Origin of the sequence: Scleromatobacter humisilvae, assembly GCF_023231945.1 — a bacterium.
Taxonomy (GTDB): domain Bacteria; phylum Pseudomonadota; class Gammaproteobacteria; order Burkholderiales; family Burkholderiaceae_C; genus Scleromatobacter; species Scleromatobacter humisilvae.
The window spans coordinates 1-53,800 of sequence record NZ_JAJLJH010000011.1; the positions used below are offsets into that span (position 1 = coordinate 1).

At 68.5% G+C, this 53,800-nt stretch carries 61 protein-coding genes and 2 tRNA genes; 26 read left to right on the forward strand and 37 right to left on the reverse strand.

Annotated elements, in window-relative coordinates; genetic code table 11:
- The first annotated feature begins 212 nt into the window (after positions 1 to 212).
- Complete coding sequence (locus LPC04_RS24555) at positions 213 to 1,367, forward strand: pentapeptide repeat-containing protein (RefSeq protein ID WP_275684954.1); 1,155 nt, start codon at positions 213 to 215, stop codon at positions 1,365 to 1,367.
- Between the two features lie 236 nt (positions 1,368 to 1,603).
- Here LPC04_RS24555 and LPC04_RS24560 read toward each other — a convergent pair whose 3' ends face one another.
- From LPC04_RS24560 to LPC04_RS24575, 4 genes are all read right to left on the reverse strand, one after another.
- A complete protein-coding gene (locus tag LPC04_RS24560) occupies positions 1,604 to 2,149 on the reverse strand; it encodes a hypothetical protein (RefSeq protein ID WP_275684955.1) in 546 nt (181 codons plus the stop codon).
- Between the two features lie 67 nt (positions 2,150 to 2,216).
- Positions 2,217 to 2,396: a hypothetical protein gene (locus LPC04_RS24565; RefSeq protein WP_275684956.1), complete on the reverse strand. Its 180-nt coding sequence runs from the start codon at positions 2,394 to 2,396 to the stop codon at positions 2,217 to 2,219.
- Between the two features lie 31 nt (positions 2,397 to 2,427).
- Positions 2,428 to 2,631 (reverse strand): YlcI/YnfO family protein, encoded by a 204-nt coding sequence (locus LPC04_RS24570; protein ID WP_275684957.1) that lies wholly within the window; start codon positions 2,629 to 2,631, stop codon positions 2,428 to 2,430.
- Between the two features lie 385 nt (positions 2,632 to 3,016).
- A complete protein-coding gene (locus LPC04_RS24575) occupies positions 3,017 to 3,544 on the reverse strand; it encodes a hypothetical protein (protein ID WP_275684958.1) in 528 nt (175 codons plus the stop codon).
- Between the two features lie 276 nt (positions 3,545 to 3,820).
- On the opposite strand from LPC04_RS24575, the gene LPC04_RS24580 reads away from it, so the two are divergent.
- The gene (locus LPC04_RS24580; RefSeq protein WP_275684959.1) at positions 3,821 to 4,054 is read left to right on the forward strand and encodes a helix-turn-helix domain-containing protein; all 234 of its coding nucleotides are present in this window, start codon (positions 3,821 to 3,823) and stop codon (positions 4,052 to 4,054) included.
- Between the two features lie 42 nt (positions 4,055 to 4,096).
- On the opposite strand, the gene LPC04_RS29095 is transcribed toward LPC04_RS24580, so the two are convergent.
- The 3 genes from LPC04_RS29095 to LPC04_RS24590 form a co-directional block, all read right to left on the reverse strand.
- Positions 4,097 to 4,297: an AbrB/MazE/SpoVT family DNA-binding domain-containing protein gene (locus tag LPC04_RS29095; protein ID WP_420854766.1), complete on the reverse strand. Its 201-nt coding sequence runs from the start codon at positions 4,295 to 4,297 to the stop codon at positions 4,097 to 4,099.
- Positions 4,298 to 4,580: 283 nt separating this feature from the next.
- Entirely contained in the window at positions 4,581 to 5,339 is a 759-nt protein-coding gene (locus LPC04_RS24585) for a hypothetical protein (protein ID WP_275684960.1), read from the reverse strand.
- Between the two features lie 152 nt (positions 5,340 to 5,491).
- Positions 5,492 to 5,568: transfer RNA gene (locus tag LPC04_RS24590), tRNA-Ile, on the reverse strand.
- 149 nt (positions 5,569 to 5,717) lie between these two features.
- Here LPC04_RS24590 and LPC04_RS24595 point away from each other — a divergent pair.
- Positions 5,718 to 6,260, forward strand: coding sequence for a hypothetical protein (locus tag LPC04_RS24595; protein WP_275684961.1), 543 nt, complete (start codon positions 5,718 to 5,720; stop codon positions 6,258 to 6,260).
- Positions 6,261 to 6,294: 34 nt separating this feature from the next.
- On the opposite strand, the gene hrcA is transcribed toward LPC04_RS24595, so the two are convergent.
- Positions 6,295 to 7,332, reverse strand: coding sequence for a heat-inducible transcriptional repressor HrcA (gene hrcA / locus LPC04_RS24600; protein WP_275684962.1), 1,038 nt, complete (start codon positions 7,330 to 7,332; stop codon positions 6,295 to 6,297).
- Between the two features lie 103 nt (positions 7,333 to 7,435).
- Between hrcA and LPC04_RS24605 the strand changes: the two genes are divergently transcribed.
- The 5 genes from LPC04_RS24605 (at position 7,436) to LPC04_RS24625 (ending at position 12,659) form a co-directional block, all read left to right on the forward strand.
- Positions 7,436 to 8,308, forward strand: coding sequence for an NAD kinase (locus LPC04_RS24605; RefSeq protein ID WP_275684963.1), 873 nt, complete (start codon positions 7,436 to 7,438; stop codon positions 8,306 to 8,308).
- 130 nt (positions 8,309 to 8,438) lie between these two features.
- The gene (gene recN / locus LPC04_RS24610) at positions 8,439 to 10,175 is read left to right on the forward strand and encodes a DNA repair protein RecN (protein WP_275684964.1); all 1,737 of its coding nucleotides are present in this window, start codon (positions 8,439 to 8,441) and stop codon (positions 10,173 to 10,175) included.
- A gap of 31 nt (positions 10,176 to 10,206) precedes the next feature.
- On the forward strand, positions 10,207 to 11,142 hold the full coding sequence (gene rapZ, locus LPC04_RS24615) for an RNase adapter RapZ (protein WP_275684965.1): 936 nt from the start codon (positions 10,207 to 10,209) through the stop codon (positions 11,140 to 11,142).
- 85 nt (positions 11,143 to 11,227) lie between these two features.
- A complete protein-coding gene (locus LPC04_RS24620) occupies positions 11,228 to 12,430 on the forward strand; it encodes a hypothetical protein (protein WP_275684966.1) in 1,203 nt (400 codons plus the stop codon).
- A 28-nt stretch (positions 12,431 to 12,458) separates the two neighbouring features.
- The gene (locus LPC04_RS24625) at positions 12,459 to 12,659 is read left to right on the forward strand and encodes a hypothetical protein (RefSeq protein WP_275684967.1); all 201 of its coding nucleotides are present in this window, start codon (positions 12,459 to 12,461) and stop codon (positions 12,657 to 12,659) included.
- A 20-nt stretch (positions 12,660 to 12,679) separates the two neighbouring features.
- On the opposite strand, the gene LPC04_RS24630 is transcribed toward LPC04_RS24625, so the two are convergent.
- From LPC04_RS24630 to mutM, 4 genes are all read right to left on the reverse strand, one after another.
- Positions 12,680 to 13,072 (reverse strand): VOC family protein, encoded by a 393-nt coding sequence (locus LPC04_RS24630; protein WP_275684968.1) that lies wholly within the window; start codon positions 13,070 to 13,072, stop codon positions 12,680 to 12,682.
- A 28-nt stretch (positions 13,073 to 13,100) separates the two neighbouring features.
- Entirely contained in the window at positions 13,101 to 14,333 is a 1,233-nt protein-coding gene (gene mutY, locus LPC04_RS24635; protein ID WP_275684969.1) for an A/G-specific adenine glycosylase, read from the reverse strand.
- 42 nt (positions 14,334 to 14,375) lie between these two features.
- A complete protein-coding gene (locus tag LPC04_RS24640) occupies positions 14,376 to 16,361 on the reverse strand; it encodes a dynamin family protein (RefSeq protein ID WP_275684970.1) in 1,986 nt (661 codons plus the stop codon).
- A gap of 262 nt (positions 16,362 to 16,623) precedes the next feature.
- Positions 16,624 to 17,505: a bifunctional DNA-formamidopyrimidine glycosylase/DNA-(apurinic or apyrimidinic site) lyase gene (gene mutM, locus LPC04_RS24645; protein WP_275684971.1), complete on the reverse strand. Its 882-nt coding sequence runs from the start codon at positions 17,503 to 17,505 to the stop codon at positions 16,624 to 16,626.
- A gap of 60 nt (positions 17,506 to 17,565) precedes the next feature.
- On the opposite strand from mutM, the gene LPC04_RS24650 reads away from it, so the two are divergent.
- The 6 genes from LPC04_RS24650 (at position 17,566) to LPC04_RS24675 (ending at position 22,991) form a co-directional block, all read left to right on the forward strand.
- Positions 17,566 to 19,527: a tetratricopeptide repeat protein gene (locus tag LPC04_RS24650; RefSeq protein ID WP_275684972.1), complete on the forward strand. Its 1,962-nt coding sequence runs from the start codon at positions 17,566 to 17,568 to the stop codon at positions 19,525 to 19,527.
- On the forward strand, positions 19,524 to 20,114 hold the full coding sequence (locus LPC04_RS24655) for a lipoprotein insertase outer membrane protein LolB (protein ID WP_275684973.1): 591 nt from the start codon (positions 19,524 to 19,526) through the stop codon (positions 20,112 to 20,114). The genes LPC04_RS24650 and LPC04_RS24655 overlap by 4 nt, the downstream gene beginning before the upstream one ends.
- Positions 20,115 to 20,116: 2 nt before the next feature.
- The gene (gene ispE, locus LPC04_RS24660) at positions 20,117 to 20,989 is read left to right on the forward strand and encodes a 4-(cytidine 5'-diphospho)-2-C-methyl-D-erythritol kinase (RefSeq protein WP_275684974.1); all 873 of its coding nucleotides are present in this window, start codon (positions 20,117 to 20,119) and stop codon (positions 20,987 to 20,989) included.
- 41 nt (positions 20,990 to 21,030) lie between these two features.
- Positions 21,031 to 21,107: transfer RNA gene (locus LPC04_RS24665), tRNA-Gln, on the forward strand.
- 104 nt (positions 21,108 to 21,211) lie between these two features.
- A complete protein-coding gene (locus LPC04_RS24670; protein ID WP_275684975.1) occupies positions 21,212 to 22,174 on the forward strand; it encodes a ribose-phosphate pyrophosphokinase in 963 nt (320 codons plus the stop codon).
- A gap of 106 nt (positions 22,175 to 22,280) precedes the next feature.
- Complete coding sequence (locus LPC04_RS24675; RefSeq protein ID WP_275684976.1) at positions 22,281 to 22,991, forward strand: 50S ribosomal protein L25/general stress protein Ctc; 711 nt, start codon at positions 22,281 to 22,283, stop codon at positions 22,989 to 22,991.
- A 79-nt stretch (positions 22,992 to 23,070) separates the two neighbouring features.
- On the opposite strand, the gene LPC04_RS24680 is transcribed toward LPC04_RS24675, so the two are convergent.
- Complete coding sequence (locus tag LPC04_RS24680) at positions 23,071 to 23,910, reverse strand: sterol desaturase family protein (RefSeq protein ID WP_275684977.1); 840 nt, start codon at positions 23,908 to 23,910, stop codon at positions 23,071 to 23,073.
- A gap of 13 nt (positions 23,911 to 23,923) precedes the next feature.
- On the reverse strand, positions 23,924 to 24,652 hold the full coding sequence (locus LPC04_RS24685; RefSeq protein WP_275684978.1) for a PEP-CTERM sorting domain-containing protein: 729 nt from the start codon (positions 24,650 to 24,652) through the stop codon (positions 23,924 to 23,926).
- Between the two features lie 118 nt (positions 24,653 to 24,770).
- Between LPC04_RS24685 and LPC04_RS24690 the strand changes: the two genes are divergently transcribed.
- Complete coding sequence (locus tag LPC04_RS24690) at positions 24,771 to 25,076, forward strand: hypothetical protein (RefSeq protein ID WP_275684979.1); 306 nt, start codon at positions 24,771 to 24,773, stop codon at positions 25,074 to 25,076.
- On the opposite strand, the gene asd is transcribed toward LPC04_RS24690, so the two are convergent.
- Both asd and ald read right to left on the reverse strand, forming a co-directional pair.
- Entirely contained in the window at positions 25,064 to 25,909 is an 846-nt protein-coding gene (gene asd, locus LPC04_RS24695) for an archaetidylserine decarboxylase (protein ID WP_275684980.1), read from the reverse strand. The two genes, LPC04_RS24690 and asd, sit on opposite strands and share 13 nt — an antisense overlap.
- 66 nt (positions 25,910 to 25,975) lie before the next feature.
- Positions 25,976 to 27,091: an alanine dehydrogenase gene (ald, locus tag LPC04_RS24700; RefSeq protein ID WP_275684981.1), complete on the reverse strand. Its 1,116-nt coding sequence runs from the start codon at positions 27,089 to 27,091 to the stop codon at positions 25,976 to 25,978.
- A 102-nt stretch (positions 27,092 to 27,193) separates the two neighbouring features.
- Here ald and LPC04_RS24705 point away from each other — a divergent pair, with 102 nt between their 5' ends.
- Genes LPC04_RS24705 through LPC04_RS24720 form a run of 4 tightly spaced genes read left to right on the forward strand, consistent with a single transcriptional unit; the run spans position 27,194 to position 30,449 of the window.
- Positions 27,194 to 28,147, forward strand: a complete 954-nt coding sequence (locus LPC04_RS24705) for a LysR family transcriptional regulator ArgP (RefSeq protein ID WP_275684982.1) — start codon at positions 27,194 to 27,196, stop codon at positions 28,145 to 28,147.
- 10 nt (positions 28,148 to 28,157) lie between these two features.
- Positions 28,158 to 29,129, forward strand: coding sequence for a GNAT family N-acetyltransferase (locus tag LPC04_RS24710; protein ID WP_275684983.1), 972 nt, complete (start codon positions 28,158 to 28,160; stop codon positions 29,127 to 29,129).
- A 7-nt stretch (positions 29,130 to 29,136) separates the two neighbouring features.
- Complete coding sequence (gene pth / locus LPC04_RS24715) at positions 29,137 to 29,853, forward strand: aminoacyl-tRNA hydrolase (RefSeq protein WP_275684984.1); 717 nt, start codon at positions 29,137 to 29,139, stop codon at positions 29,851 to 29,853.
- On the forward strand, positions 29,850 to 30,449 hold the full coding sequence (locus LPC04_RS24720) for a hypothetical protein (RefSeq protein WP_275684985.1): 600 nt from the start codon (positions 29,850 to 29,852) through the stop codon (positions 30,447 to 30,449). The genes pth and LPC04_RS24720 overlap by 4 nt, the downstream gene beginning before the upstream one ends.
- Positions 30,450 to 30,471: 22 nt before the next feature.
- On the opposite strand, the gene LPC04_RS24725 is transcribed toward LPC04_RS24720, so the two are convergent.
- From LPC04_RS24725 to LPC04_RS24805, 17 genes are all read right to left on the reverse strand, one after another.
- Positions 30,472 to 30,744 carry a YfhL family 4Fe-4S dicluster ferredoxin gene (locus LPC04_RS24725; RefSeq protein WP_275684986.1) on the reverse strand — a complete coding sequence of 91 codons (273 nt, stop codon included), beginning with the start codon at positions 30,742 to 30,744 and terminating at the stop codon, positions 30,472 to 30,474.
- A gap of 4 nt (positions 30,745 to 30,748) precedes the next feature.
- A complete protein-coding gene (coaD, locus tag LPC04_RS24730; RefSeq protein ID WP_275684987.1) occupies positions 30,749 to 31,249 on the reverse strand; it encodes a pantetheine-phosphate adenylyltransferase in 501 nt (166 codons plus the stop codon).
- A 105-nt stretch (positions 31,250 to 31,354) separates the two neighbouring features.
- Positions 31,355 to 32,017, reverse strand: coding sequence for a 16S rRNA (guanine(966)-N(2))-methyltransferase RsmD (gene rsmD, locus LPC04_RS24735; protein ID WP_420854771.1), 663 nt, complete (start codon positions 32,015 to 32,017; stop codon positions 31,355 to 31,357).
- A 205-nt stretch (positions 32,018 to 32,222) separates the two neighbouring features.
- Positions 32,223 to 33,002: an imidazole glycerol phosphate synthase subunit HisF gene (gene hisF / locus LPC04_RS24740; protein WP_275684989.1), complete on the reverse strand. Its 780-nt coding sequence runs from the start codon at positions 33,000 to 33,002 to the stop codon at positions 32,223 to 32,225.
- A 47-nt stretch (positions 33,003 to 33,049) separates the two neighbouring features.
- Positions 33,050 to 33,793: a 1-(5-phosphoribosyl)-5-[(5-phosphoribosylamino)methylideneamino]imidazole-4-carboxamide isomerase gene (hisA, locus tag LPC04_RS24745; protein WP_275684990.1), complete on the reverse strand. Its 744-nt coding sequence runs from the start codon at positions 33,791 to 33,793 to the stop codon at positions 33,050 to 33,052.
- Between the two features lie 12 nt (positions 33,794 to 33,805).
- Entirely contained in the window at positions 33,806 to 34,453 is a 648-nt protein-coding gene (gene hisH / locus LPC04_RS24750; RefSeq protein WP_275684991.1) for an imidazole glycerol phosphate synthase subunit HisH, read from the reverse strand.
- The gene (hisB, locus tag LPC04_RS24755; RefSeq protein WP_275684992.1) at positions 34,450 to 35,046 is read right to left on the reverse strand and encodes an imidazoleglycerol-phosphate dehydratase HisB; all 597 of its coding nucleotides are present in this window, start codon (positions 35,044 to 35,046) and stop codon (positions 34,450 to 34,452) included. The genes hisH and hisB overlap by 4 nt, the downstream gene beginning before the upstream one ends.
- Positions 35,043 to 36,131 carry a histidinol-phosphate transaminase gene (gene hisC, locus LPC04_RS24760; RefSeq protein WP_275684993.1) on the reverse strand — a complete coding sequence of 363 codons (1,089 nt, stop codon included), beginning with the start codon at positions 36,129 to 36,131 and terminating at the stop codon, positions 35,043 to 35,045. The genes hisB and hisC overlap by 4 nt, the downstream gene beginning before the upstream one ends.
- Complete coding sequence (locus LPC04_RS24765; protein ID WP_275684994.1) at positions 36,128 to 36,613, reverse strand: PIN domain-containing protein; 486 nt, start codon at positions 36,611 to 36,613, stop codon at positions 36,128 to 36,130. Before LPC04_RS24765 ends, hisC begins: the two co-directional genes overlap by 4 nt.
- On the reverse strand, positions 36,585 to 36,830 hold the full coding sequence (locus tag LPC04_RS24770; RefSeq protein ID WP_275684995.1) for a CopG family transcriptional regulator: 246 nt from the start codon (positions 36,828 to 36,830) through the stop codon (positions 36,585 to 36,587). Before LPC04_RS24770 ends, LPC04_RS24765 begins: the two co-directional genes overlap by 29 nt.
- An 88-nt stretch (positions 36,831 to 36,918) precedes the next feature.
- Positions 36,919 to 38,238 (reverse strand): histidinol dehydrogenase, encoded by a 1,320-nt coding sequence (hisD, locus tag LPC04_RS24775; protein WP_275684996.1) that lies wholly within the window; start codon positions 38,236 to 38,238, stop codon positions 36,919 to 36,921.
- A 17-nt stretch (positions 38,239 to 38,255) separates the two neighbouring features.
- Complete coding sequence (gene hisG, locus LPC04_RS24780) at positions 38,256 to 38,912, reverse strand: ATP phosphoribosyltransferase (protein ID WP_275684997.1); 657 nt, start codon at positions 38,910 to 38,912, stop codon at positions 38,256 to 38,258.
- A 1-nt stretch (position 38,913) separates the two neighbouring features.
- Positions 38,914 to 40,197: a UDP-N-acetylglucosamine 1-carboxyvinyltransferase gene (gene murA, locus LPC04_RS24785; RefSeq protein WP_275684998.1), complete on the reverse strand. Its 1,284-nt coding sequence runs from the start codon at positions 40,195 to 40,197 to the stop codon at positions 38,914 to 38,916.
- An 81-nt stretch (positions 40,198 to 40,278) separates the two neighbouring features.
- A complete protein-coding gene (locus LPC04_RS24790) occupies positions 40,279 to 40,557 on the reverse strand; it encodes a BolA family protein (protein ID WP_275684999.1) in 279 nt (92 codons plus the stop codon).
- A 17-nt stretch (positions 40,558 to 40,574) separates the two neighbouring features.
- Entirely contained in the window at positions 40,575 to 40,886 is a 312-nt protein-coding gene (locus tag LPC04_RS24795) for a hypothetical protein (protein WP_275685000.1), read from the reverse strand.
- Between the two features lies 1 nt (position 40,887).
- Positions 40,888 to 41,661, reverse strand: coding sequence for an ABC transporter permease (locus LPC04_RS24800; RefSeq protein ID WP_275685001.1), 774 nt, complete (start codon positions 41,659 to 41,661; stop codon positions 40,888 to 40,890).
- The gene (locus LPC04_RS24805) at positions 41,658 to 42,560 is read right to left on the reverse strand and encodes an ABC transporter ATP-binding protein (protein WP_275685002.1); all 903 of its coding nucleotides are present in this window, start codon (positions 42,558 to 42,560) and stop codon (positions 41,658 to 41,660) included. The genes LPC04_RS24800 and LPC04_RS24805 overlap by 4 nt, the downstream gene beginning before the upstream one ends.
- Positions 42,561 to 42,672: 112 nt before the next feature.
- Between LPC04_RS24805 and LPC04_RS24810 the strand changes: the two genes are divergently transcribed.
- The 4 genes from LPC04_RS24810 (at position 42,673) to LPC04_RS24825 (ending at position 45,652) form a co-directional block, all read left to right on the forward strand.
- A complete protein-coding gene (locus LPC04_RS24810) occupies positions 42,673 to 43,326 on the forward strand; it encodes a TetR/AcrR family transcriptional regulator (RefSeq protein ID WP_275685003.1) in 654 nt (217 codons plus the stop codon).
- 39 nt (positions 43,327 to 43,365) lie between these two features.
- The gene (locus LPC04_RS24815; RefSeq protein ID WP_275685004.1) at positions 43,366 to 44,142 is read left to right on the forward strand and encodes a tetratricopeptide repeat protein; all 777 of its coding nucleotides are present in this window, start codon (positions 43,366 to 43,368) and stop codon (positions 44,140 to 44,142) included.
- A 5-nt stretch (positions 44,143 to 44,147) separates the two neighbouring features.
- Positions 44,148 to 45,074, forward strand: a complete 927-nt coding sequence (locus LPC04_RS24820) for a DUF2268 domain-containing putative Zn-dependent protease (RefSeq protein WP_275685005.1) — start codon at positions 44,148 to 44,150, stop codon at positions 45,072 to 45,074.
- Between the two features lie 95 nt (positions 45,075 to 45,169).
- A complete protein-coding gene (locus tag LPC04_RS24825; protein ID WP_275685006.1) occupies positions 45,170 to 45,652 on the forward strand; it encodes a hypothetical protein in 483 nt (160 codons plus the stop codon).
- Positions 45,653 to 45,659: 7 nt separating this feature from the next.
- On the opposite strand, the gene LPC04_RS24830 is transcribed toward LPC04_RS24825, so the two are convergent.
- Entirely contained in the window at positions 45,660 to 47,066 is a 1,407-nt protein-coding gene (locus LPC04_RS24830) for a wax ester/triacylglycerol synthase family O-acyltransferase (protein WP_275685132.1), read from the reverse strand.
- Between the two features lie 143 nt (positions 47,067 to 47,209).
- Between LPC04_RS24830 and LPC04_RS24835 the strand changes: the two genes are divergently transcribed.
- A complete protein-coding gene (locus LPC04_RS24835; RefSeq protein ID WP_275685007.1) occupies positions 47,210 to 47,464 on the forward strand; it encodes an acyl-CoA-binding protein in 255 nt (84 codons plus the stop codon).
- A gap of 1 nt (position 47,465) precedes the next feature.
- On the opposite strand, the gene LPC04_RS24840 is transcribed toward LPC04_RS24835, so the two are convergent.
- The 3 genes from LPC04_RS24840 to LPC04_RS24850 all read right to left on the reverse strand — a co-directional run bounded on the left by LPC04_RS24840 (position 47,466) and on the right by LPC04_RS24850 (position 51,196).
- On the reverse strand, positions 47,466 to 47,825 hold the full coding sequence (locus LPC04_RS24840) for a polyhydroxyalkanoic acid system family protein (protein WP_275685008.1): 360 nt from the start codon (positions 47,823 to 47,825) through the stop codon (positions 47,466 to 47,468).
- A gap of 26 nt (positions 47,826 to 47,851) precedes the next feature.
- Positions 47,852 to 49,021 (reverse strand): aminopeptidase, encoded by a 1,170-nt coding sequence (locus LPC04_RS24845; RefSeq protein WP_420854772.1) that lies wholly within the window; start codon positions 49,019 to 49,021, stop codon positions 47,852 to 47,854.
- 84 nt (positions 49,022 to 49,105) lie between these two features.
- Positions 49,106 to 51,196, reverse strand: a complete 2,091-nt coding sequence (locus tag LPC04_RS24850; protein ID WP_275685009.1) for a molybdopterin-containing oxidoreductase family protein — start codon at positions 51,194 to 51,196, stop codon at positions 49,106 to 49,108.
- Between the two features lie 129 nt (positions 51,197 to 51,325).
- On the opposite strand from LPC04_RS24850, the gene LPC04_RS24855 reads away from it, so the two are divergent.
- Together LPC04_RS24855 and LPC04_RS24860 are read left to right on the forward strand one after the other, a co-directional pair.
- Positions 51,326 to 52,597, forward strand: coding sequence for a M20 aminoacylase family protein (locus LPC04_RS24855; protein WP_275685010.1), 1,272 nt, complete (start codon positions 51,326 to 51,328; stop codon positions 52,595 to 52,597).
- A gap of 78 nt (positions 52,598 to 52,675) precedes the next feature.
- Positions 52,676 to 53,758, forward strand: a complete 1,083-nt coding sequence (locus LPC04_RS24860) for a M14 family metallopeptidase (protein ID WP_275685011.1) — start codon at positions 52,676 to 52,678, stop codon at positions 53,756 to 53,758.
- Positions 53,759 to 53,800 lie beyond the last annotated feature (42 nt).

Below are 53,800 nucleotides of genomic sequence, written 5' to 3' on the forward strand. Positions count from 1 at the left end.
CCGCAAGGCCTCCCTGAGCCCTTTCTAATGAGGCCCCGATACTGTGGCTGTTTGAACGAGCTGCCGACGCCACGCACTTTCACGAAGCGCACGGCGTTTCCACACGGCCTCGCTGCGAAGCGGCCGGCGTCTGCAGCTGTTTCCGGAGCGTACGTGAGACTGGCTCCGCGCCCAGTCATGTACCTGCGGGGGAGTCTTCACGCTTGCAAAGAATGCGGGACAAGGTGCGCCGGCAACTGGCCAGGGCTAATGTATTCTTCCAACGAATGGCAAATCCTCAACACCTAAAGCTCCTGAAAGAGGGGACATCAACCTGGAACGAATGGCGAGAGAGCAGCCCAGAGATTGTTCCGGATTTGTCGAATGCTGCCATTACCGGCTTGGAATTCGCCTTCGGGATCAATCTAGCTGGCGCTGATCTACGCGGCGCAGACTTGTCATCTTGTAGGCTTGCCGGCGCGAGACTGCAACGAGCCCAGCTTGAGGGGGCCAACCTCAGCAGCACGGAACTTCGCAAGGGCAGGCTGGAAGACTCAAATCTGAGCAACGCGAATTTGACCGGCGCCAACCTCTACGGAGCAATTCTGGATCGAGCGAAGCTGCGCAACGCCAAATTGGTCCGCTGCAGTCTCGACGTGGGGTCCATCGAGGACGCGACGCTTGAGGGGGCATCAATAGTTGACGTATACGTCGAAACCAATCCCTACGCAGGGGCCTACGGCAAGGCAGTCGCGTTGGCCCTGCTGGAGGCTCAAGACCTCGACAAGTTGTCCCCGGAAAGCGCCCCCTTTATTGAAAGCTTCGTAGCGGGCGCGTTTGACGCTGCGCATCGTTACTCAAAGGAGTTCAACCAGCAAGTGTTGCAAGCTCAGCTCGACCGAATTAAGCCTCTGACTTCGCTTTACAGGCGCAGCGGCGCGTTCAGCAGCGAACTCATACAGGTCGTCGGTGCTGTCGACTCCGGCCTCATTGAGTTCCTGAGGCGCAATCCGAAACGACTGCACGACATTCACTGGCGAGCATTCGAAGAAGTCATCGCCGAGATCCTCTCAAGCTTTGGTTGGTCGGTTCAGCTGACACAGCCCAGCAAGGACGGCGGCTACGACATTCTGGGCATTCACAAGGACATATCGGGGATTTCAAGTGCTTGGATTGTGGAGTGCAAGCGCTGGCATGAATCGGTCGGAATCGAAGTGGCACGCTCGCTGTACACCGTAAAAAACGAGATGCGAGTTTCCGGCGCAATTTTGGCGACCACATCAAACTTCACCCAAGGCGTGTTGGATTTCAAGTCGTCTCGCTATGACTTCGACCTCAAGAACTACGCTGCTATTGTGGAATGGCTGGGGCAGTACAAGAAGGGATGAGCTACCGCTTCGAAGCGTGTTGCTGCGTCAGCATGTGCTACCAGTGGCAGCCTTGCAACCCTAGCCGGACATGTCAGTCTCCCAGCTATTCCGATTTGCTGGACTCTCGTCTCATCGGAGGTGATTTTCTCGCCTATGAATTTGAAACTTGCAGCTTTCCCTTGCTCACGCTGAATCTGCAAGGTCAGCGGAATTAAGAGTTATCACATTCGGTCATCTTCTTGATGAATCGACAACTAGTTGAAGCCCATCTGACAGACAAGCTGGGCGTACTTGAATCGCGGATCAGCATTCGGCGGAGGCGGCTCAGAACCATCGACGTCACCCTCGAACCAGTCCATGCTCACCTGCGGGTATTGTTGCAATCGCGGGTTGGACATCTTGGTTCCTTGCTTGGATGCAGCCGCTCGCAGCGCGCCTTGACTGGCTTGAACGATGAGGCCGAATCTGTTGCCAGGCGACGTGCCTGGCCCGCGCGCGAAGAACTTGGTGCCCTCCTGGTAGGCGGACAGCGCAACGAGAGGCAGGCCGAAGGCCGTGTAGCCTGGCTTGACGGCGTAGTAGCTAATCGAGTCGGAAACGCTGTAGGGCTTCGCTTCGATCAGGCCGCGCTCTTGGAAGCTCTTGACGAGATGTTCAGCGTTGGCGGAGCCCAGACATTGGTATTTGGCCGCGATCTCGATCGCGCACGCGTGGCCGGCAAGTGCCAGAGCGGAAAGAAAGATTGCCGTGGATTTCAATAACGTCACCTCTTCATGGAGTGCAGCGGTTCGATCGTCCACCGATATCGCAACGCGCTCGTGTCGTGGGCCGGAACCCATTAGGCGCAGTCGATCTGAAAACTGGCCCTCAGCCAGCATCTTGCCCGCCCAAGTCGGTTTGAGCCGCGAGCAACTCACAAGCCGCCCTGATGGCAGCCGCAAGTATGAACGCTTCTGGCGCGATATTGGATGCCGCGGCAGCCCGAACCACCAGATCCAACAGTTCGTCTGTGATCGAAATGTCAATATCGACCAAGTTCGTCTGCATGGACACCTCCCGCAAAGCCGTCGTCGTGCGCTCAAGCCTCGCCTAAACGAGGCCTGCGATCCAATGTATCGTGAGACAGTTCGTCAGACGTCGAAGACTTGCTCAAGGCCTGGCGACGACGCGCGATCTCGGCAATGATTGCCTTCTCAAAGAAGGCCTGAACCGATTCGCCCGGATCAAGCACGCTTTCGATTTCGGCTCGCAGCTTGGGTTTGACATGAAATCGGTAGGGCATGGATGAGCGGTCGGGCATAGCTGAAATTTGCCATCAAGAGGGATCAACGGAAGCGCAAAGGCTCTTGTCCGCATGGCACTTGAACCGCGAGCAACGACCGAAAGCCCGTCGCAGCTTTGACCGAGACGCAACAGCCGCCATCGAGCCGCGGATCGGAGCCTCGAGCCCCGACGCAACGCGGTGACTTATCGGTTCCTTTTGAAACGCTGTGAAGGCTTCCGCCTTGACGGTGGGCCAACCAGAACAGACGCGTAGCGCGGGAACGCCTTCTCCATCTCGAGCACCTGCTCCTTCGTCATTGCGACACGTTCAGCCAACTTGGCGACCTTTTCGGCGACAGCGTCGGAAATGGTGACGTACTTGCCTGGACGGACCCGGATGCGCTTCATATCTTCGCCCCCTTCTTCGCATCGGATCGGCTAGCAGCCTCCTCCTCCCAAGCAAGCTGAAATCCCGTGAGACTGTCCATCTCTACCCGGTCCATCGAATCACAGAATCGTTGCCCCGCAGCGTCTTCAAAGACGGCAACCGACCGGCCACCCTTGGCGCCCTCAGTCGCTTTCCATATCTTCGAAATTCGGACTGGCGTCCAAGGTGCTTCTGCGGGCTCACGGCCAGGCCGCATCAGTTGCACGGAGACGGTGACGGTGCGTTCGTTTGACGGCGTCACGGCCAGGAGATCTGATGTCCACGCTACCAGCAGGTCGCGATAGACCCAATCGTCGTCTGCCTGCTCCTTGAAGCCGACGATGTACCACGGAGCTGGGAGCGTCAGTTCTACCGCCCGCCAGTAGGAATAGCCTGGAGGCGCTATCCCTGCGGGTACATGGTGAGCGAATTGGCGAGGTGCTCCAAACATGGTAGTGTCCTTTTGGCAATGCACTTCCAGCTTCTCGTCGAGGGAGAAGATCAAGCCTCTGAGAGGCTCGGCCTCGGGCGACACAAGCGGCGTGCGGGACCGCTCCAACGAACTTGCTCCCAGGGATCTTGGGTCGTCCAGCGTACCAAGTTGAGAATGCTTGGCTAGGCTACGACGCACCCGTCTCGAGTCAAACGCAGGTGCGCTGAACGCGGCAAAACGTGGCGACGATCTCGTGCGACCGAGCGGCAATCTGAGTGCCCGGCATCGGTTAAATGCTACTCAAAGTCTGTAGACTCAAAGTCTACACCCGACGGATGCTACGCGCCAATGAAGCGTAGCAATCGTCAAAGCGAATCAGCCCGCGCGAGGTTCGCTCGGAACCTGAAAACGCTGCGCATCCAACTCGGACTTTCCCAAGAGGCGCTCGCTGCCAATGCCGGCTTGCACCGGACATACATCGGGTCAATAGAGCGCGCCGAGCGAAACGTCTCCATCGACAACATGGAGCATCTCGCTACTGCGTTGAATGTCGACATCATCGATCTCCTTCGCGTGCAATAGCCAGAGAGCAAGCCGCTTCATCTCCCAGGCTGCCCTTTGTCTTCAACAGCCGCGACCTGGCTCGCGAACTGATCGGCACGAACGCGGCCAGGATCGATCGGCAGGAATCGGTCTGATCAGGATCGCTCCGCATGCGGCGATCTCCGGCGAAATCTGATCTCCGCGTCTGAGTCCCATCGCGGTACGAATCGATTTCGGAATGGTCACGGCGCCAGATCCGTTCAGCGACATCAAGAGAGACATTTGCGCGTTTCCGGTATCGGGTCAATCTTCCTTTGACGCGGATCGACTCGACCGATTGCATTCGTCAGCCGCCGTCTCAAGGCGCAAAGTCATGCGTGAGTTGCTCGACGACGCCAACCGTCTTGAGGCCGCTGGGCTGAGCCGGTATGATGACTATAAGTAGCATACTACTTTGGCATCAAATCCGGGAGAGTCCGTCGATCTCTCGCACTCGACGAGGTCACGATATGAAACGAGTCGACGAGTCCGCCCTCAGGGACTTTGATACGCTTCCGGACTCTGCCTACGTCCGCCTTCCCGTGATCACCGCGTTGGTGGGTGTTTCTCGTGCCACCGTGTGGCGTTGGACGAGGCAAGGCAACCTGCCTAAAGCCGTTCGCATCGCGGGAGTCAAGGTCGATGAGAGATGCAACTTCTCGACTGCGTACTTCATCACCTCTTGGTGGCTGGGCACGGAGGTGCGAGTGCCTTCCCAATATCGTCCAGCGAAGTGCGAGGCCACGGCATGGAGATGTTCGAGCATGGGTGTGCGCCGAGGAAACGCCGCACGCCATTCATCTGGAGACGAGACGTCGCCATCTCGCGATATCCAAGGGCCGGCCTTCGCCAGCGCCACTTGCCTGGACCACTCCAAGAACGAGTGCATGTCGACCAAGGTATCGGGACCGAGGTACTCGCTCGCGATCAGTGGCTTCATCTCTCCATCTCGAAGCGCTCGCAAGGCATCACGAAGGTTCCGCTTGAGGCAATCGATCGGACGGTCCTTGGCAGGGCCACCTATGAGCCGCTGCAGGGCATCGCCAATTTCCGAATGCCGCAGAGCACAGATCGCTGCCTCCGGGCTCGTACCGAGCGAGTCGGGATCCACGCCGCTATGGAGCGCGACCAAATGCCAGACCTCGTAGAGATCGCAGTTGGCCCATTTGCGCTTGGCCGCCTCATCGAGCCCGTGCGGACCGCGCTGCGGCTGGCTTCGATCCCTGTACGAGACCAACTCATCCAAACCCGATTCGAACTGCTGTATCGAACGTCGACTCGCCATGGTGCCTCCTGGACAAGGCAGCGCAATCGAACCGCAAACGGACTGGGTGCAGCGCGTTCCAATGCACACCAGAGCAACTACAACACAACCAACACACAGCGCTGCGACGTGCAACAGGCGTCAGTAGCTGCTCACCGGCAAAGCGGCATGAGTGGTAGGCCGTGTTGGACTTGAACCAACGACCAAAGGATTATGAGTCCTCTGCTCTGACCAACTGAGCTAACGGCCCACGAGCGGGCGATTGTACGGATGCGGGGGCGCGGGCGCGGGCGTGGCAGCCGGGCGAGTGGGAGATCTCCGCCCGGATTCCGGCTCTGTTCCGCGGTTGCGGCGGCGCGCCGTTCTTTAGCATGGCTGACACATTTGGAGAATGGCGCCATGTCCCTGTCCACCAGTTCCTCGACCAGCGCTTCCTACGCCGCCGTCAATTCCGGCGCCGCGGGCGGCAGCGGCGTGCTGCGGGCGATCGAGGATGTGCCGGGCAGGATCGCGACGGGGGTCGAGGACGTCGGCGAGGCGGTGGGCGAGGCCGCGAGCGCGACCGTGTCGTTCAGCGAGCGTGCGATGCAGGCGCTGGCCAATGGCGGCCTGGCCGTGGTGCATGGCATCGAGGACGTCGTGGCGTTCCCGTTCGAGATGGTCGCCGACGCGGCGGTCGGCGTCGAGCATGCGGTCGCGGGCGGGATCCACATGCTCGCGAACGGCGTCAACGCCGCCATCAATGGCGTCGATGCGGTGGCGCAGGGCGCGTCGACTGCGGTGCATGCGGTGGCCGTCGACCTGCCGGCGGCAATCGCCTCCGACGTGACCAGCGTGACGCAGGCCGCCCTCGGCGACGCGACCACCGTGGCGGGTGCGGCGGCGGGCGTCGCGGTGCTGACCGGCAGCTCGCCGATCGCGATGATCAAGTCGATCCTGTGACGCCTCGCGCGCGCGTGACGCGCGCGCCCGGGCCTCAGCGCTGCGACAGCGCGTTGCCCACCAGCTTGGACGTGATGTCGACGATCTGGATCATGCGGTCGTAGGGCATGCGCGTCGGGCCGATGACGCCCAGCGTGCCCACCACCTGGCCGTCGACCTCGTAGGGCGCCGACACCACCGACAGCGCCTCGAACGGCACGACGCGGCTCTCGCCGCCGATGAAGATGCGCACGCCCTCGGCGCGGCTGGAACCTTCGAGCAGGCGCATCAGCTGCGTCTTCTGCTCAAAGACGTCGAACATGTCGCGCAGGCTGCGCATGTCGTGGTGCAGGTCCTGCACGCCCAGCAGGTTGCGCTCGCCGGCGACGACGACCTGCTCGTCGCTCTCGGCGATGGCGTCGCTGCCGGCCTGCACCGCGGCGCGCATCAGCCCGGCGATGTCGGCGCTGAGCGCCTCGACCTCGGTCTTCAGGCGCTCGCGCACGTCGTCGATCGACAGCCCCGCGTAGTGCGCATTGAGGAAGTTCGTGGCCTCGATCAGCTGGGCCTGCGTGTGGTCGTTCGCGGTGATGATGACGCGGTTCTGCACGTCGCCATCGTGCGCGACGAGGATCACCAGCACGCGGCGCTCGCCCAGGCGCAGGAACTCGATGTGGCGGAACACGCCGGCCCGGCGCGGCGCGGTGATGACGCCCACGAAGCTTGACAGGTTCGACAGCATCGACGCGGCCTGCGCGATCACGCGCTGCGGCTGGTCGGGCTGCAGCTCGCGCTGGCCGCCGATCTCGGTGAGCAGCTGCGACAGCGTGACCTCGGCGTCGACCGGCCGCGCGGTGAGCATCGTGTCGACGAACAGCCGGTAGCCGCGCGCGGTGGGCACGCGGCCGGCCGAGGTGTGCGGGCTGACGATCAGGCCCAGCTCCTCGAGGTCGGCCATCACGTTGCGGATCGTCGCCGGCGACAGCTCCAGGCCCGAGGCGCGCGAGAGCGTGCGCGAGCCCACCGGCTGGCCGTCGGCGATGTAGCGTTCGACCAGGGTCTTCAGCAGTGTCTTGGCGCGCTCGTCGAGCATGGTTGCGATTGTACGGAGATGCCGCGCCAGCGGGCGCGCAACGCCCGATTTACCTGGGCGAACGCCCCGCCCGGCGCGGGGGTGCTGTGGTGTAATTCATCGCATGTCGACCCCCTTCCGTCACGTGGCGCTCTTCGGCAAGTACCAGGCCCAGGGCGTGCGGCCCATCCTGGAGGAGATCGCGCAATTCCTGGTGCGCGGGGGCGTCGAGGTGTCGGTCGATCATGACACGGCGATGAACAGCGACTGGCTCGACTACGGCGCGATGCGCATCGACGAGCTCGCCCAGGTCTGCGACCTCGCGGTGGTGGTCGGCGGCGACGGCACCATGCTGGGCATCGGCCGCGAGCTCGCGCGCCACGGCATCCCGCTGGTGGGCATCAACCAGGGCCGCCTGGGTTTCATCACCGACATCCCCGCCACCAACTGGCGCGAGGCGCTCGCGCCGATGATCAAGGGCGACTACGAGGCCGAGAGCCGGCCGATGATCGAGGGCGGCGTCTGGCGCGACGGCGAGCAGATCTTCCAGGGCTTCGCGCTCAACGACGTCGTGGTGCGCAGCAGCACGTCCAGCATGATCGAGCTGCGCGTGACGGTCGGCGCCGACCACATGGCCAACATCCGCTCCGACGGTGTGATCGTCGCGTCGCCCACCGGCTCGACCGCATACGCCCTCTCGGCGGGCGGGCCCATCCTGCATCCGGGCATCGGCGGCTGGGCGATGGTGCCCGTCGCTTCGCACACCTTGTCGAACCGCCCCATCGTGCTGCCGGACGACCAGGAGGTGCTGCTCGAACTGGTGCAGGGCAAGGAGGCCAGCGCGAACTTCGACATGCATGGCCTCGCCAGCATGCTGCTGGGCGACACCGTGCGCATGCAGCGCTCGCAGCACAAGGCGCGCTTCCTGCACCCGCGCGGCTGGAGCTACTACGCGACGCTGCGCAACAAGCTGCACTGGCACGAGGGCACGGCGTGACCGACGCGATGCCGGCGACTGCGCAGGCTCACGCGGTGAGCCCCGGCACCGGCATCCTCCGCGGCGCATGCCGTCCGGTCGTCGCCGCGGCACGTTCGTCCAACCGCAAACTTCATCTGCTCCCAAGACCATGCTGCGCCGCCTGTCGCTGAAAGACTTCGTGATCGTCGACACGCTCGAACTCGAGTTCGGCGCGGGCTTCTCCGTGCTCACAGGCGAGACAGGCGCGGGCAAGTCCATCCTGATCGACGCGCTGCAGCTCGCGCTCGGTGCGCGCGCCGAAGGCGGCGTCGTGCGCGAGGGCTGCGCGCGCAGCGAGATCGCGGCCGAATTCGACTCGCCGGCGTCGCTGGCCGGCTGGCTCGACGAGGCCGGCTTCGCCGTCGACGAGACGCTGCTGCTGCGCCGGGTGGTCGACGCGCAGGGCAAGAGCCGCGCGTTCGTCAACGGCAGCGCCGCCACGCTGACGCAGCTGCGGGAGGTGGCCGACCACCTGATCGACATCCACGGCCAGCACGCCTGGCAAAGCCTCACGCGTCCGGCCGCCGTGCGCGCGCTGCTCGACGACCAGGCCGGCATCGATGCCACCCCCGTCGCCACGGCCCACGCGTCGTGGGCGCAGGCGACGGCGGCGCTGGCGAGCGCGCGCGAGCGCCAGGGCGAGCTCGACACCGAGCGCGAGCGCCTGGCGTGGCAACTGGCCGAGGTCGAGCGGCTGTCGCCGTCCGACGACGAGTGGCAGGCGATCACCGCCGAACATGGACGGCTGTCGCACGCGCAGGCGCTGATGTCGGCGTCGCAGCAGGCGCTGGAGGATGTCTCCGAAGGCGAGCTCAACGCGCTGAAGATCGTCTCGCGCGCCGCCGCCGCGCTGCGCGAGGTGGCCGACTACGACGCCGCGCTCGCGCCGGTGATCGAGGCGCTGGACGGCGCCGAACTGCAGCTGCAGGACGCCGCGCACAGCCTCTCGAGCTACCTGAACCGCGCCGACCTCGATCCGCAGCGCCTGTCCGAACTCGACGAGCGCATGTCCGCCTGGATGAGCCTGGCGCGCCGCTTCCGCCGCTCGCCCGAGGATCTCGCCACCCTGTGGGGCGAGTGGAAGTCGGCGCTGGCCGCGCTCGACGCCGCCGCCGATCTCGCCGGCCTGCAGAAGCGCGTCGACGATGCCCTCGCGCGCTGGCGCATGGAGGCCAGGCGCGTGAGCGCGCGCCGCGCGGCCGCCGCGCCGCTGATGGCCGGCCGCATCACCGAGGCGATGCAGCAGCTGGGCATGGCGGGCGGGCGCTTCGACGTCGCGCTGGTGGCGCAGGAGTCGCCGCAGTCCTACGGCGCCGAGACGGTGGAGTTCCTCGTGGCCGGACACGCGGGCAGCACGCCGCGTCCGCTCGCGAAGGTGGCCTCGGGTGGCGAGCTGTCTCGACTGGCGCTGGCCATTGCGGTGACGGCGGCGCAGTCGTCGGTCGCCGCGTCCGAGGCCGATCCGACGCGCGTCGCGTCGACCAGCGTCGGCACGCTGATCTTCGACGAGATCGACGCCGGCGTCGGCGGCACCGTCGCCGATTCGGTCGGGCGGCTGATGAAGCGGCTGGGGCGTCACGTGCAGGTCATGGCGGTAACGCATCTTCCGCAGGTCGCGGCCTGCGGCGACCATCATTTCGTCGTCGCCAAGCGCAGCGTCGGCGGCAACACCACGAGCCAGGTCACGCCGCTCGCCGGCGAGGCGCGCGTGGCCGAGGTGGCGCGCATGCTGGGCGGCGAACGCAGCTCCGGCACCAGTCTCGCGCATGCGCAGGAGCTGATCGCGCAGGCCGTGGCGGTCGACGGCGGCGCGCCGGCGCCCCGTGGCCGCCCGGGGGCGCGCTGATGCGACAACCTCTCCATTTCAAGGAATTTCCATGAGCTCCGGCTCCGACGACCTCACGCCCGGCACGATCGCCGAACAGGCGCACGACATCGCCGAAGCGACGCGCGAGATCGTGCTGGTGACCGGCATCTCGGGCTCCGGCAAGTCCGTCGCGCTGCATGCGCTGGAGGACGCCGGCTTCTTCTGCGTCGACAACCTGCCGCCCGAGCTGCTGCCCGAGTTCCTGCGCCTCGAGAGCGAGCGCGTGGTGCGCCGCGTGGCGGTGGCCGTCGACGTGCGCACCGCCGGCTCGCTGCCGCGCCTCGTGCCGCTGCTCGAGAAGCTGATGAACGAGGGCGTCAAGGTACAGTCGGTGTTCCTCGACTCCAACACCGACACGCTGGTGCGCCGCTTCTCGGAGACGCGCCGCCCACACCCGCTGTCCAAGGGCCAGTTCGGCACCGACACGCACCGCGCGCTGATCGACGCCATCGAGCTCGAGCGCGAGCTGCTCGCCACGATCCGCGTGCGCTCGACGATCCTCGACACCAGCCAGCTGCGCCCGATTCAGCTGCGCCAGTGGATCCGCGACCTGGTGGGCGCGCGCTCGCACAACCTGTCGCTGGTCTTCGAGTCCTTCGCCTTCAAGCGCGGCGTGCCGCTGGACGCCGACATGGTCTACGACGTGCGCGTGCTGCCCAACCCGTACTACCTGCGCGAGCTGCGCCCGCTCAACGGGCGCGACGCGCCCGTGGCCACCTACCTGCGCGAGCAGCCCGAGGTGATGGAGATGCTGTCGCAGATCGAGACCTTCCTGCGCCGCTGGCTGCCCAACTTCGCCGACGACCAGCGCAGCTATCTCACGGTGGCCATCGGCTGCACCGGCGGCCAGCACCGCTCGGTCTTCATGGCCGAGACGCTGGCGCAACGCTTCTCGCCCGACGTGTCGACGCTGATCCGGCATCGAGAGCTGGACGCCGTCGAGTGAGGCCCGGCGGGTGAGCGGTTCATCGCCGGAGGACTCCATCCGCGGCGCCACGCATCCCGCCCTCTTCGTCGCGCTGGCGCCGCCGGTGCTGGGCGCGACCGCGCTGAACGGCTTCTGGCTTTGCAAGGGCATCCTGCTCGCGCTGGCCGCCCTGGTGCTTGAGCCCTCGTGGCGCGATGCATTCGCGCTGCTCGCCTCGATCGCCGGCATCCAGGGCGTGCTGGTGGTCTTCCGATCCTGGCGTGCGCTGCAGGCGCCCGGGGCCGAGCCGGCCAGCAGCGATCGCAAGACGCTCGTCGTCGTCGCCGCGCTCGCCGCGGCCGCGGCCGTCGTCCTGCTGTCGAACGGCGCGGTCGTCGGCACGCCGCCGCCTGTCGACGGCGACGCCGGCGCGATGGTCGATGCGCCCTGGTTTCCGTGCTTCCGGCTGGGCCTGTTGGCCCTCGGCGCGGCGTTGCTGTCGCTGGTGCCCGGCCCGTCGCGCGGCGCCGCCGATCAGCTGTGGTGGCGCCAGCTCCGGGGACGCGCCCGCGACGCGTCGCGGACGGCCGGCGATGGCGGACGTGCCGCCATGACGACGGCGGTCGACGTATCGGAGGGCATGGCCCGCCTCTTGCGCGGCGCCGCGGCGGCGCTGTCGTGGCTGGCCGTGCAAGCCGGCGCCTTCGCCGTCGCTGTCGCCAGGGGAGCACAGCATGCGATCGACAGCGCCGCGCACGCCCTCCTCGTGAGGGTGGCAACAGTCGTCTGGCCGTCCGACGGCGAGTCGTCCGACGCCGAAGGCGCGGCGTCCGCCGCAGCCATCGCGACGCGCCCGCGCCTGGGTGCCTTCCTGCTGCTGGCCGCACCCGTCCTCTATGCCGCGGTGCCGCTCGGCGCGCTGCTCCTGGAGTACGGCATCACCTTGTTGATGATGATCGTGGGCTTCGTCGTGCTCCCGTTGATGCTGCTCGCCGCGGCCGGCCTGGCGGCGCTCGTTCGGCTCTGGTGGGCCCTGCTCGCCGACCGCGTCGCGCCGACCTGGGCCCGGGCGTTGACGATGCTGACGCTGCCGCTGGCCGCCGCCATGGCCCGGGCGCTGCACGACACCAGTGACCGCCATCTGCTCGCCATGGACATCGTCGTCGCCAGGGTGCACGTGACGCCGGCGACCGTGGCGGTCGGCGACGGCGTCGTCCTGCTGCTGCTCCATGCGCTGCCGCGTTGGCCGCTGGGCGTGGAGCGCGCCACTCGCGTGGCGTTCCTCCTGGTTGCGATCGCCGTCGCCGGGGCGCGGTTCGCCGCATGAGCCGCAAGAGCAGCGTCACCGTCGCGGCGTGGCGGACCTGCAGATCAGCCCCGCCCAGGTCCAGTTCGCCGGCCCGATCGCGCGCGGCGTCGCGGCCTGCGAGGCCGGCGATCCCGCCGACGTGGCCGGGTTGGCGATCCGCGCCGATGGCGACGTCGTCCGCTGGGGGGCGCTCAAGCGCGGCGGCGCCGCACCCGACCGGGTGGCGCGAGAGGCGGCCGTCGACTGAGCTCGCTCACCGCGCGGGGCTCAATCCGTGCTCGCCTCGGGCAGGCGCTCCGAGAAGTGCCACAGCACACCGGACGGATCGAACACGTACGACACGCGAAAGCCCCACGGCTGCATCGCCGGCGCGGTCGGCGCGCGCACGCCGAACGTGCCCGGCAGGTCGAGCGCCTGGACATGCGCCCACCACGCGTCGAGGTCGTCGACCAGCAGCTGCATCATGAAGTTGTCGGCCCACTGCTGCTGGAAATGGTTCTGCAGGATGAAGCTGCCCGTGCCGATCCCGAAGATCGCGACGCCGACGTCGTCGACCTGCTTCTCGAAGCCGAGCACCTCGTAGAAGCGCTTGGACAGCGCGTAATCCCTCGCGGGGACGAACGGGCGGGGCGTCTCGGTGCCGGCGGGCAGCAATGGCATGTCGGTCTCCTGCGATTGTTCGGGGCGCCTACAACGCCGCGTCCAGCAGCTTGCGGATCGGCGACGGGATGCCCACGCCGTCCAGGTCGGCGCGCGCGAACCAGCGGCCTTCGCCGACCGTGGGCGCCACGCTGGCCTCGTCGTCCGGTTCCTCGACGTCGCCGTGCACGTCCGCCTCGCCCGGCTCGTCGACGGCCCCGGCGTTGACCGCGACGAGCCGGTCGATCTCGCGCTGCAGCGCGTCCGACACCGCGCCGTGCCACTGCAGCTTCAGCGGCTGCAGCATCCAGTCGAAATGCGTCAGCACGTGCTTGAACGGCGCCATCCATTCGAGCGTGCCGGGCCAGGGCGCGACCGCGCGCTCCAGCGCGACGGCCGTGTCGAACTCGGGCAGCGACCACAGCTGCGCCCACACGCCCGAGTCGGCGCGCCGGACCAGCCAGACGCGCTCCTTGTGCTGCAGCCACAGCAGCACGCTCGCGCGCTTGCCGCGCTTCAGCTTGCGCGTCTTGACGGGAAACCGCTCGGGCGCGCCCGACGCGCGGCCCTGGCACGTCGCGTGCGCGGGGCAGGCGTCGCACGCCGGCCGGCGGATCGTGCAGACGGTGGCGCCGAGATCCATCAGGCCCTGCGTGTAGGTGGCCATCGCGGCGTGCAGCGGCTCGCCCGCAGGCGCGTCGGGCAGCAGGTCGGTGGCGACGGCCCACAGCGCCTTCTCGGACGCCGAGCTTGCGATGTCGCTTTCGTAGGCGAGCGCGCGCGTGAGCACGCGCTTGACGTTGCCATCGAGGATCGCGACGCGCTCGCCGAAGCAGAACGCCGCGATCGCCGCGGCCGTCGACCGGCCGATGCCGGGCAGCTCGGCGAGCCCTTCGGCGCTGCGCGGAAACTCGCCGCCGTGCTCGTCGACGACCGCCTGCGCGCAGCGATGCAGGTTGCGGGCTCGCGCGTAGTAGCCGAGGCCGCTCCACAGCGCGAGCACGTCTTCCGACGGCGCGGCCGCGAGCGCGGCGACCGTCGGAAAACGCTGCAGGAAGCGTTCGTAGTAGCCCAGCACCGTCGTCACCTGCGTCTGCTGCAGCATGATCTCGGACAGCCAGACGCGGTAGGGATCTCGCGTCAGCTGCCACGGCAGTCCGGCGCGGCCGTGCGAACGTTGCCAGGCGATGACGCGCTCGGCGAACGGCAGCGCGTTCCACTCGGGCGACTGCTCGCGGGCAATGAAGGGTGGCCGAACCGTGTCGGCGGAAAAGAGATCCATGCCGAATCATGCCTTGCCGGAGCAAGGCGGCCGATCAGGCCGTCAGGCCGTGGCGGTCGTCGCGTCGAACGGGATCTCGATGTGCTCCGACTCGATGCCCGTCGGGCCGCGGCGCGCGATGACGGCGAGCGTCTCGCAGCGCAGCGCGACGTCGGTGATCAGCGCCTCGATGCGCGCGGACTGCGCCTCGACGTCGGTCACGCGTTCCTCCAGGTCGCCGGCGGCCTGCTGGATGCGCTCCAGCGATTCGCGGCGCTTGCGGAAGCTGCGCCGGCGATCGCGCAGCTGCGCCTCCATCTGCGCGCTGGCGGCCTGGTGCCACAGCTCGATGTCGCGCGCGGCCGTCTCGAAGACGACGCGCAGCTTCGAGACCAGCATGCGCACGAAGCGCTCCTTGAACGCCGAGGACGCCATGCGCAGCGTCTCGCTCAGGCCGAAATAGCGGTTGTAGCCGCGCTCGATGGCGGCGAGATCCTCGCGATGCTGCGCCAGCTCGGGCGGCAGCGCGATCGACAGCGAGAAGCCGAATTCGGCATTGAGCTGGCGGAACGTGCCCTGCAGCATCTCGCGCGCCTCGGAGGTGGTGACCTCGGAATCCGAAAGCGCGTGGCGCAGCTTGTCGCACATGCCCAGGAAGGCCTGGCGCGCACCGAGGTGCAGCCAGCCGGAATTGAGCGCGGCCTGCAGTTCCTTGACCTCGGCGCGGATGCGCTCGGAAGACAGCTGGTTCTGCGTGTCGCGCAGCAGGCGCGATTGCACCGCGCGCAACGCCGTCAGGCGCGCGACGCAGCGCTCGAATTCGGCGGCGTCTTCCTGCACGCGATCGAGCAGGTGGCGCACGCGCGCGCCGCTCTTGCCGCGCAGGCCGCGCAGCTCGAGCAGTTGTTCGGAGTTCTGCCGGCGCTGGTCGCGCAGGCGCGCGTTGACCTGCGCGCGCAGCTGCTCGACGCCCTGCACCAGCGCGTGCGTCAGCACCTGCTGCCGCGCGGGCAGCAGCTCGTTGGTGAGCGCGGCCTCGAGTTCGGGCAGGCGGCTCTTCTCGAGGTCGGCCTGGTTGTTGTTCAGGCGCGCGTGCAGCGCGGTGCGGGCCGAGACCGGGAACACGCGGTCGCGCGGCATCTGCAGCGTCTGCGCGGTGACCTCGCACTGCTTCTGGATCAGCGCCTCGTTCTGCGCGTCGGTGAGCAGCGGATCGGCCAGCATGTCGACCTTGTTGAGCACGACGAAGCAGGCCATCGACTGGCCGCCCAGGTGCTCGTTCCAGACCGACAGGTCGGACTTGGTGACGCCCGCATCGGCGCCCAGCAGGAACAGCGCGGCGTGCGCGCCGGGCAGCAGGCCCAGCGTCAGCTCCGGCTCGGTGCCGATCGCGTTCAGGCCCGGCGTGTCGAGCACCACCAGCCCGCGCGCGAGCAGCGGGTGGGGATAGTTGATCATCGCGTGGCGCCACGCCGGCACCTCGACGAGGCCTTCCTCGTCCAGCGGCGGGTTGTCTTCCGGGTCGGTGTCCGACCACAGGCCCAGCTCGCGGGCGACGTCGGGCGGCACCTTGCGCGTGTGGGTGACCTCCGACAACGACGCCGACAGCGCCTCCGGGTTCGACGGATCGAGCGGCACGCGCTTCCAGCCGTCGCGCGTGGCGCGCAGCTCGGTCAGCGACTGGCCTTCGCGGCGGGTGTCGATCGGCAGCAGATCCAGCATCGGCGGATCCTTGTCGTCCCACGCGAGCTCCACCGGGCACATCGTGGTGCGGCCGGGCGAGGCGGGCAGGATGCGGCGGCCGGTGTCGGCGAAGAAGATCGCGTTGATCAGCTCGGACTTGCCGCGCGAGAACTCGGCGACGAAGGCGACGACCAGCTTGTCGGCCAGCAGGCGCTGGCGCAGCGACTCGGAAATCTCGGCCGACGGGGCCGACAGCAGGTCGTTGCTGGTGAAGAACTTGGTCAGGCTGGCCAGCTCGCGCGCCAGCGACTGGCGCCACTGGGCCAGCGCGTCGAGACCAGGTACCAACGATTGATCTTTTGTCATGCCCAAGCTCTTTATTCGTCGCTATGGTCGGCGCCAAGGATGGCGGTTTCTGGTGCCTATATTGACCAGTTGACAGAGGATCGTAGCGCGATTGCCCAGGGGCCAATCGCCAGATAACCCGGTCAAATGCGAAGTATGTCGCATCGCAGACCCGTCCGGTGTCGAGCTGAAGCATGCCTACTGTCGAGCTTGAAACCTCCGGATACATTCTCGGCAAATACTCACGCCTTTCGAATATCTGCGCCCGGCGGCGGCAATATCCCTAGCGCTTTTGGCAAACCCCGCAGAAAAACGTCGCGCGCTGGCCCTGGACGATACGGCGCACCGCCGTGCCGCAGGTATTGCAGGGCTGGCCGGCGCGACCGTAGACCTGGGCGCTGTCCTGGTAGTGGCCGGCGGCGCCGTTGGCGCTGAAGTCGCGCAGCGTCGAGCCGCCGGCCTCGATCGCGTGCCGCAGCACCCGGCGCACCGCGGACAGCAGGCGCGCCGCGCGCGGCCGGCTGATCTTGTTGGACGGCGTGCGCGGGTCGATGCGCGCCAGGTGCAGCGCCTCGCACGCGTAGATGTTGCCGGCGCCCACCACCAGCTCGCCCGACAGCAGCGCCGCCTTCACGGGCGTGCGCCGCGCCTGCAGACCGGCATGGAAGCCGGCCTCGTCCAGCGCCGGATCGAATGGCTCGGGGCCCAGCGTCGACAACAGCTTGCGCGCCGGCTCGGCCTCCAGCGATGGCGACCAGACGACGGCGCCGAAACGCCGCGGGTCGATCAGCCAGAGGTCGCCGCGGTCGGTCACGAGGCGGAAATGCTCGTGCGGCGCACGTTCGGACGGCGCCTCGCCGAGCGACAGCGCGCCCGACATGCCGAGGTGGATCAGCAAGCCGCCGGCATCCGCGGGCGTCGGCGACGAGGTCCGCGGCAGGCCCGGCAGATGCTCGGCCGACGCATCCGCCGCGCGCGACAAGGGCAGCCACAGGTACTTGCCGCGCCGCGACATCTCGCCGCAGACGGTGCCCGCGAGCGCGCCCGGATCGCGGCCCAGCGGCCAGCGCAGCGGCAGGCCCATCCGGACGTCGAGCACCCGCGCATCCAGCAATCCGCCCGCAACGCTGCGGCGCGTAACTTCGACCTCTGGCAACTCGGGCATGGTGTTTTCTCGGGGCCTAGAATGGACTGATATGGAGCGGCGATGCGGCAAAGACAAGGCTTGAAGCGAATCACCCGGGCACTGGCGGGTCTCGGCCTGGCGCTGCTCGTGCCCGTCGGTGCCGGGGCCCAGCAGAACAACGCCGCCCTGCCGCCCGCCGGACCGGCGTCCGTGCCCACCGTCGCCCTGCCGCCGCCGCCCGCCGTCGACAACTCCTATCTCGACGGCCGCCTGTTGTACCAGTTGTTGCAAGCAGAGTTCGCGCTGCGCGAGGGCGAGGCGGGTGACGCCGTCGAGCTGATGCTGCAGGCCGCGCGCCAGAACAAGGACGACGCGCTCTATCGGCGCGCGCTGCAGATCGCGATGGAGGCGGGCGCGGGCGACAAGGCGCTGAGCATCACGCGCAGCTGGCGCCAGACGATGCCCAAGTCGACCGAGGCGCTGCGCACCGAGATCCAGCTGCTGATCGCGTTCGACCGCGTCCCCGACACCGCCGAGCCGCTGAAGCAGCTGCTGTCGCTGAGCACGCCGGCCGAACGCGCGGCGCTGATCTCCAGCCTGCCGCGCGCGCAGCAGCGCGCCAAGGACAAGGCCGCCGCCGCGGAGCAGTTCCGCGAGCTGCTGCAGCCGTACATGGACGTGCCCGACACCCGCACCGCCGCGCGCGTGGCCCTTGGCCGCATCCGCCTGAACCAGGGCCAGCCGGTCTTCGCGCTGGACCTGGCGGCGCAGGCGCAGGAACAGGATCCGAAGTCGCTGCAGCCGGTGCTGCTGGCCCTCGACGTGATGAACGCCGCGAGCGACGGTTCCCAGGCCCGCGCCCCGGCGGACGCGGCCAGCGCACCGGCAGCGCCCGCCAAGGGCTCGGCGTCGTCGACCGAACTGATCGCCAAGGCCGAGGTGATCGTGCGGCGCTACCTGGCGCAGCCCGACACCGAGCCCGTGGTGCGCCAGGCCTACGCCAGCGTGCTGGCGACGCAGCAACGCCTTACTGACGCCGCCGAGCAGCTGCGCCTGGCCGTCAAGGACAAGCCGAAGCAGGCCCAGCTGTGGCTCGCCCTCGGCGAGATCGACCTCGAGCTGCACGATCCGGTCAGCGCCGACTCGGACCTCAAGCAGGCCCTCGCGCTGGTGACGGCCCAGGCCACGGAGGAAGCCGCCGCACGGAAGGCAGCCGGCGCCGCCGACATCGTGGTCACCGACGACGACGACAGCCCCACCGCCACGCCAGCCGATGCGGATGCCGCGAATCCGGTGCGTCTCGCGCACGTGCAGTTGCTGCTGGCCCGCGCCGCGGAACAGCGCCACGACGACGCCGCGGCCGCCAAGTGGCTGGCCCAGGTCGATGCCAAGGAGGCCGACCTGCAGGTCGTCTCGCTGCGCGCCGGCCTGCTGGCGCGCCAGGGCAAGCTGGCCGAGGCGCTGAAGCTGATCCGCAGTGCCAACGCCACCACGCCGGCCGAACAGCGCTACAAGCTGCTCACCGAGGTGCAGCTACTGCTCGACGAGAAGAAGCTGACGGAAGCGCGCGAGGTCCTGAACAAGGCCAACGCGGAGAATCCCGACGACGTCGATCTCGTCTACCAGGAGGCGATGGTCGACGAGCGCCTGAATCGGCTCGACGAGATGGAGAAGCTGCTGCGCCGCATCCTCGTGCTGCAGCCCGACAACTCGCAGGCGCTGAACGCGCTCGGCTACTCGCTGGCCGACCGCAACCTGCGGCTGGACGAGGCGCTGACGATGGTCAAGCAGGCGCACGAGCTGTCGCCTGCCGACCCGTTCATCGTCGACAGCCTCGGCTGGGTCGAGTACCGCATGGGCCACTTCGACGCCGCCGCCACGCTGCTCGCGCAGGCCTATTCGTCGCGCAAGGACACCGAGATCGCCGCCCACCTCGGCGAGGCGCTGTGGGCCGACGGCAAGCACGACGAGGCGGCGCGCGTGCTGCGCGACGCGCACAAGCTCGACGCAAGCAACGAGGTGCTCAAGCAGACGATGAGCCGGTTGAAGGTCGCTCCGTGAAGTTGCCGTTTGCGAGCGCCGGCGCGCTGGCGCTCACGCTGCTGTTGCAGGCGTGCGCCACCCATCCGCCTCCGCTGCCGGGCCACGTCTATGCGGGCCGGCTCGCGGTCCGCACCGACGCGGCGCCCGGCCTGCCGGCGCGGTCGATGAGCGGCCAGTTCGAGTTGAGCGGCAATGCGTCCAGCGGCCAGCTGATCCTCACCAGCCCGATCGGCACGACCGTCGCGCGGGCGCGCTGGTCGGATCCGGCCGGAGCGCAGGGCGCGCCGTCGACGATCGAGCTCGAGGCCGACGGCACCACGACGCACTACGCGACGCTGGAAGAGATGGTGCAGCGCGCGATCGGCGACCAGTTGCCGCTGCCGGCGATGTTCGACTGGCTCGCCGGCCATCCGTGGCCCGATGCGCCGGCGCAGCGCGCGGCCGACGGCGGCTCGTTCGACCAGCTCGGCTGGCACGTCGACCTGTCGCAGCTCGCCGACAACCGGCTGATCGACGCGCAGCGCCCGCTGCCCGCGCCGACGCTGCACGTGCGCGTCAAGCTCGACGCGGCCGAACCCGCGGCGTCCGCCGCATCCGCTGCCTGACCATGGCCGTCAAAGCCTTCTACGACCTGCCGGCCCCGGCCAAGCTGAACCTGTTCCTGCACATCACCGGGCGGCGCGCCGACGGCTACCACCTGCTGCAGTCCGTCTTCGTGCTGATCGACTGGGCCGACACGCTGCACGTCGAGCGCCGCGACGACGGCCTGCTGCGCCGGCACGACCTGGGCCCGGCGCTGCCCGCCGACGACCTGAGCCTGCGCGCCGCGCGCGCGCTGCAGCAGGCCAGCGGCTGCACGTTCGGGGCCGACATCTCGGTGCTGAAGAACGTGCCCTGGGGCGCCGGCATGGGCGGCGGCAGCTCCGACGCCGCCACCGTGCTGCTGGCGCTCAACCGGCTGTGGAACCTGAACCTGCCGCGCGCGCGGCTGCTGGAACTGGCCACGCCGCTGGGCGCCGACGTGCCCTTCTTCGTCGGCGGCGACAACGCGTTTGTCGAGGGCATCGGCGAGAAGCTGACGCCCATCGAGTGGCCGCCGCGCCGCTACGCCGTGGTGAAGCCCGCAGAAAGCCTGGGAACCGCAGGCATCTTTTCTCATCCGGACTTGGCACGCGACACGGAGCCTGCTACACTAGCGGGCTCTGTTGCACAGTTGAATGCGCAGCACGAAGACGGTAAGGCGTTCGGTCGGAACGACCTCCAGCCGGTGGCCCAGGCCTTGTGCCCGCCCATCGCGCAGGTGGCACACTGGCTGGAAACGCGGTTCGGCAACAGCCGGATGACCGGCTCGGGCAGCGCGGTGTTCGCAACGGTCGGCGCCGAAGGCGTTTCGTGGTCGGAGGGCGAGTTGCCCGTCGGCTGGAACGGCCGGATGTGCTGCAGTTTGGCTCATCACCCATTGCGGGGCTGGGCAGACTGAGAGAGAGTTCGAGGGTTCGGCTTCACGGCTGGATCCTGTGTAGGGGAGTCGCCAAGTTGGTTAAGGCATCGGATTTTGATTCCGACATGCGAAGGTTCGAATCCTTCTTCCCCTGCCAAATGTCCCTGCCCGGCGTCACCGGATGACGCCGCGGTTCTAGAAGCTGGTCGCAAGGGCCGGCACCCGGTCTCGCTGCGCACCCGTCCTCACGGAGTCTCCGACGTGCTGTTCAACACGGTCCTGTTCACAGGCAACGCGAATCCTGTGCTCGCGCAGGAAATCGCCACTCAACTCGGTTCGGAGCTGGGCAAGGCCAAGGTCGGCCGCTTCTCCGACGGTGAGTGCGACGTCGAGATCCACCAGAACGTCCGCGCCCGCGACGTCTTCGTCGTCCAGTCCACCGGGGCGCCGACGAACGAGAACGTGATGGAGCTGCTGATCATGGTCGATGCGTTGAAGCGCGCCAGCGCGCGCCGCATCACCGCCGTGATCCCCTACTTCGGCTACGCCCGCCAGGATCGCCGCTCGCGCTCCACGCGCGTGCCCATCTCGGCCAAGGTCGTCGCCAACCTGCTGCAGACCGTCGGCGTCGAGCGCCTGCTCACGATGGACTTGCACGCCGACCAGATCCAGGGCTTCTTCGACATCCCCGTGGACAACATCTACGCGTCGCCGGTGCTGCTGACCGACGTGAAGTCGAAGAACTACCAGGATCTCGTGGTCGTCTCGCCGGACGTCGGCGGCGTCGTGCGCGCCCGCGCGCTGGCCAAGCAGCTCGGCTGCGACCTGGCCATCATCGACAAGCGCCGCCCGAAGGCCAACGTCTCCGAGGTGATGCACGTCATCGGCGACATCGACGGCCGCAACTGCGTGATCATGGACGACATGATCGACACCGCCGGCACGCTCGTGAAGGCCGCCGAGGTGCTGAAGGATCGCGGCGCCAAGAGCGTCTACGCGTATTGCACGCACCCTGTCTTCTCCGGCCCGGCCGTCGAACGCATCAAGAATTCGGCGCTCGACGAGGTCGTCATCACCAACACGCTGCCGTTGTCCGACGCCGGCAAGGCCTGCAAGAAGATCCGCCAGTTGTCGGTGGCCTTCCTGTTCGCCGAGACCATCCGCCGCATTTCCGACGGCGAATCGGTCACCTCCCTCTTTGCGGAACAGAACAACAACTTCTGATCCGCATTTCCCGATCCTTCGGCCGTCCGCCCACGAGCGGAGAAGCGGTGGCTGGATCGTCTTTACCGGGCGCCTGGTCGCGGGGCCCAACCAAATGGAGTTTCACATGAAGTTCACCGCCTATGAGCGCAGCCTGCAGGGGACCGGAGCGAGCCGCCGCCTGCGTCTGTCCGGCAAGGTTCCCGGCATCGTCTACGGCGCCGGCGAGCCGCAAATGATCGAACTCGATCACAACGCTCTCTACTTCGCGCTGAAGAAGGAAGCCTTCCACTCGTCCGTCCTCGAGATGGAACTGGGTGGCAAGACCGCGCAGGTCCTGCTGCGCGACTTCCAGATGCACGCGTACAAGCAGATCGTCCAGCACATCGACTTCCAGCGCGTCGACGCCAACACGCGTCTGCGCAAGAAGGTGCCGCTGCACTTCGAAGGCGAAGAGAACTCGCCGGCCGTCAAGACCGACAACTGCGTCGTCAACCACGTCGCCACCATCGTCGAAGTGGAATGCCTGGCCACCGCGCTGCCGGAATTCATCGCCGTCGACCTGAGCGGCCTGGTCAAGGGCAAGTCGCTGCACGTGTCCGACCTGAAGTTCCCGGCCGGCATCAAGGCCGTGCGCCACGGCACGCAGAACCCGGTCGTCGTCTCGGTCGCCGAGCCGAAGGTCAACGCTGAAGACGCCGCCGCCGAAGCCGCTGCCGCGGAAGCCGCTGCTGCTGCCGCCGCCGCCGCGCCCAAGGGCAAGGGCGGCAAGGCCGCTCCGGCCAAGCCCGCTGCCGGCGCCGCCGCCGCCCCGGCCGCCGCTGCCAAGAAGAAGTGATCTCGCGCGGCGACGGCCGCGCCGAGGTTTCTCTGGAGAGCCCCGCTTCGGCGGGGCTTTTTCGTTTCCGGTCGGCCCGTCAACGCGGCGGTGCGCGGAACGGGCTCAGCAACTGTCCGGCCAGCGTCGGCGGCAGCGGGTCGGCCGCGCCGTAGACGCTCGGCAGCCGATCCCGCGGCAGGTGCCACGTGCCGAAGACGCGATCGAGCACGGGCAGCAGCGACGCGAAGTTGCAGTCCCGCGGCACGCCGGCCTCGTGGTGATGGTGCCAGTGATGGAACGCCGGCGACGTCACGACGTGCTCCAGCGGCCCCAGTCGCACGCGCACGTTCGCGTGGACGAAGAAGGCCCAGACCGTCGTCAGCGTCAGGTAGAGCGCGGCCACCGTCTCCATGTCGCGCAGCCCGGGCTGGCGCAGGCCGAACACCAGCAGCGGCACCAGCGGCACCACGCGCGCCACCATCAGGTCGACGGGGTGCGCGCGCGTGTTGACGAGCCAGTCCAGCTCGGTCGGACTGTGGTGGATGCGGTGGAAGCGCCACAGCCAGGGCAGCGCGTGCGACGCCCGGTGCGCCCAGTAGTAGGCCGCATCGCCGATCACGATCAGCAGCGCGACGCGCAGCGCCAGCGGCAATTGCGCGACGGCCGCCATGAAACGCGCCGGCACCCAGCCGCTGACGACCCAGCTGACGGCCACCGTCGCCGCGGCGACGACGAACGCCGGCACGATGCCGCTCAGGAAGTAGTAGGCGAGGTCGACGCCGAGATCGGACCGCAGGAAGCGCTGCGACCGGACCGGCCGCAGCCGTTCGAGGACGCCGAACAGCAAGGCCATCGCCGCCAGCCAGCCGACGAGGCCCAGCACGCGCTGCGGGAGCGTCGCCGCGAGCGCCGCCCATTGCTGCAGCAGCACGCCCACCCCGGCGCGCGCGTCAGCGCGGGCGACGCAGGCGCGCGACGGCCAGCGCGCCGCCCAGCGCCGCCAGCAGCATCGCCCAGCTCGAAGGTTCCGGCACCGTGGACGTCACCGTCACGTCCTTCAGCACCACGCCGTCGAGATTGAGCATCTCGGGCACCGAGCCCGGCAGGTACTGCGCGAGGAAGGTGAGTGCCTGCGACGTCGAGCTCGCCGTGAAGCTCATCGTGCTCTGCACCCACGTGCCGCTGAAGTCGTCGGCGTTGGGCGTGGTCTGCTGGCCCGTCGCCGTCTGGCCGCCGAAGCTGACCTGCCAGTCCTGCAGGAAGCCGTGGCCGTCGTGGTTGGACATCGACCAGAACGACAGCGAATAGGTGTCGCCCACGGTCAGGCCCGAGATGGTCTGCATGACGCCCTGCACGTTGACGCGAGGCAGGAAGGCATCGAGATCCTGCACGCCGAGGTAGCTGCCGCCGTCGGCGCTGGCCTGGCCCTGGAACGAGACCCAGTATTCGGCGGTCGAACCCGTGTTCAGGAAGGTCCAGCCCGTGAGCTGCGCCGAGGGGTCGCCGGCGGCGTGATCGCCACCCTGCCCCGAGGGGTTGCCGCTGGCGTCGACGAAATCCATCGAGCCGTTGACCACCAGGTTGCCGGGCGTCGAGTTGGCGACCTGCGCGAACGCCGGCGAGGCGCTGCCCAAGCCGGCCACCGCGGCCAGGACGATCAGCTTTTGTTGGAGGTTCATGCTGCACCCTCACGTTGTAGGTCGTGCGGCCACAGTAGTGAGGCGACTGGCGGCGGCCAATCCCTAGAGTCCGGACGTCCCCCGGTCGCTAAACTTTCGCTTCTCGACAGGAGTCCGCATGTCCGCGATCGCCAAGCTCAAAGCCTCCGCCCAACTGCTCGCCGCCGCGCTGGTCGCGCTCGCGGGCGCCGCCGTGGCGGCCACCGCCGTGGGGCATGCGATCGACCCGGAGCACATCGGCCTGTGGAGCGGCCCGGAGGCGTTCTTCTTCGGCATCGTGCGCGGGGCCACCGTGCACGGCGCGCACCAGTTGCCGGCCAGCACGCTCTACATCGTCGCCGTGATGGTCGTCGGCATCTGCGGCTTCGTCGTGCGCGAGCTGCTTGGCTTCGCGCGCGCGGGGCTGGCGCGTCAGGCGCGGTAGTTGGCCATCTCTTCGCCGAGGCGCACGCTGCGCGCCGGGGCCCACGCCGGGTTGAAGGCGATGTCGTCCTTCGGGAAGGTCATGATCACCGTCGACCCGAGCAGGAAGCGGCCCATTTCCTCGCCCTGCTTCAGCACGACGGTCTGGTCGTCGTAGCGCCACTCGCGGATCCTGCCGGGCCGCTTCGCGTTGACGACGCCGTGCCACACCGTCTGCATGCTGCCGACGATGGTGGCGCCCACCAGCACGAGCGACCACGGGCCGCGCGGGCCCTCGAACATGCACACGACGCGCTCGTTGCGCGCCCACAGCCCCGGCACGCCCTGCGCGGTGACCGGATTGACCGAGAACAGCGTGCCCGGCACGTGGATCATGCGCGTCAGGCGCCCGTCGCACGGCATGTGGATGCGGTGGTAGTCCTTCGGGCTGAGGTAGATCGTCGCGAAGCTGCCGTCGATGAACGGCGCGGCGAGCGACTCGTCGCCGCCCAGCAGCGCCTGCGTCGTGTACTCGTGGCCCTTGGCCTGGAAGATCGTGTGCTTGTCGATGCGGCCGAACTGGCTGATCGCGCCGTCGACCGGGCAGACCAGGTCGGCGTGGGCGATCGGCCGCATTCCCGGCTTGAGCGCGCGGGTGAAGAACTCGTTGAAGGACTTGTACGCCGCCGGGTCGGACTCGACCGCCTCGCTCATGTCGACCTTGTAGTCGCGAATGAAGTTGCGGATCAGCCGCGTCGTGTACGCGCCCCACTCGGTGCGCGCCATGAAGCCGGCGTAGGCGGTGAGAAGGCGCTTCGGGTAGAAGTACTGCGGCAGGACGGCGAGACTGGGCATATCCGGTCGATTTTATCTGGCGGCATTCGAAGGACTCGAATGCCGCCAGCAACCGGCTCGCCCGCCTCAGTTCAGCAGGGCGTCCGCCGGCGTGTAGTCGTAGCCCAGGCCCTTCGCCACGGCCTCGAACGTCACCTTGCCGTGCGCCACGTTCAGGCCGGCCTTCAGGTGCGGATTGCCGCGCATCGCGGCCTGCCAGCCGAGGTCGGCCAGCGCGAGGCCCGGCCCGATGGTCGCGTTGTTGAGGGCGAAGGTCGACGTGCGCGCGACGGCGCCGGGCATGTTGGCGACGCAGTAGTGCACGACGCCGTCGACCACGTAGGTGGGCTCGGCGTGCGTGGTGGCGTGCGAGGTCTCGAAGCAGCCGCCCTGGTCGATCGCCACGTCGACGACGACCGCGCCCTTGCGCATGCGCGAGATCATGTCGCGCGTGACGAGCTTGGGCGCCGCCGCGCCGGGGATCAGCACGCCGCCGACGACGAGGTCCGCCGCGAGCACCGACTCTTCCACCGAGTGCGCGTTCGAATAAAGCGTCGTGATGCGGTTGCCGAACACGAGGTCCAGCTGGCGCAGGCGGTCGACGTTCTTGTCCAGCACGGTCACGCGCGCGCCCGCGCCCACCGCGCACTGCAGCGCGTGCGTGCCCACCACGCCCGCGCCGAGGATCACGACGTGCCCCGGCGCCACGCCCGGCACGCCACCGAGCAGCACGCCCATCCCGCCCTTGCTCTTCTCGAGGTGCGCGGCGCCGGCCTGGATGGACATGCGCCCCGCCACCTCGCTCATCGGCGCGAGCAGCGGCAGGCCGCCGTTGGCGCCGGTGATGGTCTCGTAGGCCACGCAGACCGCGCCCGACTTCACCAGCGCGGCCGTCTGCTCCGGATCCGGCGCCAGGTGCAGGTAGGTGTAGAGCAACTGGCCCGGGCGCAGCATCGCGCACTCCTGCGGCTGCGGCTCCTTGACCTTGACGATCATGTCGGCGGCCGCGAAGACCTCCGGCGCGGTGTCGACCAGCGTCGCGCCGGCGGCCTTGTACTGCGCGTCGTCGAGGCCGATCGCCGAGCCGGCGCCGGCCTGCACCATCACGGAGTGGCCGTGCGCGACGAACTCGCGCACGCTCGCGGGGGTCAGGCCGACGCGGTATTCGTGATTCTTGATTTCCTTCGGAACGCCGATCTTCATGGGAGGTCTCCGTGGTTGGTCTTGTGGACGAATCCAGCGTAGGCCGAGCCCGGGAAAGTGTGAAGCTGCATCGCAAATACTGCGATTACAGTAGCGCTACTTATGAACAACCTGCTCGACCCCGCCGCGCTCGAGTCGCTCGCCGCGCTGGCCGAGGCCGGCAGCTTCGAGCGCGCGGCGCAGTTGCTGTCGATCACGCAGTCGGCGGTGTCGCAGCGGCTGCGCGCGTTGGAGACACAGGTCGGGCAGCTGCTGGTGGTGCGTTCGCGTCCGCTGCGGATGACGGAGCCCGGCAAGGTGCTGTTGCGATATGCGCGCCAGCTCCAGGCCCTGCGCGCCGACGCCGCCCGCGAGCTGGGCGCGACGCAGACGCGCGAGGAGCGCCTGCCGATCGCGATCAACGCCGACAGCCTCGCCACCTGGGTGCTGGGCGCGCTCGACGCGCTGGTGCACGCCGGCCAGCGCGAGGGCTACGGACTGGAGCTGATCGTCGACGACCAGGACTTCACGCACGACCGCCTGCGCGAAGGCGAGGTGCTGGGCTGCGTGTCGACCGTGTCGATGGCCTTGCGCGGCTGCACCTGCCAGCCGCTGGGCCACATGCGCTACATCGCCGTCGCCAGTCCCGCGTTCGTGGCCGGGGCCATGCCCACGGGCCTCAACGAGGCCAACTTCGCGCGCCTGCCGTTCATCGTGTTCAACCGCAAGGACGACATGCAGGCGCAGTGGGTCGCGCGCGCGATGGGCGTGCGCGACCCGAGGCTGAAGGAGCGCTTCGTGCCGTCCAGCGAGGCCGGCGCGCGCGCCGCCGTGATGGGCTGGGGCGTCGCGGTCATTCCGGAGCTGCTGGCGCGGCCGCATCTCGACGCCGGCACGCTGGTGGCGATCCGGCCCGAGGTGACGATCGATGTCGCGCTGTACTGGCATCAATGGAAGCTGGGCAGCGGCATCGACGCCCCGGCCGACGACGGCGCCGCCAACGCCCGGCCCGGCCTGATGGAACAGATCGGCCAGGCGCTGATCGCCGGCGCGCGTGCCGCGCTGTTGCAACCATGAAAATCACGACATGCTGATCCTCGAGACCGACCGACTGCGCCTGCGCTGGTTCACCGGCACCGACACCGACGCCGACTTCCTGCGCGGCCTGCTCAACGACCCCGGCTGGCTCGCCAACATCGGCGAACGCAACGTGCGCACGCGGCGCCAGGCGCGCAACTGGATCGCGATGCGCCACACGGCCACCTACGGGCGGCTGGGATTCGGCTTCTGGGCCGTCGAGCGCAAGTCCGACGGCGCGCTGATGGGCATGTGCGGCCTGATCAAGCGCGACACGCTGCTGGAGGCCGACGTCGGCTACGCGCTGATGCCCGCGTTCCGCGGCCACGGCTACGCACGCGAGGCCGCCGCGGCCTGCTTGCGCTACGCGCAGGACGTGCTGGGCATGGCCGAGGTGTGGGGCATCACCGGCCCCGCCAATGCCGCGTCGGCCACCGTGCTGCAGCAGATCGGGCTGCACGACGGCGGCATCACGCGCCTGGTCGGCGAGGAGCGCGAGACCTGGATCTTCAAGTCGCCGCGCGTCGAGCAAGGCGACGACCAGGCGCAGATCGACGCGCTGACACGCCGCTTCCTCGCCGCGTTCACCAACCGCGACGGCGTCATCCCGACGCTGCCCGCGCTGCCGCACTACTTCATGCTGGACGCCACGGTCCGCGTGGCCGACGCGCTCGGCACGATCACGACGACCGACCTCCACGGCTTCATCGCGCCGCGCGCCGAGCTGCTGGTCGGCGGCCGCCTGAAGGACTTCGAGGAGCACGAGACCGAGTCGCGCACGGAGATCCGCGGCGGCATCGCGCAACGCTGGCTGCGCTACGCCAAACGCGGCAGGCTGGATGGCGTCGCGTTCGACGGCGCCGGCACCAAGTCGCTGCAGTTCGTGCGCACGACGCGCGGCTGGAAGATTGCGTCGCTCGTGTGGACGGACGACCTGCCCTATGCACCGGCTCGGCGCGACAGCGGCGGCGCGCACGGATAATCGCGCCATGATTCGATTGATCGTCGGCCTCGGCAACCCCGGGGCGGAATACGAGGACACGCGCCACAACGCCGGTTTCTGGTGGGTGGACGGCGCGGTGCGCCAGCTCAAGGGCGCGCTCGTGCACGACCCGAAGTACCACGGCTTCGTCGCGCGCGTGAACCGGCCCGAGGGCCCGGTGTGGCTGCAGCAGCCGCTGACCTACATGAACCTCTCGGGCAAGGCCGTCGCGCCGCTCGCGCGCTTCTTCAAGATCCTGCCCGACGAGATCCTGGTGGTGCACGACGAACTCGACATCCCGCCTGGCCAGATGAAGCTCAAGAAGGGTGGCGGCAACGGCGGCCACAACGGGCTGAAGGACATCCAGGCCCAGCTCGGCACCGGCGATTTCTGGCGCCTGCGCCTGGGCATCGGCCATCCCGGCGACCGCAACGAGGTCGCGGCCTACGTGCTGCGCAAGCCGCCAAGCGCCGAACGGGCACTTATCGAGGCGAATGTCGACGACAGCCTGAAAGCCCTCGACATGCTGCTGGCGGGCGACATGGACAAGGCCATGATGAAGATCCACGCCAAGCCACCGCGCCCGAAGCCTCCCCGCCCACCGCAGCTGAATCCGCTGCTGCAAGGGCTGATGAACAAGGTGCCGGCGGCCACGCCGTCGCCGTCCCACCCTGCGAGCCCTGCGGGGCCGGCCGCGGCCGGCACGCAGGAGCCCCCCGAGTGATCCATCCGACCCGACTTTCCACCTTCTGTCCAACCCCGGCCGCGCCCGCTCGCCCGGCTGCGCGCGACGCGCGCACGCGCGGCCGGCGCGCGCTCGCGGTCGCGACCTGCGCTGCGGTGCTGCAGGCCGCCGGCCTGAACGCCACCGCCGCGCAGGCGCGCAAGCCGCGAGCGCCCAAGGCCGCGTCCACGCCGTCCACGGCGCAGATCCTCGCGCCGTCGGCCGCCACCGTGCCCGACGCCCTGTCGCCGGACAAGCTGATCTACCGCTGCGGCAACACCTATTCGTCGCAGGCCTGTGCGAACGCGAAGCGTGTAGACGTCGCGGACGAGCGCTCGGACGCGCAGCGGCGTCAGTCGGAAGAACTCACCGCGCGCGACAAGCGCCTGGCCGCGTGGCTGGAGGCCCAGCGACACGAGCGCGAGGCCGCGGCATCGGCCGCGTCCGCGACCAGGACGACGCGCGTCGCCAAGGCGAGCAAGGAATGCGGCGCCAAGAGCAAGGAGTCCTGCCCGGCCGGCGAGCCGGTCACGCGCCAGACGCGAACCATCGCCGTCCTCGCGCCGCCGAGCCCCGTCGCGGGCAAGTCAAGATAGCCGTGTCAGCCCGGCAACGCCGTCAGGGCGTCGGCGGCCGGGGCGCGTCCAGGCCCAGCAGCTTGCGGTACTTGGACATCAGCTCGTCCCGCGTCTCGACGTGCGCCGGATTGATCGGGATGCACTCGACGGGGCACACCTGCACGCACTGCGGCGCGTCGAAATGGCCGACGCACTCGGTGCACTTGTCCGGCGCGATGACGTAGTACTCCTCGCCCATCGAGATCGCCTCGTTGGGGCATTCGGGTTCGCAGACGTCGCAGTTGATGCACTCGTCCGTGATCATCAGGGCCATGGCGCTACTCGGTCTCGCGCTGGGAAATGCGCTCTTTCAGCTTCGACAGCACCAAGGGTGCCACGAACTTGGAGACATCACCGCCGAGGACGGCAATCTCGCGCACGAAGGTGCCGCTGATGAACTGGTATTGGTCGGACGGCGTCAGGAACAGCGTCTCGACATCGGGCATCAGCTGGCGGTTCATGCCCGCCATCTGGAACTCGTACTCGAAGTCGCTGACCGCGCGCAGGCCGCGCACCACCACCTTGCCGCCGTTCTCCACGACGAAGTCGCGCAGCAGGCCGCGGAAAGCCACCACCTCGACGTTCTTGTAGGGCTCGGCCAGTTCCTTGGCGATCTCCAGGCGCTCGGCGATGGAGAACATCGTGCGCTTGTGGTGCCCCGCGGCGACGGCCAGGATCAGGCGCGGGAACAGCGCGCTCGCGCGGCGCATCAGGTCCTGGTGACCGAGGGTCATCGGGTCGAAGGTTCCGGGGTAGACGGCGGTCAGGAGCTTGGACATGAAGGGCCTTGCTGGCGCGGCCGCGGCCGCGTTGTCTCGTTCTGGAATCGTCGCCTCGATCATTCCACAGTCGAGGTGTTCGCGGGTTAGGCGAAGTTGCGTAGGTCAGCGCTTGCGGATCAGGTGGGCATGCACCGCGCCGGCGCGCGCATGCCGGTAGAGCTCGAGGCCCCGCTCGGACAGCGACGCCGCCTCGAACGGCGCCGACGCCTCGAGGTAGATCCAGCCCTGCGGCACGACGCAATGGACCGATGCGGCCAGCGCCGCTTCGAAGACGTTGGCGTCGAACGGCGGGTCGAGGAAGACCAGGTCGAACTGCGCCGGCGCGCGCTTCATCCAGGCCATCGCGTCGGCCTGCGTGATGGTCACGGCGGCCGCGCCGAGCCGGGTCTTGCTGGCGGCCAGCCCGGCGACCAGCTTCGTCTCGCGCTCCAGCATCTGCACCGTCGTCGCGCCGCGCGACGCCGCCTCGAAGCCCAGCACGCCGGTGCCGGCGAAGGCGTCGAGCACGCTCCAGCCGCTCAGGTCCTGGCCCAGCCAGTTGAACAGCGTCTCGCGCACGCGGTCGGGCGTAGGGCGCAGGCCGGGCAGGTCGGGCACGGGCAGCAGGCTGCGGCGCCACTGGCCGCCGATGATGCGGATCTCGTGCGCCGCGTGCACCGCGGCGCGGCGCTCGCGCTTCTGCGCCAGCTTCTGCGCGGGCGTGAGCTCCACGGGCGGTGCCGCAGCGGCGGTGCGCGCGGCACGGGCGGCACGGGTGTTGCGCACGGGAGCGGCATCGTCGTCCCAGGGATCGGGCGCGCGGGGAGTCTTCTTCACGGGAGCTTTCGTCGAATCAGGTGCAATTGTCGCAGGGGCGGCTTCTTGCTGCCGGCGAGCCGAAGCCAGAGGGGTCTGGCCCCTCCTCACTTCGCGCCGGGATGTCGACCGCAGCGCTGCAGCAGTCGCGAAGGGAGGTCGGCGCCGCGCCTGCCTACAGCCGGACCGGGATCCCGCGCGCGGCCATCAGCGCCTTCGCCTCGCCCACCGTGTGCTCGCCGTAGTGGAAGATGCTGGCGGCCAGCACCGCGTCGGCACCGCCTCGCTGCACGCCGTCGGCCAGGTGATCCAGCGTGCCGACGCCGCCGGAGGCGATCACCGGCACGGAGACGGCGTCGGCCACGGCGCGCGTCAGCTCTAGGTCGAAGCCCGAGCGCGTGCCGTCGCGATCCATGCTGGTGAGCAGGATCTCGCCGGCACCGCGCGCCACCATCTCGCGCGCCCAGGCGATGGCATCGAGTCCGGTGTTCTTGCGGCCGCCGTGCGTGTAGACGTCCCAGCCGGGGCCACGCGCGACGGCGTCCTCGGCGCTGCGGCGCTTGGCATCGATCGCCACGACGATGCACTGCGCGCCATACCGGTCCGACGAGTCGCTGATGACCTGCGGGTTGGCGACGGCCGCCGAATTGAAGCTGACCTTGTCGGCGCCGGCGTTGAGCAGTCGCCGCACGTCCGAGACCTCGCGGACACCACCGCCCACCGTCAGCGGGATGAACACCTGCGAGGCCACCGCCTCGATGATGGGCAGGATCAGCCCGCGTGCGTCGCTGGTGGCGGTGATGTCGAGGAAGGTGAGCTCGTCGGCGCCCTGCTCGTTGTAGCGCGCGGCGATCTCCACCGGATCGCCGGCGTCGCGCAGTTCGACGAAGTTGACGCCCTTGACGACGCGACCGCCGGTCACGTCGAGGCACGGAATGATTCGTTTGGCGAGCATGGATTCGGGCGCAGTCGCCCGCCTGAAAAATGACCAACCAGCGAGGATCAGCCGGCGAGCAGTTCGTCGGCGCGCGTCTGTGCCTTGGTGAAGTCGAGCGCGCCGGTGTAGATCGAGCGGCCGCAGATCACGCCCTCGATGCCCTCGTCCTCGACGGCGCACAGCTTCTCGATGTCTGCGATGCCGGCGAGGCCTCCGGAGGCGAACACCGGGATCGTGAGCGCCTGCGCGAGCTTGACGGTCGACTCGATGTTGACGCCGGTGAGCATGCCGTCGCGGCCGATGTCGGTGTAGATCACGCCCTCGACGCCGTAGTCCTGGAACTTCAGCGCGAGGTCGACCACCTCGTGGCCGGTGAGCTTGCTCCAGCCGTCGGTGGCGACCTTGCCGTCCTTGGCGTCGAGGCCGACGATGATGTGGCCGCCGAACGCGGTGCAGGCGTCCTTCAGGAAGCCCGGGCTCTTGACCGCGGCCGTTCCGATGATGATGTAGCTCAGGCCGTCGTCGAGGTAGCGCTCGATGGTGTCGAGGTCGCGGATGCCGCCGCCCAGCTGGATCGGGATCTCGTTGCCGATCTCCTTGATGATCGCCTTGACCGCCGACTCGTTGACCGGCTTGCCCGCGAAGGCGCCGTTCAGGTCGACGAGATGCAGGCGTCGCGCGCCGGCATCGAGCCATCGTCGCGCCATCGCGGCGGGGTCGTCTCCGAAGCTCGTGGAGACCGACATGTCACCTTGTTCGAGTCGAACGCAGTGACCGTCCTTGAGATCGATCGCGGGAATCAGCAGCATGGCTCGGGCCCGTCAGGGCATCCAGTGCAGGAAGTTGCGGTAGAGCGCCAGACCGAGGTCGGCGCTTTTCTCGGGGTGGAACTGGGTCGCGAAAATATTATCCCGCGTCACCGCCGAGGTAAAGCGTTCGCCGTATTCGGTGGTGCCGGCGCTGTGGCGGACCTCCGACGGCGCCGCGTGGAAGCTGTGCACGAAGTAGAACCAGCTCTCGTCCGGGATGCCGCCCCACAGCGGATGCGCGAACTCCTGGCGCACGCGGTTCCAGCCCATCTGGGGCACCTTGAAGCGGCTGCCGTCGTCCTGCAGGCGGCCGTCGAGCCGGAAGCGCTTGACGGTGCCGGGGATCAGACCCAGGCCCGGCGTGTCCTGCTCCTCGCTGTGATCGAGCAGCATCTGCATGCCCACGCACACGCCCAGCATCGGCTTGCGGGCGGCGGCGTCGAGCACCGCCTCCAGCATGCCGGAGTCGCGCAGCTCGCGCATGCAGTCGCGGATCGCGCCCTGGCCCGGCAGGACGATGCGGTCGGCCTTGAACACCTGATCGGCCCGTTGCGTGATGACGACCTCGACGCCGCTGCCCTCGGCCGCCTTGATCACGGCCTGCGACACGGACTTCAGGTTGCCCATGCCGTAGTCGACGACCGCCACCGTGGAAGTCACAGGCTGCCCTTCGTCGACGGAATGACGCCCAGCGAGCGCGGATCCAGCGTCATGGCCATGCGCAGCGCGCGCCCGAACGCCTTGAAGATCGTCTCGGCCTGGTGGTGCGCGTTGTGGCCCTTCAGGTTGTCGATGTGCAGCGACACGCCGGCGTGGTTCGAGAAACCCTGGAAGAACTCGAACGTGAGCTGGGTGTCGAACGCGCCGATCATGCCGGACTTGAAATCGACGTCCATGAACAGGCCCGGGCGGCCGGAGAAATCGATCACGACGCGCGACAACGCCTCGTCGAGCGGCACATACGCGTGGCCGTATCGCGTCAGGCCCTTCTTGTCGCCGACCGCTTGCGCCACCGCCTGGCCCAGCGTGATGCCGACGTCCTCGACGGTGTGGTGGCCGTCGATGTGCAGGTCGCCGACGGCGTGGATGTCGAGGTCGATCAGGCCGTGGCGGGCGATCTGGTCCAGCATGTGGTCGAAGAAGCCGATGCCGGTCTCGAGCTTCGAGACGCCGGTGCCGTCGAGATTGACGCTCACGCGGATCTGCGTTTCCTTGGTGTCGCGCTGGACGGTGGCGGTGCGTTGCGTGGTCATGACGTCAGTTCTTCGAGGGCGCCGCGCAGCGCGGCCAGGGTCTGCGGGTTCTCTTCGGGCGTGCCGATCGTGATGCGGATGCAGTTGGCCAGCAGCGGATGCAGCCCCGACACGTTCTTGATCAGCACCCCGCGCGCGCGCATGCCCTCGAACACGCGCTTCGCGTCGGGCACGCGCGCGAGGATCATGTTGGCTTCGCTGGGGAACGCACGCACGCCGGGCAGCTTCGCGATCTCGCCGTGGAGCTTCTCACGTTCGGCGCGGATCGTCGCGGCCTGTTTCGCATATTCATCGACGTGTTCGAGCGCGAACAGCGCCGCCTCGCAATTGAGCACGCTGACGTTGAACGGCGGGCGCAGCTTGTCGATCTCGGCGATCAGCGGCTGGCGCCCCATCATGTAGCCGATGCGCACGCCGGCCAGGCCGAACTTGCTCATCGTGCGCATCAGCACGACATGCTCGTGGCGCCTCAACCGGTCCAGCGAATCGCGCGCGGCGAACGGCTGGTAGGCCTCGTCGATCACCACCAGGCCGGGTGCGGCCTCGATGATGGCGTCGATGACGTCGTCGTCCCACAGGTTGGCGGTCGGGTTGTTCGGGTAGGCGATGTAGAGCAGCGCGGGCTGGTGCTCGCGCACCGCGGCCAGCATCGCCGGGCCGTCGAGCTCGAAGTCCGGCGTCAGCGGCACGCCGACGAACCTCAGGCCCTGCAGCTTCGCGGACATCTCGTACATCACGAAGCCGGGCAGCGGCGCCATCACGACGTTGCCGGGGACATCCGCGGCCAGCGTCAGCAGGCTGATCAGCTCGTCGGAGCCGTTGCCCAGCATGATGTCGCAGCCTTCGGGCATGCGTGCGTGCTTCGCGAGCTCGGCCCGCAGGACGTCTCCGCGCTCGGCCGGGTAGCGGTTCAGCGCGACCTCGGCCAGGCGCTCGCCGAGCGCCTGGCGCAAGGGCGCCGGCAGGCGGAACGGATTCTCCATCGTGTCCACCTTCACGAAGCCGGCGCTGGGCTGGACGGCGTAGCCGTGCATGCCCTGGACGTCGGCGCGAAGGAAGCGGGACATGCGGTCGGACAAGGTCATGGCGATGGCTCTTGAACAGTGAGTACCGGCGAATCGCCGTCAAGGATTTCCGGGCCCACGAGAAACGGATTGACGATCCGCAGCTTGTCGATGATCTGCCCGTGTTGCAGATCCTCGGTCAGCAGGAGCGTGCAGGACTGGTGCTGGGCGGCCGCGACGATCATCGAGTCCCACCAGCTCAGCTTGTAGCGGGCCTCGACGGCCCAGGCCGTCTCGACCGTCTGGTGGTCGATCTGCCAGGGCTTCCAGTGCTGATAACGCCGCACTTCCGCCCGGGCATCGCCCTGCGTGATCCATGCTGCGAGCTTGCCCGTCGCGTTGGCGTAGTACTCGTTGAGCACCTGCGTCGAGAGACGGCCGCAACGGCGCGTCCACAACGCGGTGAGCCACTCGCGGGCGCACTGATGCTTGTCCGGTCGTCGACCGTCGTCCGCGTAGAGCAGGACGTTGGTATCAACGAAAACGATCGAGTCGCTCGGCATAGATCTCGTCACGCGTCATGTATGGGGTGTCGCCAGAGTTGAACAACGGCGGACGATCCAGCCACTCGCGCATCGCGCGTTCGTAGGAATCGTCGTGCCGCATCTTGTCGGCCAGCATCTCGCCGATCAGGCGCGACACGCTGGTGTTGCGACGCGCGGCTTCCATCCGAGCCCAGTCGGCGACCGCGTCGTCCATGGTAACGGTGACGTTCTTCATCGTGGCACTCCGACCGAGCAATCACACGAACTTCGTGTTCCACAATTTTCGTGCGACACGAACTTCGTGTCAATTCGCCAGCCGCGAATCAGGCCTTCTTCGAGAGACGCATCTCTGCCGCCCGCGCGTGGCCTTGCAGGCCCTCGCCGTAGGCCAGCTCCGCTGCGATCGGGCCGAGGATGTGAGCACCTGCTTCGCTAACCTGGATCAGGCTGCTGCGCTTCTGGAAGTCGTAGACGCCCAACGGCGACGAGAAGCGCGCGGTGCCCGACGTCGGCAGCACGTGGTTCGGCCCGGCGCAGTAGTCGCCCAGGCTTTCGCTGGTGAACGCGCCCAGGAAGATCGCGCCGGCGTGGCGCAGCAGCTGTTCCCACTTCTCGGGCGCGTCGCTGCTGACCTCGAGGTGCTCCGGCGCGATCCGGTTGCTGATCTCGCAGGCCTCTTCCATCGATCGCGTCAGGATCAGCGCGCCGCGGCCTTCCAGTGACGCCCTGATCACGGCCTGGCGCGGCATCTCGCCGATCAGGCGATCGATGGACGCGCGCACCTCTGCGAGATAGGCCGCGTCGGGCGACAGCAGGATGCTTTGCGCCAGCTCGTCGTGCTCGGCCTGGCTGAACAGGTCCATCGCCACCCAGTCGGCCGGCGTCGTGCCGTCGGCCAGCACCAGGATCTCGCTGGGCCCGGCGATCATGTCGATGCCTACCTGTCCGAACACGCGGCGCTTGGCGCTGGCGACGTAGGCGTTGCCCGGCCCGGTGATCTTGTCGACGGCCGGGATCGTCGCCGTGCCGTAGGCCAGTGCGCCGACCGCCTGCGCGCCGCCGACCGTGAACGCGCGATGCACGCCTGCGACGTAGGCCGCTGCCAGCACCAGCGCGTTGCGCTCGCCCTTGGGCGTGGGCACGACCATCACGATCTCGCCGACGCCGGCCACCTGCGCCGGGATCGCATTCATCAGCACGCTGGACGGATACGCCGCCTTGCCGCCCGGCACATAGATGCCGACGCGATCCAGCGGCGTCACCTTCTGGCCCAGCAGCGTGCCGTCCTCGTCGCGGTATTGCCAGCTGCGGCCGCAGGCCTCCAGCTGGCGCTCGTGATAGCTGCGCACGCGTCGCGCGGCCGATTCGAGCGCGCTGCGCTGAGCGGGCGTGATCGCGTCGAACGCGGCCTTCAGCTCGTCGCGCGTCAGCTCCAGCGCGGCGACGCTCGCGGCGGCCATGCCGTCGAAGCGATTCGTGCATTCGAGCACCGCGGCGTCGCCGCGCGTCTTCACGTCGGCCAGGATCGCGGCGACGCGTTCCTCGATCGCATGATCCGCCTCTTCCGACCAGTGGCGCAGCTTGGCGAACTCGGCTTCGAAGTCGGAGGCGGCGGTGTCGAGCTGGCGGACTTGGACCGGCATGGCAGGCTTCTCGGGAATCAGGCGTTGGCAGGAATGGCGCCGGCGAAGGCGGCGATCAGCGCGCGGATGCGCTCGCGCTTCAACTTCAGCGCGGCCTGGTTCACGACCAGGCGCGACGAGATGTCCATGATGCGTTCGACCTCGACCAGCTTATTGGCCTTCAGCGTCGAGCCGGTGGAGACGAGGTCGACGATCGCGTCGGCCAGGCCCGTCAGCGGGGCCAGCTCCATCGAGCCGTACAGCTTGATCAAGTCGACGTGCACGCCCTTGTCGGCGAAGTGCTGGCGCGCGACCGCGGTGTACTTGGTCGCGACGCGAATGCGCGAACCCTGCTTGACGGCGGCCTCGTAGTCGAAGTCCGCGCGCGTGGCCACGCTCATGCGGCACCTGGCGATCTGCAGATCGAGCGGCTGGTAGAGGCCTGCGGCGTCGCTCTCGGCCGCGTGCTCGATCAGCACGTCCTTGCCGGCCACGCCGAGGTCGGCGCCGCCATGCTGCACGTAGGTGGGCACGTCGGTCGCGCGCACCAGCACGACGCGCACGTCGGGCTGGTTCGTCGCCAGGATCAGCTTGCGGGTCTTCTCGGGATCCTCGGTGACGACGATGCCGGCCGCGGCGAGCAGCGGCAGCGTCTCCTCGAAGATGCGTCCCTTGGAAAGTGCGAGCGTCAGCATGTCACTTCACCCGTTCGATGTCGGCGCCCAGCGCTTGAAGCTTGGCTTCCATGCGGTCGTAGCCGCGGTCGAGGTGGTAGATGCGCTCGACGATGGTCTGGCCGTCGGCCACGAGGCCGGCGATCACCAGGCTGGCCGACGCGCGCAGGTCGGTGGCCATCACCGTCGCGCCCGACAGCTTCGCCACGCCGTTGACCACCGCCAGCTTGCCGTCGACCTCGATGTGCGCGCCCAGCCGCGCCAGCTCGTTGACGTGCATGAAGCGGTTCTCGAAGATCGTCTCGGCGATCGTCGCGGTGCCGTCTGCGATGCAGTCGATGGCCATGAACTGGGCCTGCATGTCGGTCGGGAAGGCCGGGTACTCGCTGGTGCGGAAGCTCACCGCCTTCAGGTGGCCCGGGCCTTCCGAACGCACGCGGATGAAGCCGTCGCCCGCCTCGATCGCGGCGCCCGCCTCGCGCAGCTTCTCGATCACCGCCTCGAGGTGGCGCGCCTCGGCGTTGCGCAGCACGACGTCGCCGCCGGCCGCGGCCGCCGCGCACAGGAAGGTGCCAGCCTCGATGCGGTCCGGCACGATGCGGTGCGGCCTGGCCGGCGCGTGCAGCCTGTCCACGCCCTGGATGCGGATGCGGCTGGTGCCGTGGCCTTCGATCCTCGCGCCCATCGAGATCAGCAGCTCGGCCAGGTCGGGGATCTCGGGCTCCTGCGCGGCGTTCTCGAGGATGGTCTCGCCCTCGGCCAGCGTCGCGGCCATCAGCAGGTTCTCGGTGCCGGTGACGGTCACCATGTCGGTGGTGATGCGCGCGCCCTTCAGCTTCGTGGCCTTGGCCAGGATGTAGCCGTGCTCGACGCGGATGTCGGCACCCATCGCCTGCAGGCCCTTGATGTGCTGGTCCACCGGCCGCGAGCCGATCGCGCAGCCGCCGGGCAGCGACACCGTCGCCTCGCCGAAGCGCGCGAGCAGCGGGCCCAGCACCATGATGCTGGCGCGCATCGTCTTGACCAGCTCGTACGGCGCCTCGGGCGTGTTGAGCGTGCCGGCGTCGATCACGACCTCGTCGATGCGGCCGCCCTCGGCCTCGGCGCCCCAGTTCACCGCGACGCCCATGTTGCGGATCAGCTTCAGCGCGGTGGCCACGTCCTGCAGCCTGGGCACGTTGTGCAGCGTGACCGGCCCGGCCACCAGCAGCGCGGCGCACAGTTCGGGCAGCGCGGCGTTCTTGGCGCCGGAGATCGTCACCTCGCCTTGGAGGCGGCGGCCGCCGCGGATCAGGAGTTTGTCCATCGAAATGCTCTGGCTGGGGAAACGGGTCGACGAGCCGGACGGCACGCCCCTTCAAGCGCGGCGCGCAGCCGCGCGTCGGCGTCAATGGGAATGGCTGGCGGCGTCGCTGCCGAGCGCGCGCTGGCTGGCCCATTCGGCCGGCGTCAGCGTCTTCATCGACAGGGCGTGGATCTGCTCGCGCATGCGATCGCCGAGCGCGGCATACACGCGCTGGTGGCGGCGGATGCGCATCAGGCCTTCGAATTCCGGCGACACGATGGTGGCGAAGAAATGTCGGCCGTCGCCCTCCACCTCGAGGTGATCGCAGGTGAGTCCGTCGGCGATGTAGCGCTGGACGTCTTGGGCGGTGGGATCGGTCATGGGATAAGGATTATCCCTCAGGCCGCCGGAACCCGGGCCAGCACGGCGCCGACGACCACGGCCGCCAGCAGCAGGCCGGCGGCCACGCGCCACTTGACGCGGCGCGGCCACGAGGTCGACACCAGCAGCACCGCGCTCATCGTGCTGAGCGTGGGCAGCAGCGCGAGAAAGACCAGCATGTGGACGATGTCGGGCGTCGGGCAGTTGTCGCCGCAGCGCCCCGACCACCACCTCCACAAGGCCACGGCGGCGACGCAGCCGAGCGCGAAGGTGGCCAGCACCGTCGTGACGCGGCGCATCGGGGTGATCGGTTCGTCGACGGGTGCCATCTCAATGCCTCAGTTTGTAGCCGCTGCGCAGCAGCGCGAGCGCGATCGTCGCGACCACGACGAAACTGGCGCCGACCACGCCCAGGCTGATCCACGGCGAGACGTCGCTGGCGCCGAAGAAGCCGCTGCGGAAGCCATCGATCATGTAGAAGAACGGGTTCAGCCGGCTGACGACGTGCCACAGCGGCGGCAGCGAGTGCACCGAGTAGAAGACGCCGGACAGGAACGTCAACGGCATGATGATGAAGTTCTGGAACGCGGCGAGCTGGTCGAACTTCTCGGCCCACAGGCCGGCGATCAGGCCCAGCGTGCCCATCATCGCCGAGCCCAGCAGCCCGAAGACGAGGATCCACGCCGGATTGGCCAGCCCCGGCGGCGCGAACCACGCGGTGACCAGCATCACCCCGGCGCCCACCGCCATGCCGCGCACGATGGCCGCGCCGACGTAGGCGAGGAACCAGGCGGCCGGCGACAGCGGCGTCACCAGCAGGAAGACGAGGTTGCCGGTGATCTTGCTCTGGATCAGCGACGACGAGCTGTTGGCGAACGCGTTCTGCAGCACGCTCATCATCACCAGGCCGGGGATCAGGAACTGGATGTAGCTGACGCCGTCGTAGACGCTGACGCGCCCGTTGAGCGCGTGGCCGAAGACGACGAGGTACATCACCGCGGTGAGCACGGGCGCCGCGACGGTCTGGAACGACACCTTCCAGAAGCGCAGCACCTCCTTGCGGAACAGCGGCTGCGCGCCTGACAGGACGAGGCGCGCGCTCATTGCTGGTGCTCCGCGGTCATGATGTTGAGGAACACGTCCTCCAGGTCGGCACGCCCGATCTCGAGATCCTCGACCGGCACGCCGGCCTCGCGCAGCTGCGCCAGCACGACCTCGACGTCGGCCGCGTCGCGCGCGCTCACCTGCGCGGAACGCCCGGTCACGCGCGCGCGATCCGCGAGGCTCGCGGGCAACGCATGGTCGGTCTTGAAGCGCAGCATGGTGTTGGACGTCGACGCCAGCAGCTCGGACGTGCGCTGCAGCGCGACCACCTTGCCCTGCTTCAACATCGCGATGCGCTGGCACAGCGCCTCGGCCTCTTCCAGGTAGTGCGTGGTCAGCAGCACGGTGTGGCCCTCGCGGTTCAGGCGCGCGATGAACTGCCACAGCGTCTGGCGCAGTTCGACGTCGACGCCGGCGGTGGGCTCGTCCAGCACGATCACGGGCGGACGATGCACCAGCGCCTGCGCCACCAGCACGCGGCGCTTCATGCCGCCCGAAAGCTGGCGCATGTTGGCGTTGGCCTTGTCGGCCAGGCCCAGGCTGGCGAGCAGCTCGTCGATCCAGGCGTCGTTGTTGCGAACGCCGAAATAGCCGCTCTGGATGCGCAGCGTCTCGCGCACCGAGAAGAACGGGTCGAACACCAGCTCCTGCGGAACGATGCCCAGCGACCGGCGAGCGGCGGCATAGTCGTCGACGACGTCGTGGCCCATCACCGTCACCTTGCCGCTCGTGGCGCGCGCCAGGCCGGCGAGGATGCTGATCAGCGAGGTCTTGCCCGCGCCGTTGGGGCCCAGCAATCCGAAGAACTCGCCGGGCTGGACATCGAAGGAGACGCCGCCCAGGGCGCGTACGCCGCTGCCGTAGGTCTTCTCGACTTGCTGGAATGAAATGGCGGACATAGGGCGGGCATTGTAGGAAGTGTCGAGAAGTGCCTCTACAACACGGGCTTCCGAATCTGTGCATCGGGGCGCCAGGGTGCTAGATTTCGCCAACTGAAAAAGAACAGGTCTCATGGAAGCGAAAAAACCCCGACGCACCGCCGAACGCATCCTCGAAGTCACGCTGGATCTGTTCAACCGCTTCGGCGAGCCGAACGTGTCGACGACGCTGATCTCGGCCGAATTGCACATCAGCCCGGGCAACCTGTATTACCACTACCCGGCGAAGGACGAGCTGATCAACGCGCTGTTCGACCGCTACGAGAAGGCGCTCAACGAGCTGCTTCAGGCGGCCGACAACGTCGGCAACGTGGAGGACGCCTGGCTGTTCTTCCACATGATGTTCGAGCTGGTCTGGCAATACCGCTTCCTGTATCGCGACCTGAACGACCTGCTGTCGAAGAACCGGCGCCTGGAGACCCACTTCCAGTTCGTGCTGAAGAACAAGTCGCGCGCGGTCGAGGCCGTGCTGGACGGCTTGAACCGCAGCAGCAACACGCGTCTCGACCGGCGCGACCTGCCCTCGGTGGCGACGTCGATGGTGGTCGTCCTCACCTACTGGCTCAGCTACGAATACGTGCGCGAGCCGCGCAAGGCGCTCGAGCCCGAACAGGCCGGCGCGACGCTCGCGCGCGGCGCGTGGCACGTGCTGAGCCTGTTGACACCCTACCTCGAGCCGGCCGCCCGCGAGCACCTGCAGGAGCTGGCGGCTGCCTACAAGTCCTGACAAGATCCCTCCCAACTTCCAACGAGACGAGACAACGCCATGGCCAAATGGACCGCCTTCCCGTACGACGCCGACGACTACACCTTCGACGCGGCCGCGCTGAAGAAGCACTGGGCGCGCCTGCACAAGGGTGACGCCGAGGCCTTCCCCAAGGACGAGGCCGTGCAGGCCGCCTGGGCGCTGTTCCACGCGGGCCAGTTCCAGAAGGCCTACGACGCCGGCCTGAAGGCGGGCGACGCCGGCATGGTCGTCGCGAACAAGGCGCAGTCCATCTACGCGAACTACCTCGAGACGAGCGAGAAGACCAAGCTCGCGATGTTCATGGAAGTGGCCGAGCGCGCCGAGGCCCAGGCCAAGGCCAACCCCAAGCTCGCCAACGCGCACTACTGGCAGGCCTACGCGCTGGGCCGCTACAGCCAGGGCATCAGCGTGGCCAAGGCGTTGACGCAAGGCCTGGGCGCGAAGGTCAAGACCGCGCTCGAGACGACGATCGCGCTCGCCCCGAAGCACGCCGACGCCCACATCGCGCTCGGCGCCTTCCACGCCGAGGTGATCGACAAGGTCGGCAAGCTGCTGGGCAAGACCCAGGGCGCCGACACCGCCACCGGCCTGAAGATGTTCAAGGAAGCCCTCGCGCTGAACCCCGACTCCGCGATCGCCCGCGTGGAATACGCCAATGGCCTCGTGATGCTCGAAGGCGACAAGCGCATGAAGGAAGCCGAGAAACTCTACGCCGAGGCCGCGGAATGCAAGCCGCTGGATGCGATGGAGCGGCTGGACGTCGAGATGGCCAAGGCGGAACTCGAGGACGAGTGAGCGGCGTGGCGGCGTCGCTTCGCGCGCTGCCCGGCGCGACAGCCCTGCTCGTCGCGACGCTCGCACACGCTGGCGCCGCGGCGCCTGCGGTGGTCATTCGCACCAGCGACCTCGACCGCTTCTACAGCGTCTACGACGCCGCGCACGGCACCCCGACGGCCGAGGCGCTGCAGCGCGGCTATCTCGATCCGGGCTCGCCGGGACTGCAGCAATACCTCGCGGCACGCATCCACAGCGCGACCAGGCTGCAGCAGGCGATCGACACGGCTCCCGAGGCCTACGCCGACGCGCGTCACTGCGCGGCTGCGCTGGCAGAGACCAGCGCGCGCCTGCCGGCGGTCTTCGCCCGGCTCGTGGATCTCTACCCCGCCGCCCGCATCGCGCCCGTGACCTTCGTCATCGGCCGCAACGACACCGGCGGCAACACCACGCCCGACGGCGTCATCATCGGCGTCGAGACCCTGTGCCGCGCGAAGTGGATGGGCGCCGACGTCGCCACGCGCTTCGTGCACATCGTCGCGCACGAGATGACGCACGTGCAGCAGCCGGGCGCCGCGGTCGACACGCCCGGCGCGACCTTGCTGTTCCAGGCCTTGCTCGAGGGCGAGGCCGAGCTCGTGGCCGAGCTGACGTCCGGCGACACCATCAATCCCCAGCTCAGGGACTGGACGCACGGCCGCGAGTGCGCCATCGAGCGCGCGTTCCTGAAGGACGCCCCGGGCACCGACCTGAGCCACTGGATGTACAACGGCGTCGGCACGCCCGACAAGCCCGGCGACCTCGGCTACTGGGTGGGGTATCGGATCGCCAAGGCGTACTACGCGCAGGCCCGCGACAAGAAGCAGGCGCTCGAGACGCTCCTGCATGTCGACAACGACTCCGCCGCAAGGATCCTCGAGGACAGCGGCTGGCAGCCGCAGGCCGGCTGCTGAGCCCCCAGGTTCGAACGCGGCCTTCCCCCAGGAAGGCGATGGACGCCCCACGGGCCGCCATCGCATGCCGACCGCCTCACCACAAGGAGGCTTGCATGCGTTCATCCATCACCACGATCCTGGGCGTCGCCGCGTTCGCCGGCGCCTTCGCCACGCTGTCCGCGCCCGCATCCGCCGTCACGCTGCCCAAGGCCGCCATCACCGAAGGCTACGACGACGCCGCGCCGTTCTCGCAGCGCCTGGACATCACCATGACCGGCGGCTTCGGCAGCGGCTCGTTCACCGTGCCGGCCGGCGTTCGCCTGGTGATCGACTACATCTCCGCCGACATCGGCTGCATCCCGGGCGGCAACGTGCTGTTCGACGTCGCGACCTACCTCAACGGCGCCGAGGTGGAATCGCACCTGCCGGTGTTCAACAACGGCGTGATCCTGGGCCAGCAGGTCTATTCGGTCAGCGCGCAGACCCGCATCTACGCCGACCCGAACAGCACAGTGACGATCGCGCTGCTGGGCCCGAGCACCGGCGGCGGCGGCTCCATCACGGGCGTCTACGGGCACGTCGTGCCGGCACCCTGAGCGCGCTTCAGCGCTCCCACGGCAACATCATCGCCAGCCACAACAGCTTGTCGAACTCCGGCCGGAAGCGCTTGACGATCTCGTCCGGGTCGGGGCACATCCGGGCGTCGGTGATCAGGCCGAACTGCACGCCGCCGCCGTAGCTGAGGATGCTGACGCCCATGCCGATGTCGCCCGAGGCCGGCACCCAGAACATCACCTGCTTCAAGGTGCGGCCGCAGATCTTCAGCGGCACGGCGGGGCCCGGCACGTTGGTCATCACCGCGGTGGCCTTCTTGGCGAACAGGCCCAGCAGCGCGTGCTGCACCGGTTTGATCAGCACCCCCGCCACCGACAGCAGCGCGAACGCCAGCAGCGGCTGGTAGCCGCCCTTCAACTCGTTCATGCGCGCGCGCACGGCCGCGAGTCGGTCGATCGGGTTGGCGATGCCGATGGGCAGCACCAGCGGCACGAGGCCGAATCGGTTGCCCAGCTGCCAGGCCTTCTCGAGCGGGCGCAGGTTGACCGGCACCATCGCGCGGATCTCCTTGCCGGCCGGATCCTCGCCCTTGTCGCGCAGGTAGCTGCCGATGGCGCCGGCCACGCTGGCCAGCAGCACGTCGTTGATCGAGCCGCCAAGCGCGTGGCCGATCGCCTTGACCTCGGGCAGCGGCAGTGGCTCGCCCCACGCGACGCGCTTGCCCGGCGTCGCCTTGCCCTTGAGGCTGGTGGGCGAGTCGTCGGGCATCAGCGCCATCGCGGCCACGTCCGACACGACCTGCGCACCGATGCGCGCCATCTCCATGCTGCCGTTCAGTGGCGCAGAGGGGTCGGCCATCATCTCGAGCCCCAAGCCCATGCCCGCACCGTAGACGCCGATCGCCTTGACCGCAAGGTCGGCCGCGGGCTTGATCAGGTAGTCGGCGATCCAGTCGTGCTCGCCCTCTTCGCCGGCGTCGCGCGCCTTGCGCGCCGGCGGCGACTTGCCGCCATCGGTGATCGACAGCATCACCGAGATCAGCGCGATGCCGTCGGCGATGCAGTGGTGGATGCGCGCGACGAGCGCGGAGCGGCCGGTCTCGAAGTCCTCGAACAGGTGGAACTGCCACAGCGGCCGGCTCGGATTCAGCGGCTGCGTGGTGAGGTCGCCGACGGTGCTCTTGAGCGCGTCCATCGGCGACTGGCCCCTGGACACCTCGAGCTTCTCGGCCACCACGTGCGCGGCGATGTCGAAGTGGTCGTCGTCCACCCACTGCGCGCCCATCGTGTCCTCGACCACCTTCTGGCGGAATCGGTGGTACTGCAGCAGCGCCGTCTCGACGCGTTCGCGCAGGTCGGCCATCGCGAGCTGCGGCTCGATCAGCCAGACCCCGACGATCATCATCAGGTTGGCCTCAGTATCCATGCGCAGCCAGGCCGTGTCGACCCGGGACATGCGTTCCACGTTTTCGCTCAAGAAATCTCCCGTATTCATGCGACTAGAGTGCTGTCTCGGCACTCTCTTCATCCGGCTTGCGAGATTGGTGTTTAACATCCGCCCCGTCAAGCCTGACTTTCACCCAAAGCGGAACTGGAGCCATGAGCACTTTGAACGAGCAATTCGAACAAGCGGTCGCCGACAGCAAGAACCTGCCCGAGCGTCCGGACAACGCGACCCTGCTGAAGCTGTACGCGCTGTACAAGCAAGGCAGCGCTGGCGACGTCGACGGCAAGCGCCCGGGCTTCACCGACATGGTCGGCCGCGCGAAGTGGGACGCCTGGAACGAGCTGAAGGGCCAGACGCAGGACGAGGCCCAGCAGGCCTACATCGACCTGATCGAAGACCTGAAGTAAGTCACTTCTTCCTGGTGGCCTTGGCGGCGGGTTTCGCCGGCTTGGCCGCGGGTCTTGCCGCCTTGGCCAACTCCTTGGCCAGGGCCTCGTCGAGCTGCTTGCGGACCTCCGCCTCGATCTGGCCGACGAAGGGCTTGAGCAGGAAGCCCAGCTTGGCCTCGAGGTCGAAGAACGTGGCCGCGACGACCATGCGGCCATCCACGCCCGAGCGCCTGAACTCCAGCACGTCTTCGTCGTCGCCCTCGATGATCGTGCATTCCATGTCGAGCTTTTCCTCGACGTCCTCCGCCCACTTGAGCGCGACCTTGCGCGCACGGGCCAGGCCCAGGGTGTGATCTCGGTGCAGGTTCAGGTCGGCCATCGGGTCATCTCCTCTGGCCGCGATTCTCAGCCAGAAACCGTTGGGGCAGACGCCGCTGTTGCGGGCGCGACGACAGGCGCCCGCTGCGGTGCCACGCGATACGGCGCCATCGCCGCGTCGCGCTCCGGCCGCGGCAGCGCCGCCATGCGACGGACCTCGGCGTAGAAACGATCGAAGTCCCGGCCTTCGGCGGCGAACAGCCGCTCGAAGGCGCCGACCTCGTCGTCGTACGCGCCCTGCGTCCCCATCGATGCATTGTTGGCCTTGGCGAACCAGTGGTCGTAGCCGTTGTAGCCGGCCCACCTGCCCTGCTTGAGCGCCTCGTAGTCGGCGCGCATGCCCGCGTACATCTCGGCCTTGCGCACGCGCTTCTCGGCGTCCGGCAGGTCGCTGCGGTACATCGCGTCGAGCTTGGCGCGCCAGGCGCGCACGAGGACGTGGAAGTCGTCGCGCCGCGATTCGGTCAACGCCTGCTTGGCGCGTACTTCGGGGGTCGCGTTCTCGTCGAGCCAGCGCTGGCTGCCGATGTGCTCGACGGCGGTGGCGAAGGATTCGTTGAACGTCGTGTCGCCCGGCGCGTAGGCCACCTGGTGCGCCAGCTCATGGAAGATCAGCCGCGACAGCTCGCCCTCTGGCCACTGCACGAAGGTGTTGAGAAGCGGATCACCGCCGATCCAGTTCATCCAGCCCAGCGTCGAATACGCGGGCACCTCGTAGACGTCGACCTCGAGGCCGCCGGCCTTCAGCGGCGCGGCCGCCTCGTTGGCACTCGCGAGGTCGTAGTAGCCGCGGTAGCCGACGCAGCCGACGACCGGAAAGCACCACGTCGTCAGCTGCAGCGACAGCTCGGGCGCCGCCACCACGTTCCACACCGCGGCCGGGCGCTTCAGGTCGGCGTACGACCGGTAGCTGTCGTTGTCGGGCTCGTGCAGCTCGGTGACGGCAAACTGGCGCATGCGCTGCGTCAGCTCGAGGCGCTTGCGCAGCGCCTTGGGCGTGGCCGGGTCGGCGATGGCGTCCTTGACCGGTCGCGCCGCGGCGAGCAGGCGGATGTGGCCGGAGGCCGACTGGCCCAGGTAGTCGATCGACGAGCAGCCCGAGGTCACGCACAAGGTACCGAGCCCAGCCAGCACCAGGCCGCCCAGGCTCAACACGCTCGCCAGGCCCCAGCGCGCAGCGCGGCGCTTCGGCCACAGCGTCACTGAACCATCCTCCGCCTAGTGGCCGCGGCGTGATCGCCAACGGCGAGAACGCCTTCAGGCAGCCGGGCGGCGCTCATGTCAGGCCGTCTCCGCGCGCTCGACCTCGACCAGGCAGTCGTAGAACGAGGGCGCGCGTCCCATGTCGGTCAGGCGCTGGTGCGTCAGCTCGTTGACGTTGGTGCCGTCCAGGCCGAACTTGCGCCACCACACGCCCAGCCCGTGCACGACGCCCGGACGCGCGCGTTCGTTCACGCGCGCGACACAGCGGTACTCGCCGCGGTCGTTGAACACGCGCACCTCGTCGCCGTCGGCGATGCCGCGCGTGGCGGCATCGGCGGCCTCGATCTCCAGCACCGGCTCCTGCTCGATCGCGCGCAGGCTCTTGACGTTGACGAAGGTCGAGTTGAGGAAGTTGCGCGCCGGCGGCGAGATCATCGCCAGCGGGAAGCGCCGGGCGAGCTCGGGGGAACTGCGCACGCTTTCATAGGGCGGCAGGTAGTCGGGCAGGCCGATGCCGGGGACGTCGCACTTGACGCGGCCGTCGGCCGTCGGGAAGCCGCCGTCGGCGAACGGCGCGTCGGGCAGCGGCAGCTTGGCCCAGCCGATCTCGCGCAGTTGTTCGAACGGCACCGGGCCGTTGATCGCCTGGCGGGCCAGCGCCTCGTCGTCGTCCTCAAAGCAGGCGTCCGTGAAGCCCATGCGCTGCGCCAGCGCGCGAAAGATCGCCGCGTTGGAGCGCGACTGGCCGCGCGGCGTCAGCGCCGGCTCGTTGATCACGAGATACGTGTGGCCATAGCTGGCGTGCACGTCCCAGTGCTCAAGCTGCGTCGTGGCGGGCAGCACGTAGTCGGCATGGTCGGCGGTATCTGTGAGAAAGTGCTCCAGCACGACGGTGAACAGATCCTCGCGCCGGAAGCCGGACGTCACCTGCCTCGACTGCGGCGCGACGGCCACCGGGTTGCTGTTGTAGACGACCAGCGCCTCGATCCTCGGCCCGAACACGCGGCCGTCGGGCAGGGCTTCGCCCGTCTCGCGCAGCAGGTCGTCGCCGATGGTGCTCATGTTGACGGTTCGAGGCGTGCGGCCGGCGAGAAGTTCCGGATGGCCCAGCTGCAGATTGCGGAACGGCAGGAACCAGCCGCCCGACGACAGCAGCATGCCGCCGGCGCGATGCCGCCACGCGCCGGTCAGGCAGGGCAGCAGCGCGATCAGCCGGGTGGCGTTGCCGCCGCCGCGCACGCGCTGCATGCCGTAGTTCAGGCGGATCGCGGCGGGGCTGGTCAGGCCGTAGAGCTGCGCGAACTCGCGGATCTGCGCCGCCGTCAGCCCGCACTCGACGCTGGCGCGCTCGGGCGTCCACGCGAGCGCGCGCTCGCGCAGGCCGGCCCAGCCGTCGACTTGGCGCTCGATGTAGTCGTGGTCGAGCCAGTCGTTGACGATCAGCTCGTGCATCACCGCCAGCGCCAGCGCGCCGTCGCTGCCGGGCGTCAGCGCGAGATGGTGGTGGCACTTCTCGGCCGTCTCGGTGCGGCGCGGGTCGATGCATACGAGCGTGGCGCCGGCGCGCCTGGCGGCCAGCGCGATCGGCCAGAAGTGCAGGTTGGACGCGATCGAGTTGCTGCCCCAGATGACGATCAGCCGGCTCTCGGCGAAGTGCTCGACGTGCATGCCCACCTTGGCGCCGTAGGTGGCGGCGAGCGCGTCGCCGCCGGCGCTCGAGCAGATCGTGCGGTCCAGCCGCGACGCGCCGAGCTGGTTGAAGAAGCGCGCGGCCATGCCCTCGCCCTGCACCATGCCCATCGTGCCGGCGTAGCTGTACGGCAGGATCGCCTCGGGCGCGCGCGCCGCGATCCCGGCCAGGCGCGCGGCGATGTCGTCCAGCGCCTCGTCCCAGGACACCTCGACGAAGCGGCCCTCGCCCTTGGGCCCGACGCGCTTGAGCGGATTCAGCACGCGCTCGGCGTGCTCGGTGCGCTCGGCGTAGCGCGACACCTTCGTGCACAGCGCACCGTTGGTGGTGGGATGGTCGGGATCGCCTTGCAGGCGGATGACCTTGTCGCCCTGCACGGTGACGCGCATCGCGCAGGTGTCCGGGCAGTCGTGCGGGCAGGCGGCCTGGACGGTGCGCGGCACGTCCAGGGGGGCGGTTTCGGCGAGGATCGCGGTCATTCCCAAATCATGTCACAAGAGGCCCGCCGGGCAGCGTGCAAAGACAGTCGAAAACCCATTGAAAAGCCACTGTCTGCCGCGGGCCGACAGGCTTAAGATCGCTCGACAGCCTTCTTGCGACTCGCCCCCATGAACGTCATCGAATCCCTGCTGGCCGACGCGGCCACCATCACCGCCCTGCGACGAGAGATCCACTCGTATCCGGAACTGTGCTACCAGGAACAGCGCACCAGCGACCTGGTGGCTGCCAAGCTCACCGAATGGGGCATCCCGATCCGGCGCGGGCTGGGCAGGACCAGCGTCGTCGGCATCATCGAAGGCAGCCGCGGCAAGACGGGCGGCGCGATCGGCCTGCGCGCCGACATGGACGCGCTGCCGATGGCCGAGTCCAACACCTTCGCCCATGCCAGCCGCAACCCGGGCCGCATGCACGCCTGCGGCCACGACGGCCACACCGCGATGCTGCTCGCCGCGGCGCAGCACCTGGCGAAGCACCGCGACTTCGACGGCATCGTCTACCTGCTGTTCCAGCCGGCCGAGGAAGGCGGCGGCGGCGCGCGCGAGATGATCAAGGACGGCCTGTTCGCCGAGTTCCCGATGGACGCGGTCTTCGGCATGCACAACTGGCCCGGCATCTCGGTCGGCCAGCTCGCCGTGTGCCCGGGCCCGTGCATGGCGTCGAGCAACGAGTTCTTCATCACGATCCGCGGCCGCGGGTCGCACGCCGCGTTGCCGCACCTGGCCATCGACCCGGTGCCCATCGCCTGCCAGATGGTGCAGGCGTTCCAGACCATCATCACGCGCAACAAGAAGCCCACCGACACCGGCGTGATCTCGGTCACGACGATCCACACCGGCGAGGCCACCAACGTCGTGCCCGACTCCTGCGTGATCGAGGGCACGGTGCGTACCTTCACGCTGCCGGTGCTCGACTTGATCGAGCAGCGCATGAAGGAGATCGCGAAGCACACCGCTGCCGCGTTCGGCGCCACAGTCGAATTCCGCTTCCATCGCAACTACCCGCCCACCGTCAACCACACCGCCGAGGCCGAGTTCGTCGCCGGCGTCATGCGCGACACCGTCGGTGCCGAGAACACGCTCGCCTTCGAGCCGTCAATGACGGCCGAGGACTTCAGCTACTTCCTGCTCGAGAAGCCCGGCGCGTACTTCGTCATCGGCAACGGCGACGGCAAGCACCGCCTGGCCTACAGCGACGCCACCGCGGACGACGCCTCCGAGACGCACAACCTGGGCCCGTGCACGCTGCACAACCCGCACTACGACTTCAACGACGACCTGATCCCGCTGGGCGGCACGCTCTGGATCCGGCTGGTCGACAAGTGGTTTCATAGAGCCCCCACGCTCCTGAGGTCGCTGCCCCCCGAGGGGGCGCTCGGTTAGGCTCGGCTGCGAGCCTCGCTTCCCCAGAGCTTGGTTGGGGTTGCGGCCGCAGAGGCACGGCATTCAAAGGAGAGCACCATGAGCCATCCCGAACCGTTTGCCCGCACGTACGCCGAGGCGCGCGCGAAATTCCTGGCCGCCGCGGCTGGCACTCACCTGGAGTCGCATCCCGAGCCGCTGCGCGGCGTCGAGCTCGAGCCGCTGGCGATGGATGTCGCCCGCATCGGCGCCGACGACGCCGATGCGCTGCTGATCGTGTCCAGCGGCTGCCACGGCGTCGAGGGCTATTGCGGCTCGGGCGCGCAGGTCGCGCTGCTGGGTGACGAGGACTTGCGCGCCCAGGCGCGGCGCGCGGGAGTCGCGCTGCTGTTCATCCACGCGTTGAATCCCTGGGGATTCTCGTTCGACCGCCGCGTCACGCACGAAGGCGTCGACCTCAACCGCAACTTCATCGACTTTCGCCGCGCGCCGCCCGGCAACCCGGGCTACGACTACCTCGCGCCGTTCCTGCTGCCGGCACACTGGCCGCCCGGCGCTGACAACGAGCGCCAGATGCTGGCCTACGGCGCGGCGCACGGGCCGGCCGCGCTGCAAACGGCCATCTCGGCAGGCCAGTACCGGCATCCCGACGGCGTGTTCTACGGCGGCCACGCGCCGACGTGGAGCCAGCAGACGCTGCGCCTGGTGCTGCGCCAGCATGCCTCGTTGTGCCGCCTGCTCGGCTGGATCGACCTGCACAGCGGCCTGGGCGAGAGCGGGGTCGGCGAACGCATCTTCTCCGCACGCGACGAGGACGGCGCCAAGCACCGCGCCAAGGCCTGGTGGGGCAACCGCATCACGTTCACCGACGACGGCTCGTCGACGTCGTCCGACCTTCACGGCAACATGTGGCACGCGGTCTACGACGAGTGCCCGCAGGCCGAGTACGCCGGCATCGCGCTGGAGTTCGGCACCCAGCCGCTGGAGTCGGTGCTGCAGGCGCTTCGCTATGACCACTGGGTCGCACACCGGCACGATCCGCAGGACGAGCACCTCGGGGCCACCCGCACGTTGATGCGGCGCGCGTTCTTCACCGACACGCCCGAGTGGAAGCAGGCGGTGATCACGCAGACGCGCGCAGCGGCGACGCAGGCCATTGCCGGGATGGCGGCTTGGCGATGATGTCCTGAAACGTCCGCAAACGGTCGCGGGGCGGGGCTGCGA

Excerpts from the sequence above, each read along its gene's own strand:
- LPC04_RS24705 (WP_275684982.1), top strand. The coding sequence starts at position 27,194 with ATGAACAACCTGCTCGACCCCGCCGCGCTCGAGTCGCTCGCCGCGCTG.
- LPC04_RS24580 (WP_275684959.1), top strand. The coding sequence starts at position 3,821 with ATGAAGCGTAGCAATCGTCAAAGCGAATCAGCCCGCGCGAGGTTCGCT.
- mutY (WP_275684969.1), bottom strand. The coding sequence starts at position 14,333 with ATGGATCTCTTTTCCGCCGACACGGTTCGGCCACCCTTCATTGCCCGC.
- LPC04_RS24630 (WP_275684968.1), bottom strand. The coding sequence starts at position 13,072 with ATGCCATTGCTGCCCGCCGGCACCGAGACGCCCCGCCCGTTCGTCCCC.
- LPC04_RS24835 (WP_275685007.1), top strand. The coding sequence starts at position 47,210 with ATGAGCACTTTGAACGAGCAATTCGAACAAGCGGTCGCCGACAGCAAG.
- coaD (WP_275684987.1), bottom strand. The coding sequence starts at position 31,249 with ATGTCCAAGCTCCTGACCGCCGTCTACCCCGGAACCTTCGACCCGATG.
- asd (WP_275684980.1), bottom strand. The coding sequence starts at position 25,909 with ATGCCCAGTCTCGCCGTCCTGCCGCAGTACTTCTACCCGAAGCGCCTT.
- LPC04_RS24565 (WP_275684956.1), bottom strand. The coding sequence starts at position 2,396 with ATGCAGACGAACTTGGTCGATATTGACATTTCGATCACAGACGAACTG.
- hisD (WP_275684996.1), bottom strand. The coding sequence starts at position 38,238 with ATGCCGGTCCAAGTCCGCCAGCTCGACACCGCCGCCTCCGACTTCGAA.
- hisF (WP_275684989.1), bottom strand. The coding sequence starts at position 33,002 with ATGCTCGCCAAACGAATCATTCCGTGCCTCGACGTGACCGGCGGTCGC.
- hisB (WP_275684992.1), bottom strand. The coding sequence starts at position 35,046 with ATGACCACGCAACGCACCGCCACCGTCCAGCGCGACACCAAGGAAACG.
- ispE (WP_275684974.1), top strand. The coding sequence starts at position 20,117 with ATGGCCGTCAAAGCCTTCTACGACCTGCCGGCCCCGGCCAAGCTGAAC.
- LPC04_RS24770 (WP_275684995.1), bottom strand. The coding sequence starts at position 36,830 with ATGAAGAACGTCACCGTTACCATGGACGACGCGGTCGCCGACTGGGCT.
- pth (WP_275684984.1), top strand. The coding sequence starts at position 29,137 with ATGATTCGATTGATCGTCGGCCTCGGCAACCCCGGGGCGGAATACGAG.
- LPC04_RS24855 (WP_275685010.1), top strand. The coding sequence starts at position 51,326 with ATGAACGTCATCGAATCCCTGCTGGCCGACGCGGCCACCATCACCGCC.
- LPC04_RS24795 (WP_275685000.1), bottom strand. The coding sequence starts at position 40,886 with ATGGCACCCGTCGACGAACCGATCACCCCGATGCGCCGCGTCACGACG.
- LPC04_RS24825 (WP_275685006.1), top strand. The coding sequence starts at position 45,170 with ATGCGTTCATCCATCACCACGATCCTGGGCGTCGCCGCGTTCGCCGGC.
- LPC04_RS24840 (WP_275685008.1), bottom strand. The coding sequence starts at position 47,825 with ATGGCCGACCTGAACCTGCACCGAGATCACACCCTGGGCCTGGCCCGT.
- LPC04_RS24555 (WP_275684954.1), top strand. The coding sequence starts at position 213 with ATGCGGGACAAGGTGCGCCGGCAACTGGCCAGGGCTAATGTATTCTTC.
- LPC04_RS24765 (WP_275684994.1), bottom strand. The coding sequence starts at position 36,613 with ATGCCGAGCGACTCGATCGTTTTCGTTGATACCAACGTCCTGCTCTAC.
- LPC04_RS24605 (WP_275684963.1), top strand. The coding sequence starts at position 7,436 with ATGTCGACCCCCTTCCGTCACGTGGCGCTCTTCGGCAAGTACCAGGCC.
- ald (WP_275684981.1), bottom strand. The coding sequence starts at position 27,091 with ATGAAGATCGGCGTTCCGAAGGAAATCAAGAATCACGAATACCGCGTC.
- LPC04_RS24585 (WP_275684960.1), bottom strand. The coding sequence starts at position 5,339 with ATGGCGAGTCGACGTTCGATACAGCAGTTCGAATCGGGTTTGGATGAG.
- LPC04_RS24810 (WP_275685003.1), top strand. The coding sequence starts at position 42,673 with ATGGAAGCGAAAAAACCCCGACGCACCGCCGAACGCATCCTCGAAGTC.
- hisA (WP_275684990.1), bottom strand. The coding sequence starts at position 33,793 with ATGCTGCTGATTCCCGCGATCGATCTCAAGGACGGTCACTGCGTTCGA.
- LPC04_RS24815 (WP_275685004.1), top strand. The coding sequence starts at position 43,366 with ATGGCCAAATGGACCGCCTTCCCGTACGACGCCGACGACTACACCTTC.
- hisC (WP_275684993.1), bottom strand. The coding sequence starts at position 36,131 with ATGACCTTGTCCGACCGCATGTCCCGCTTCCTTCGCGCCGACGTCCAG.
- LPC04_RS24640 (WP_275684970.1), bottom strand. The coding sequence starts at position 16,361 with ATGACAAAAGATCAATCGTTGGTACCTGGTCTCGACGCGCTGGCCCAG.
- LPC04_RS29095 (WP_420854766.1), bottom strand. The coding sequence starts at position 4,297 with ATGTCTCTCTTGATGTCGCTGAACGGATCTGGCGCCGTGACCATTCCG.
- LPC04_RS24860 (WP_275685011.1), top strand. The coding sequence starts at position 52,676 with ATGAGCCATCCCGAACCGTTTGCCCGCACGTACGCCGAGGCGCGCGCG.
- LPC04_RS24595 (WP_275684961.1), top strand. The coding sequence starts at position 5,718 with ATGTCCCTGTCCACCAGTTCCTCGACCAGCGCTTCCTACGCCGCCGTC.
- hrcA (WP_275684962.1), bottom strand. The coding sequence starts at position 7,332 with ATGCTCGACGAGCGCGCCAAGACACTGCTGAAGACCCTGGTCGAACGC.
- mutM (WP_275684971.1), bottom strand. The coding sequence starts at position 17,505 with ATGCCCGAGTTGCCAGAGGTCGAAGTTACGCGCCGCAGCGTTGCGGGC.
- LPC04_RS24690 (WP_275684979.1), top strand. The coding sequence starts at position 24,771 with ATGTCCGCGATCGCCAAGCTCAAAGCCTCCGCCCAACTGCTCGCCGCC.
- murA (WP_275684998.1), bottom strand. The coding sequence starts at position 40,197 with ATGGACAAACTCCTGATCCGCGGCGGCCGCCGCCTCCAAGGCGAGGTG.
- LPC04_RS24790 (WP_275684999.1), bottom strand. The coding sequence starts at position 40,557 with ATGACCGATCCCACCGCCCAAGACGTCCAGCGCTACATCGCCGACGGA.
- LPC04_RS24805 (WP_275685002.1), bottom strand. The coding sequence starts at position 42,560 with ATGTCCGCCATTTCATTCCAGCAAGTCGAGAAGACCTACGGCAGCGGC.
- rapZ (WP_275684965.1), top strand. The coding sequence starts at position 10,207 with ATGAGCTCCGGCTCCGACGACCTCACGCCCGGCACGATCGCCGAACAG.
- hisG (WP_275684997.1), bottom strand. The coding sequence starts at position 38,912 with ATGCTGACGCTCGCACTTTCCAAGGGACGCATCTTCGAGGAGACGCTG.
- LPC04_RS24725 (WP_275684986.1), bottom strand. The coding sequence starts at position 30,744 with ATGGCCCTGATGATCACGGACGAGTGCATCAACTGCGACGTCTGCGAA.
- LPC04_RS24570 (WP_275684957.1), bottom strand. The coding sequence starts at position 2,631 with ATGCCCTACCGATTTCATGTCAAACCCAAGCTGCGAGCCGAAATCGAA.
- LPC04_RS24675 (WP_275684976.1), top strand. The coding sequence starts at position 22,281 with ATGAAGTTCACCGCCTATGAGCGCAGCCTGCAGGGGACCGGAGCGAGC.
- LPC04_RS24800 (WP_275685001.1), bottom strand. The coding sequence starts at position 41,661 with ATGAGCGCGCGCCTCGTCCTGTCAGGCGCGCAGCCGCTGTTCCGCAAG.
- LPC04_RS24830 (WP_275685132.1), bottom strand. The coding sequence starts at position 47,066 with ATGTCCCGGGTCGACACGGCCTGGCTGCGCATGGATACTGAGGCCAAC.
- recN (WP_275684964.1), top strand. The coding sequence starts at position 8,439 with ATGCTGCGCCGCCTGTCGCTGAAAGACTTCGTGATCGTCGACACGCTC.
- LPC04_RS24850 (WP_275685009.1), bottom strand. The coding sequence starts at position 51,196 with ATGACCGCGATCCTCGCCGAAACCGCCCCCCTGGACGTGCCGCGCACC.
- LPC04_RS24685 (WP_275684978.1), bottom strand. The coding sequence starts at position 24,652 with ATGAACCTCCAACAAAAGCTGATCGTCCTGGCCGCGGTGGCCGGCTTG.
- LPC04_RS24710 (WP_275684983.1), top strand. The coding sequence starts at position 28,158 with ATGCTGATCCTCGAGACCGACCGACTGCGCCTGCGCTGGTTCACCGGC.